The following is a 55,047-nucleotide window of genomic DNA, read 5'->3' on the forward strand; positions in this document are numbered from 1 at the left end:
TGAGCTAGCCATTCGGCTAGGAAACTCGACCGCTTAAGCGGCAAATAAGTCAGCCGTGCTGCCTTTTCATCGCGGCAAGCTTCGGATATGCCCTCGGCGAGCCCAGCCAGAGGGAGACGAGCCATGGCCGAAAACAAGATGCTGAAATTCGTGTCGGTGCCGCGCGACATGCCGGAGAAGCGTCTGGCCACTGCCCGGCGCGAGGACTTCCGCGAGATCTACGCCGAGTTCGCCCGCGACAAGGCGGCCGAGCAGTCGAGCCGTTGCAGCCAGTGCGGCGTGCCCTACTGCCAGACGCATTGCCCGCTGCACAACAATATCCCCGACTGGCTGCGCCTGACCGCCCAGGGCCGTCTGCAGGAAGCCTACGAGGTCTCCCAGGCGACCAACACCTTCCCCGAGATCTGTGGCCGTATCTGCCCGCAGGACCGGCTCTGCGAGGGCAACTGCGTGATCGAGCAGTCGGGCCACGGCACGGTCACCATCGGCTCGGTCGAGAAGTTCATCACCGACACCGCCTGGGACGAGGGCTGGGTTCAGCCGATCCGCCCCGCGCGCGAGCGTCCCGAGAGCGTCGGAATCATCGGCGCTGGCCCCGGCGGTCTGGCTGCCGCCGACTACCTGCGCCGCGCCGGCGTGCAGGTCACGGTCTATGACCGCTACGACCGGGTCGGCGGGCTGATGACCTATGGCATCCCGGGCTTCAAGCTCGAGAAGGAGGTCGTGGATCGCCGCACCAAGCAGTTCGAGGAGTCGGGCGTCGAGTTCGTGCTGAACTGCAAGGTCGGCGAGGACATCTCCTTCGACGCCATCCGCGGCAAGCACGACGCCGTGCTGATCGCCACCGGCGTCTACAAGTCGCGCGACCTGCCCGACAGCGACCATAACGGCGTGGTCCGCGCCATCGACTACCTCACCGCCTCGAACCGCAAGAACTTCGGCGACGACGTGCCGGAATACGACAGCGGCGAGCTGAACGCGGCCGGCAAGAAGGTCGTGGTGATCGGCGGCGGCGACACCGCCATGGACTGCGTGCGCACCGCGATCCGTCAGGGCGCGGAGAGCGTGAAGTGTCTCTATCGCCGCGACCGGGCCAACATGCCGGGGAGCCAGCGCGAGGTCGCCAACGCCGAGGAAGAGGGCGTCGAACTGGTCTGGCTGTCGGCCCCCAAGGGCTTCGAATGCGACGCGCAAGGCGTCAGGGGCGTCCATGTCCACAGGATGCGCCTCGGCACGCCGGACGCCACCGGCCGCCGCATGCCCGAGAAGATCGAGGGCGCGGATTACCTCGAAGAGGCCGATCTGGTGATCAAGGCGCTCGGCTTCGAGCCGGAGGACCTGCCGACGCTTTGGGGTGTCGAAGGTCTCGAAGTGACCCGCTGGGGCACCGTGCGGGCCGAGTTCGGCACCGGCGCCACCTCGCTCGACGGCGTCTTTGCCGTGGGCGACATCGTGCGCGGTGCCTCGCTCGTGGTCTGGGCGATCCGCGACGGGCGTGACAGCGCTTCGGCGATCGTCGAGTATCTCGACCAGTCGGCCAGCGCCGGCGTCGCCGCCGAGTGACGCGGGCGGCGGGCCGCGCGCCCGCCCCCTTCGTGTCCCTCGTGCTCCGGCCCATGGGCCGGTGCGTTCCGACCCGGTCATTCACGTCCCGATCACGGAGACTGCCATGAAGACGCCTATCGCCCTCCTGTTCTGCGCGCTGCCCGTCGCGGCCGGCGCGCAGGCGCCGCGTCAGGTGACGCTGCCCGAGGGTTGCACCGCCGAGATGACCGTGCAGACGGCGAGCTGCACCGTCTCGCATCATTTCACCTGCGAGGGTGATCCGGAGGGCTGGCGCCGCCGGGTCGATCTCGACCTCGAAGGGGTGAGCTATTTCGGCGCGATCGACGGCGAGACCCAGTGGGTCGAAAGCGTCTATCCGCGCGCCAACCGCGCCGAGCGGCTCGGGCCCGACCCGGCCGACCCGGCCTCCTTCTCCGAGTTGGTCGAGACCGGCGCCGATTCCTTCGATTTCACGACGCTGTCGGACGAGGTGGGCGAGACCCGCTATGTCGGGTTCGACAGCCTCACCGGCGAGACCGTCACCATCGACGGGGTCGAGCTGGACCGCACCGAGTACGAGGTGCGGGCCATCAGCCCGGACGGCGAGGAGATGTGGCGCAGCGCCGGCTACGAGTTCATCGACCGCGCCCGCCGGATCTTCCTCTCCGGCGAAAGCGAAGTGACCGGCCCGGAGGGCTCGTTCAGCTCCGACGACCGGCCGGTCGAATTCATCTTCCCGGACGAGCCGGGCTTCCTCTCGTCCCATCCCAAACACGGCTGCGGCGCCACCATGTCGAAGGCCCCCGCATCCCCCGCCAAGGAGACCGCCCATGACCAACTTTGATGCCGCCTGGGTCGCCGCCGAAGAGGCCAAGCGCAAGTTCATGGCCGAGAACGGCCTCTACCGCGAGGATGACGAGCACGCCTCCTGCGGCGTCGGCCTCGTCGTCGCGATCGACGGCAAGCCGCAGCGCGCCGTGGTCGAGAAGGGCATCGCCGCGCTGAAGGCGGTCTGGCACCGCGGCGCCGTCGACGCCGACGGCAAGACCGGCGACGGCGCCGGCATCCACGTGCAGATCCCGCGCGCCTTCTTCGAGGACCAGATCCGCCGCACCGGCCACGAGCCGATGGCCGACCGCCGCATCGCGGTGGGCCAGGTCTTTCTGCCGCGCAACGATTTCGGCGCGCAGGAGACCTGCCGGACCATCGTCGAGACCGAAGTGCTCCGCATGGGGCACTACATCTATGGCTGGCGCCACGTGCCGGTCGACATCACCTGCCTCGGCGAGAAGGCCAACGCCACCCGCCCCGAGATCGAGCAGATCCTGATCCGCTGCGAGAAGGACATCGACGAGGAGCAGTTCGAGCGCGAGCTCTACATCATCCGCCGCCGGATCGAGCGCGCCGCCACCGCGGCCGGCGTGCGCGAGCTCTACCTCGCCTCGCTGTCCTGCCGCTCGGTGATCTACAAGGGCATGATGCTGGCCGAGCAGGTGGCGGTGTTCTACCCCGACCTGATGGACCCGCGCTTCGAGAGCGCCTTCGCGCTCTACCACCAGCGCTATTCCACCAACACCTTCCCGCAGTGGTGGCTGGCCCAGCCCTTCCGCATGCTCGCCCATAACGGCGAGATCAACACGCTGAAGGGCAACATCAACTGGATGAAGAGCCACGAGATCCGCATGGCCTCGTCGACCTTCGGAGAGATGGCCGAGGACATCAAGCCGATCGTGCCGCAGGGCTCGTCGGACTCGGCCGCGCTCGACTCGGTGTTCGAGGTGCTGGTCCGCGCCGGGCGCAACGCGCCGATGGCCAAGACCATGCTGGTGCCCGAGGCCTGGTCCAAGAGCCAGGTCGAGATGCCCCAGGCCTGGCAGGACATGTATTCCTACTGTAACGCGGTGATGGAGCCCTGGGACGGTCCCGCGGCGCTCGCCATGACCGATGGCCGCTGGGTCTGCGCCGGTCTCGACCGCAACGGCCTGCGCCCGATGCGCTACGTTGTCACCGGCGACGGGCTTCTCGTTGCGGGCTCCGAGGCGGGCATGGTTCCGGTCGACGAAGCCAGCGTCGTCGAGAAGGGCGCGCTCGGGCCGGGCCAGCTGATCGCGGTCGACATGACCGAGGGCCGGCTGTTCCACGACAGCGAGATGAAGGACAAGCTCGCCGCCTCGCAACCCTTCAGCGAGTGGATCGAGAAGGTCGTGAACCTTAACGACATCCTGCGTGACGTTCCCGAGGAGCCGCTCTTCGAGGGCCATGAGCTGCGCAAGCGCCAGATCGCGGCCGGCTACTCGATCGAGGAGCTGGAGCAGGTGCTCGCGCCGATGGCCGAGGACGGCAAGGAGATGATCGCCTCCATGGGCGACGACACCCCCTCCGCCGTGCTCTCGACCAAGTACCGGCCGCTGTCGCACTTCTTCCGGCAGAACTTCAGCCAGGTCACCAACCCGCCGATCGACAGCTTGCGCGAAAGCCGGGTGATGTCGCTCAAGACCCGCTTCGGCAACCTCAAGAACGTGCTCGACGAGAGCTCGTCGCAGGCCGAGATTCTGGTGCTGGAGAGCCCGTTCATCGCCAATGCCGAGTTCGACACCATGGTCGAGCAGTTCGGCGACCAGGTGGCCTTCATCGACTGCACCTTCCCGGCGGGCGGCGCGCCTGACGGGCTGCGCGCGGGCCTCGAGCGGATCCGCGCCGAGGCGGAGGACGCGGTGCGTTCGGGCGCCGGGCACATCGTGCTCACCGACCAGCACCAGGACGAGGACAAGGTGGCGATGCCGATGATCCTCGCCACCTCCGCCGTGCACAGCTGGCTGACCCGCAAGGGCCTGCGCACCTTCTGCTCGGTCAACGTCCGCTCGGCCGAATGCATCGACCCGCATTACTTCGCGGTGCTGATCTCCTCGGGCGCGACCACGGTGAACGCCTATCTCGCGCAGGACAGCCTCGCCGACCGCCTGAACCGCGGCCTGCTCGAGGGCACGCTCACCGACATCATGCGCCGCTACCGCGACGCGGTCGATGCGGGCCTTCTGAAGATCATGGCCAAGATGGGCATCTCGGTGATCTCCTCCTATCGCGGCGGTCTCAACTTCGAGGCCGTGGGCCTGTCGCGCGCCATGTGCGCCGAGTACTTCCCCGGCATGCATTCGCGGATCTCGGGCATCGGCCTGACCGGCATCCAGAAGAAGCTCGAGGAGGTGCACGCCAAGGGCTGGACCAAGCCGGGCGCCGATCTCGGCACGCTGCCGATCGGCGGCTTCTACAAGTCGCGCCGCTCGGGCGAGAAGCACGCCTGGGAAGCCACCACCATGCACATGATGCAGGCCGCCTGCGACCGCGCCTCCTTCGAGTTGTGGAAGCAATACGCCGCGACCATGCAGGCCAACCCGCCGATCCACCTGCGCGACCTGCTGGCGATCAAACCGATCGGCGAGGCGATCCCGATCGAGCAGGTCGAGAGCATCACCTCGATCCGCAAGCGCTTCGTCACGCCGGGCATGTCGCTGGGCGCGCTGAGCCCCGAGGCGCACAAGACGCTCAACGTCGCGATGAACCGGATCGGCGCCAAGTCCGACTCGGGCGAGGGCGGCGAGGATCCGGCGCATTTCCTGCCCGAGGCCAACGGCGACAACCCGTCGGCCAAGATCAAGCAGGTGGCGTCGGGCCGCTTCGGTGTCACCGCCGAATATCTCGGCGCCTGCGAGGAGCTGGAGATCAAGGTGGCGCAGGGCGCCAAGCCCGGCGAGGGCGGCCAGCTTCCGGGGATGAAGGTCACCAAGCTGATCGCACGGCTGCGGCACTCGACCGAGGGCGTGACCCTCATCTCGCCGCCGCCGCACCATGACATCTACTCGATCGAGGACCTCGCGCAGCTGATCTACGACCTCAAGCAGATCAACCCGCGCGCCAAGGTCACGGTGAAGCTGGTGTCGTCGTCGGGTGTCGGCACCATCGCGGCGGGCGTGGCCAAGGCCAAGGCCGACGTGATCCTGATCTCGGGCCACAACGGCGGCACCGGCGCCTCGCCGGCGACCTCGATCAAATACGCGGGCCTGCCCTGGGAGATGGGTCTCACCGAGGCGCATCAGGTGCTGTCGATGAACAACCTGCGCGACCGGGTGACGCTCAGGACCGATGGCGGGCTGCGGACCGGCCGCGACATCGTCATGGCGGCGATGATGGGGGCCGAGGAATACGGCATCGGCACCGCCGCGCTGATCGCGATGGGCTGCATCATGGTCCGCCAGTGCCAGTCCAACACCTGCCCGGTGGGGGTCTGCACCCAGGACGAGGCGCTGCGCCAGAAGTTCACCGGCAACGCCGACAAGGTGGTGAACCTGATCACCTTCTATGCCCAGGAAGTCCGCGAGATCCTGGCCAGCATCGGCGCGCGTTCGCTCGATGACGTGATCGGCCGGGCCGACCTGCTGACCCAGGTCAGCCGTGGCTCGGCGCATCTCGACGATCTCGACCTCAACCCGCTGCTGATCACCGTGGATGGCACCAACCGCATCCGCTACGACCGCAACAAGCCGCGCAACGAGGTGCTCGACACGCTCGACGCCGAGATCGTCAAGGATGCCCGCCGCTTCCTCGAGGATGGCGAGAAGATGCAGCTGCAATACGCGGTGCAGAACACGCACCGCACCATCGGCACCCGGACCTCGGCGCATATCGTCGAGAATTTCGGGATGCGGAACCAGCTGCAGCCCGACCACCTGACCGTCAAGCTCACCGGCTCGGCGGGCCAGTCGCTCGGCGCCTTCGCGGCCCCCGGCCTGAAGCTCGAGGTTTCGGGCGACGCCAACGACTATGTCGGCAAGGGTCTCTCGGGCGGCACCATCGTGGTGCGCCCGGCGATGGCGAGCCCGCTGGTGGCCTCCGAGAACACCATCATCGGCAACACCGTGCTCTACGGGGCGACGGCGGGTTACCTCTTCGCCGCCGGCCGCGCCGGCGAGCGCTTCGCGGTGCGCAACTCCGGCGCGCATGTGGTGATCGAAGGCTGCGGCACCAATGGCTGCGAATACATGACCGGCGGGGTCGCGGTGATCCTCGGCTCGATCGGCGCGAACTTCGGCGCCGGCATGACCGGCGGCATGGCCTATCTCTACGATCCCGAGGGGCTGGCTGAGCCGCTGATGAACATCGAGACGCTCGTCACCTGCGGCGTCACGGTCGAGCATTGGGAAAACCAGCTCAAGGGTCTGATCGAGCGCCACCAGCTCGAGACCGGCAGCCGCAAGGCAGCCGAGATCCTGCAGCACTGGGACAGCGAGAAGCACAACTTCCTGCAGGTCTGCCCCAAGGAGATGCTGCGCCACATCCCGCACCCGCTCACGGTCGAGAAGGTGGCGCTGCCGGCCGAGTGACGGCTGAGGCGAGATCGAAAACAGGGGCCGGCGCGGCGACGCGCCGGCCCCGCGCCGTTTGGGGGCAGGGGAACTTGGCGCGGTCTGGTGCGTAATCCCTGCGCCGCGCTGCAGCGCGCGCCCGCAATGGAGCCGGCCCATGACCCAGACCCCGCCCCCCGCCTACCGACAGCATCCTCCCGCGCGACGCCGCCCGACCCGCGCGCTGGCCGGGCTCGCCGCGACCGCGCTGGCGGTGTCGGCCTATGCCAACCATCGCGCCGCCCTACAGGCCGAGCGCGAAAACCCGCCGCGTGGGCGGTTCCTCGATCTGCACGGCGTGCGGCTGCATTACCTCGAACGCGGCGACGGGCCGGTGCTGGTGCTGCTGCACGGCAATGGCAGCATGATCGAGGACTTCGTGGGCAGCGGCCTCGTGGCGCTGGCGGCACGGACGCATCGCGTCATCGTCTTCGACCGGCCCGGCTTCGGCCACAGCACCCGGCCGCGTGGCCGGGTCTGGAGCGCCGCCGCGCAGGCGGATCTGCTGCACGCGGCGCTGCGCCATCTCGGCGTGGCACGGGCCACCGTGCTCGGCCATTCCTGGGGCTGCGCGGTAGCCGTGGCGCTGGCGCGACGCGATCCGGGCATGGTCGGGGCGCTGGTGCTGGCAGCCGGCTACCACTATCCGACGGCACGGCCCGAGGTGATCGGCCTCTCTGCGCCGGGGGTCCCGGTGCTGGGCGACGCGCTGCGCTACACCATCTCCCCGCCGCTGGCCCGGCTGATCTGGCCCCGGCTGGTCCGCCGGATCTTCGCCCCCGCGCCGGTCGCACTCGGCTTCGCCGCGTTTCCGCGCGAGATGGCGCTGCGCCCCTCGCAGCTGCGCGCCAGCGGCGCCGAGACCGCGATGATGATCCCGCAGGCCGCCGCCGCGCGTCACGGCTACCGCGAGCTGCATATGACGGTGGAGATCATCGCCGGGGCGGATGACCGGGTGGTCGATTCCGAGGCGCAATCGGCGCGGCTGCACCGCGAGATCGAACAGAGCAGCTACACCGTGCTGCCGGGGGTGGGGCACATGGTCCACCAGAGCGCGCCTGAGGCGGTGATGGCCGCGATCGAGCGGGCGGAAGGGCGCGCGGGCGCCGCGCGACCGGCTTGACCCGACCCCGACGCGCAGGGTCTATGGCGGCATGTCCAAGCCCGTGAACACATCGAAAACAGGGTCGGCACGCCGCCGCAGGCGCAAGGCCTCCGACACGCCGTCGAAGCCGGGCCGCCGGATCGCCCGGCTGCTGCTCTGGGCCGGAGCCGCGCTGGTCGGCGTCGCCGGGGCGCTGATCCTGCTGTTCTCGACCATGAACCCGCCGACCACGCCCTACATGCTCTCCGAGCGGGCCCGGCTGGGCGGGATCGCGCATGACTGGGTGCCGATGGAGGAGATCGCGCCGGTCATGGCTCGCGCCGCCGTCGCGGCGGAGGATGCAAATTTCTGCCTGCATTGGGGCCTCGACCTCAAGGCGATCCGGACCGCCATGGCGGCGGGCGGCAATCGCGGCGCCTCGACCATCAGCCAGCAGGTCGTCAAGAACGTGTTCCTCTGGCAGGGGCGCAGCTGGCTGCGCAAGGCGCTCGAGGCCGGGCTGACCCCGCCCGTCGAGGCGGTCTGGACCAAGCGGCGCATCCTCGAGACCTATCTCAACGTCGCGGAGTTCGACGAGGGCGTGTTCGGTATCGGTCGCGCGGCGCCGCATTACTTCGGCGTATCGGCGGCGCAGCTCTCCGACGTGCAGGCTGCCCGTCTCGCCGCGATCCTGCCCGACCCCAAGCGACGCTCGGCCGCCGATCCTTCCGATTTCGTGCGCCGGCGGGCCGCCGCCATCCTCGACGGCGCTGCAACGATCCGGCGCGACGGGCGCGACGACTGCTTCGAGTGACGCGCGCGGGATTGAAGCGGCGCCGCGCTTGCGGCAGATAGGGGGGCATGCAGAACAGCCGTCCCGCCGCCCACCGCCTGTACCACTTCCCGCTCTCACCTTTCTCGCGGAAGGTGAGGCTCTCGCTCGCCGAGAAACGCATCGAGGTGGAGCTCGTCGAGGAGCGCTACTGGGAGCAGGACCCCGAGTTCATGCGCCGCAACCCGGCCGGCAAGGTCCCGGTGCTCAAGCTCGGCAACCGCATGATGTCGGAAAGCACGGCGATCTGCGAATATCTCGAAGAGGTGCAGCCCGATCCGCCGCTGCTGCCGCAATCGGTCGAGGCCCGCTACGAGGTACGCCGTCTCGTCGGCTGGTTCGACGACAAGTTCAACCGCGAGGTGACCTCGAAGCTGCTCGGAGAGCGGGTCTTCAAGAAGGTCATGGGCGGTGGCTATCCCGACAGCACCAACGTCAAGGCCGGGGCGCGGGCGATCAAGTATCACCTCGACTACATGGCCTGGCTCCTGGATCAGCGCCGCTGGCTCGCGGGTAACGAGCTCAGCCTCGCCGATTTCGCCGCCGCGGCGCATCTGTCCTGCCTCGACTACATCTCGGACGTGGACTGGAACCGCTCCGAGACGGTCAAGGACTGGTACGCCAAGATCAAGTCGCGCCCGGCTTTCCGCTCGCTGCTGGCCGACCAGCTGCCGGGCTTTCCGCAGCCCTCGCATTACGCGGATCTCGATTTCTGAGGCCGGGCTTGGGGCCGGGGCCCCGAAGGCATAGCTGATGAGCATGGATGAGCAGGCGCTCAAGGACCGGCTGCGCGAGGCCGCGCTCGGCGAGGGATTCGCCGAGATGGGAATCTGCCGCCCCGACGCCATCCCCGAGGCCGCCGCGCGGCTGGCTACCTATGTAGGCGAGGGGCGTCACGGCCAGATGGGCTGGATGGAGGAGCGCATGGGCTGGCGTGGCAACCCGGCGGCGCTCTGGCCCGAGGCACGATCCGTCATCATGCTGGCCGAGGCCTACACGCCGCGCCACGACCCGCTCGAGGTGCTGGAGCATCCCGAACGGGCGGCGATCAGCGTCTATGCCCATGGCCGCGACTACCATGACCTCGTCAAGAAACGGCTGAAACGGGTCGGACGCTGGCTCCTGGAGCAGTGTCCCGACGAGCAGATCAAGGTCTTCGTCGACACCGCGCCGGTGATGGAAAAGCCGCTGGCGCAGGCCGCGGGCTTGGGCTGGCAGGGCAAGCACACCAACCTCCTGGGTCGGACGGTGGGCAACTGGGTGTTTCTCGGCGCGATCTTCACCACGGTGGAACTGCCGGTGGATGCGCCGGCGGCGGAGAAATGCGGCTCCTGCACGCGCTGTCTCGATATCTGCCCGACCAACGCCTTCCCGGCGCCGTTCCAGCTCGATGCGCGGCGCTGCATCTCCTACCTCACCATCGAGCACAAGGGACCGGTGCCCGAGGAATTCCGCGAGGCCCTGGGCAACCGGATCTATGGTTGCGACGACTGCCTCGCGGTCTGCCCGTGGAACAAGTTCGCGCAGGAAGCGACCGAGATGCGCTATTTCGGCAAGGTCGACGCGCCGTCGCTGGCCGACCTCGCCAAGCTCGACGATGCCGCGTTTCGGGAGATGTTCTCGGGCAGTCCGATCAAGCGGATCGGCCGCGACCGTTTCCTTCGCAATGTCGCCTATGCCATCGGAAATTCCGGCGAGCCAAGGCTGTTGCCGGTCGCCCGCGACCTCGCCGCCGAGCCGGATCCGACCGTGGCCGAGGCCGGTCAATGGGCCGTGAGGCGGCTGGAAGGGCAGAGGGAGGCGGCTAGCTCGGTGACCTGACAAGCCCGAGGAGACCGACATGAAGACCACTTCGCCCTTCGTCGTCGCGGCGATTGCCGCCGTGATACCCGGCCTCGCCCTGGCCCAGAGCGACAATGGCAATGCCAGGCAGCCGGTCGACCGCGGCCCGGCCAACGCCGATTACCAGCCCGCCTTCCCCGAACAGGCCCGCGCGCCCAAGCTGGAGTCGACCGATGTCGCCATCGAGACCTTTGCAGAGGGGCTGGAGCGCCCATGGGGCATCGCGCCGCTGCCCGGCGGCGGCTATCTCGTCACCGAGCGGCCCGGCCGACTGCGACACGTCTCGCCCGAAGGCGAGGTGCATGATCCGATTTCAGGCCTGCCCGAGATCGACGCGCGCAAGCAGGGCGGTCTCCTCGACGTGATGCTGAGCCCCGACTTCGCCGCCGATCGCATGGTCTATTTCACCTATGCCAAGCCGGTCGATGGCGGCGTCGCCACCGCCGCCGCGCGCGGCACGCTTTCAGATGACATGACCGCGCTGGTGAACGTCGAAGACATCTTCGTCCAAGGCCCGCCCTCGGATGCGCCGATGCATTACGGCTCGCGCATCACCTTCGACGGCGAGGGTCACGTCTTCATCACCACGGGCGAGCATTTCACCGACAAGAACCGCCAGCTCGCGCAGGAGCTCGACAACACCTATGGCAAGGTGGTGCGGCTCAACCCCGACGGCACTGTGCCCGAGGACAATCCCTTCGTCGGGCAGGAGGGCGACGACGCGATCTGGTCCTATGGTCACCGCAACATCCAGGGCGCGGCGATCCAGCCCGCGACCGGTGACTACTGGACCATCGAGCATGGCCCCGCCGGCGGTGACGAGCTGAACCGCCCAGCGCCTGGTGCCAATTACGGCTGGCCCAAGGTGAGCTACGGCATCCGCTATGACGGCGCCCCCATCGGCACAGGCGAGCCGCGTGCCGAGGGCATGGAGGAGCCGGTCTATTACTGGGACCCGGTGATCGCGCCCGGCGGCATGGCCTTCTACGAGGGCGATGCCTTCGAGGGTTGGGCGGGCGATCTGGTCATCGCCTCGCTCAACCCCGGCGAAGTGGTGCGCCTCGATATCGACGAGGAGGGCCGCGTCGTGGGCGAGGAGGCGCTCGCGGGCGGCAATGGCCGGGTGCGCGACGTGGAGATCGCCGAAGACGGCAGCGTGCTCTTCCTGATCGACAGCGAGGCCGGCGCGATCCTGCGCATGTCCCCCAAGGGGTGAGTTCAGCGCCCCGGCGGCGAATGGCCGGTGTCGGGCCGCCTCTCGAAAGATGCAGACCGAATCGGCCCGATCGGATAGGGTGCAAACCCACGATATCCCCAGAGGAGGAGATTTCGATGACCAAGCACGTGATCGACAGGCCCAAGGATCGCAGCGCGATCCGCGCGCGTGAATATGCCCGGATCGAGCATGAGGAGGCCCCGCACCGTGCCGTGCGGCGGGTGCATGCCCGCAGCCTCGGCGCACGTGGCGCGGCCCGGTTGCGCCAGTTCCTGCGCATCGAGCGCGGTCACGAGGTCTGAGGACACCCGTCCGGGGTGACGCATCCTGGACAAAACGCGCATCGGCGGGCCGGATCGCCCGCCGGTCGCTTGCTCCCAGGGTTGAGCGGTCTAGGGTCGCGGTGAAAGGATCACCCCATGACCCCTCCCGCCACCCCGGTCACCGCGCCGCCGCAACAGCCCATGCGTGGCATCCTGTTCAAGGTTGCCTCGGTCTGCGTGTTTGTCGCCATGGCGGCGATCATCAAGGCGACCTCCGACGCGGTGCCGCCCGGCGAGGCCGTGTTCTTCCGATCCTTCTTTGCATTGCCGGTGATCATCGTCTGGCTGCTATGGCGCGGCGAGCTGCGCCACGGCCTCGAGACACCCAACCCGATGGGTCATCTGTGGCGCGGTCTCGTCGGCACCGCCGCCATGGGGCTGGGCTTCACCGCGCTCGGTCTGCTGCCCTTTCCCGAGGTGACCGCGATCGGTTATGCCGCGCCGCTGATGGTGGTGATCCTCGCCGCGATGTTCCTCGGCGAGGAGGTGCGCCTGTTCCGGCTTTCGGCAGTGGGAGCCGGGCTCGTCGGCGTACTCATCGTCATGTCGCCGCGTCTGTCGGTCACCTCCGATCCGCTGAGCCTTGCAGAGACGCTGGGCGCGGTGGTGGCGCTGGGCGGCGCGCTCTGCGCCGCGCTGGCGCAGGTCTTCGTGCGCAAGCTCACCCGCAGCGAAGGCACGGCGGCGATCGTGTTCTGGTTCTCGATGACGGCGAGCGTGCTGGCGCTGCTGACGCTGCCCTTCGGCTGGGTGCTGCCCGCGCCGGGCACATTCGCGCTGCTGGTGCTGGCCGGGCTGCTCGGCGGGGTCGGGCAGATCTTCCTGACCTCGAGCTATCGCTATGCCGACGCCTCTCTAATCGCGCCGTTCGAATACGCTTCGATGCTGCTGGCGCTGGGGGTCGGCTACGCGGTATTCGACGAAGTGCCGACGTGGACGATGCTGGCAGGTGCGGCGATCATCGTCAGCGCCGGCATCGCCATCATCTGGCGCGAGCACCGGCTGGGGATCGAGCGCGGCCGCGGCCGCCGGGCGATGAGCCCGAACGGGTAGATCGGCGATGACCGCGATGGACGGCATGGAGTGGATCGCGGGCGCGCTCGGCCTCGCCGCCTTGCTGGCGCTGATGAACCTCGCGGGCTTCTTCTCCATGGCGAATGACAAGCGGCGTGCCGAGCGCGGGCTGTGGCGCTGGCCCGAGCGGCGTCTGTTGCGGATCGCCTTCTGGGGCGGCAGCCTCGGCACCCTGCTGGCGCAGCGCCACCTTCGCCACAAGACGCGCAAACAACCTTTCGCGCGGCACCTGAAGATGATCCTCTGGACCCATGCCGTCCTCATGCTGGCGCTCACCGTGGCGCTCGCGAGCCATGCGCCGATGCGCCTCGAGACCAAGCAGGCGCTTGGTGCCGTCGCCATGGCGGTGGCGGGAATGGGGGCAGAGGTGGCCGGGGCTTGGCACAATGCGGAGCCATCCGCGTCCGAACCCGCACCGGGCAAAACGGTCAAGATCAATCGCGGCCTGTGAGGGCAACGAAATGGGGCGGCGCCTTGCGGCACCGCCCCAACGTGTTCTGGCATCGAGCCCGGTTCAGGCGCGCACGAGCTTCTCGTAGCTCTCGGCGACGTCGCGGGTCAGCGCGCCGACCTCGAAATTGTAGTCGCCGATCTGGCCGACCGGAGTCACCTCGGCCGCGGTGCCGGTGAGCCAGCACTGCTCGAAGCCTTCGAGCTCCTCGGGCATGATGTGCCGCTCATGCACGGTGATGCCCTTTTCCTTGAGCATCGCGATGACGGTCTGACGGGTGATACCGTTGAGGAAGCAATCGGCCAGCGGCGTGTGCACCTCGCCATCCTTGACGAAGAACATGTTGGCGCCGGTCGCCTCTGCCACGTAGCCGCGATAGTCGAACATCATCGCGTCCGAGCAGCCCTTGGCCTCGGCGGCGTGCTTGGACATGGTGCAGATCATGTAGAGACCCGCCGCCTTGGCCTGCGAGGGCGCGGTCTCGGGCGAGGGGCGCTTCCACTTGGCGATGTCGAGCTTGGCGCCCTTCATCTTGGCGTCGCCGTAATAGCTGCCCCATTCCCACGCGGCGATCGCCATGCGGACGGGGTTGCGCAAGCTCGCCACGCCCATGTCGGGGCCGGCGCCGCGCCAGGCCAGCGCGCGCACATAGGCGTCGGACCAGCCATTGGCCTCGAGCACCGCGTATTTTGCCGCCTCTATTTCCTCGACCGCGTAGGGGATCTCGAAATCCAAGAGTTCGGCCGATTTCCGAAGCCGGTGGGAGTGCTCGACACCCTTGAAGATCTTGCCGTTATAGGCGCGCTCGCCCTCGAACACCGAAGAGGCGTAATGCAACGCGTGGGTCAGGATGTGCACCCGGGCATCGCGCCATTCCACCAGCTGGCCGTCGAGCCAGATCTTTCCGTCGCGATCGTCGTAGCCGCCGGCCATGGCGTGCCTCCCTGTCAACTTATCCCGCGCTGTTCCGGACCTTGCGACCGAAAATTGCGCCCTATGGGGCAGATCGCTACCGCTTCGCCCTTGGAATGTCAACAAGGCTGACGTATTGTGACCCGAAGACGGCGACCGAAGGGATCACGACGCATGGCCGAGGGACCGGCACCGCAGGGCGGGTCGAGCCTGCTCTTCCTGACGGATGAGCAGCTGAGGAAAGGCATAGAGGCGATGTTCTTCGCCTATCGCGGCTTTACCTCCGACCCCGATCGCATCCTCGAGGGGCGCGAGATGGGGCGTGCCCATCACCGTGCGATCCATTTCATTCATCGCTCCCCGGGGACCACGGTGTCAAACCTGATGGCGCTCTTGGGCGTCACCAAGCAGTCCTTGAACCGGGTGCTGCGGGCGCTGATCGCCGAAGGGCTGGTCGAGGCGCGGGTGGGTCGTCGCGATCGCCGCGAACGGCATCTCTACCTGACCGAGGCCGGCGCCGCGCTGGAGCGCGAGCTGTCGGACGCCCAGCGCGAGCGGATGCGGGCTGCCTACCGGATGGCCGGTCCGGTGGCCGTGGCCGGGTTTCGGCAGGTGCTCGAGGCAATGATGGACGAGGAGAGCCGCCGCCACTACGAGGCGCTGGCCGGAAAGGGCGGCTGATGAGCGAACTGGCGCACCTCCTGGTCGTGGATGACGACGTCCGTCTCCGCGGTCTGTTGCAGAAATTTTTGATCCGGCACGGCTATCTCGTCACCGGGGCGCGCGATGCGGGCCATGCGCGGCGGCTGCTCGAAGGGCTGGAATTCGACCTCATCGTGCTCGATGTGATGATGCCCGGTGAGGACGGCATTTCGCTGTGCCGGTCCCTGCGCGAGAGCCTGCCGGTACCGATCCTGCTGCTCACCGCGCGCGGCGAGACCGAGGACCGGATCACCGGGCTCGAAGCGGGGGCCGACGATTACCTCGCCAAGCCCTTTGATCCCAAGGAGTTGCTGCTCAGGATCAACGCCGTGCTGCGCCGCCAGCCGATCCCCGAACCGGCCGAGCGACCGGCGACGCTCGACCTCGGCGCGGTGCGCTACGACGTGGCGCGCGGTGAGATGTGGGAGGGCGAGACGCGAATCCGCCTGACCGCGACCGAATCGCAGCTGATGCGGATCTTTGCCGCCCGGCCCGGTGAGGCGGTGACCCGCGCCCAGCTGGTCGAGGAGTTGGGCCGTGGCGACGGCCAGAGCCAGGAACGCGCGGTCGACGTGCAGATCACCCGGCTGCGGCGCAAGTTCGAGGCCGACCCGCGCCAGCCTCGCTACCTGCAGACGGTGCGCGGCGAAGGCTACATGCTGGCGCCCGATTGACCCGATCCGCATTTCCGGGGTAGGGCGCCCGGCCACGCCATTCGTCGGGTCCCCGGCGGCCCCCGCGCCGCACGCGCGACGGTGATCGGGACGCGCTTGCGCCCGTCCGTGTTCTGCGATTGCCTGCGGGGATGACCACAGCGCTTCTCACCCATCCCGACGGCTTCGATCATGATACGCCGCCCGGCCACCCCGAGCAGGTGGCGCGGCTCGACGCAGTGCTGGGCGCCCTCGAGACCATGGACCTGCTGCGCATCAAGGCGCCGCTCGCCGCCGAGGCGGACCTGCTGCGGGTGCACCCGAAATCCTATCTCGACGATCTGCGCGCCGACACTCCCGAGCATGGCCGTCGTCAGATCGACGCCGACACGTGGCTCTCGCCCGGCAGCCTCGGCGCGGCCTGGCGCGCGGCGGGGGCCGCCATCCGGGCGGTCGATATCGTGCTGACGGGCAAGGCGGCCAACGCCTTCTGCGCGATGCGCCCGCCCGGCCATCATGCCGAGCGCGAGACGGCGATGGGCTTTTGCCTGCTGGGCAACGTAGCGGCGGCGGCGAAACATGCGCTCGACCATCACGGCCTGTCGCGGGTGGCGATCATTGATTTCGACGTGCATCACGGCAATGGCACGCAGGACCTGGTCGAGGACGACCCGCGCATCCTGTTCTGCTCCACCCACGAGATGCCGCTCTACCCGGGCACGGGCGAACCGTCGGATACCGGCCCGCATGGCACGGTGGTCAACGTGGCGCTGCCCGCCGGGACGGACGGGCCGGGGCTGCTCGCGGTGCTTGAGGACAAGGTGTTCCCGCGGGTCGCGGCGCATCGTCCCGAGCTGATCCTCGTTTCGGCTGGTTTCGACGCACACCGCGCCGACCCTCTGGCCGGGCTCATGTTGGAAGCGGCGGATTTCGCGGCGATCACCGCGCGGATCTGCGACCTCGCGGAGACGTTCTGCGCGGGACGCGTGGTCTCCGCGCTCGAAGGCGGTTATGACCTCGGGGCGCTGGCGGACTGCGCCGCCGCGCATGTCTCAATCTTGGAGGAACGCGGACGATGAGCGACAGACCCGTCGAGGAGATGAGCTTCGAGGAGGCGATCCGGGAGCTGGAGCAGGTGGTGGGCCAGCTTGAGCGCGGCGATGTCGCCCTCGACCAGTCCATCGCGCTCTACCAGCGCGGCGACGCGCTCAAGAAGCGCTGCGAGAAGCAGCTTGCCGAGGCCGAGGAAAAGGTGGCCCGGATCACCCAGGGACCCGACGGCCAGGCCCAAGGCACCGCGCCGCTCGATGGCTGAGGCGTTCCGCGCGGCGCTGGCGGCGGCAGCGCGCGAGACCCAGGACGTGCTGCGCGAGCGGCTCGCCGCGCATGACCTGCCGGTGGCCCAGGCGATGGAGCACGCGGTGACGGGCGGCAAGGGCCTGCGGGGTTTCCTCGTTCTCGAGGGGGCGCGGCTGCACGATGTGGCGCGCGAGGCGGCGCGGCTGCCGGCCGCCGGGATCGAGGCGTTGCACGCCTACAGCCTCGTGCATGACGACCTGCCGGCGATGGATGACGACGACCTGCGACGCGGCCAGCCCACCGTGCATGTCGCCTGGGACGAGGCCACCGCGATCCTCGCCGGCGATGCGCTGCAGAGCCTCGCATTCGAGCTTTGTGCCGATCCGCTGGTTGGCTCGCACCGCGCCGATCTGTGCCTCGCGCTGGCGCGGGCGGGCGGCATCGCGGGCATGGTCGGCGGGCAGGCCCGCGACATCATGGCCGAGACCAGCGAGACGCCGCTCGACCTCGCGCGGATCACCGAGCTCCAGCAGGGCAAGACCGGCGCGCTGATCCGCTGGTCGGCCGAGGCCGGTGCGGTGATGGCGGGTGCCGATGCCGGGCCGCTCGGGCGCTATGCCCAGGCGCTGGGCCTTGCCTTCCAGATCGCCGACGACATCCTCGATGTGGAGGGCGACGCCGCCAAGATGGGCAAGGCCGCCCGCAAGGATGCGGCTGCCGGCAAGGCGACCTTCGTGTCGCTGCTTGGCCTCGATGCTGCCAAGGCCCGCGCGGCGGAGCTGGTGGAGGCGGCCTGTGACGCGCTGTCGCCCTATGGTGCCGCGGCCGGAACCTTGCGCGAGACAGCACGCTTCGTTATCGCGCGCGAGAGCTGAGAGAGGGGCTGTCATGTCCGAGACCACGCCGAACCGCCCCATCACCCCGATCCTCGACCGGGTGAAGATCCCTGCCGACATGAAGCGGCTGAGCGATTCCGAGCTGCGCCGACTTGCCGACGAGCTGCGCGCCGAGACGATCTCGGCGGTCAGCGAGACCGGCGGTCATCTGGGCGCGGGGCTAGGCGTGGTCGAGCTGACCGTGGCGCTGCACGCGGTGTTCGACACGCCGTGCGACCGGCTGATCTGGGATGTGAGCCACCAGTCCTATCCCCACAAGATCCTGACCGGACGGCGCGATCGGATCCGCACGCTGCGCCAGAAGGACGGGCTGTCGGGCTTCACCAAGCGCTCGGAATCTCCCTACGATCCGTTCGGCACCGCGCATAGCTCGACCTCGATCTCGGCGGCGCTGGGCATGGCCGTGGCGCGCGATCTCGGCGGGCGCGGGCTCGAGGGCGAGAGCGTCGGCGACTGCATCGCGGTGATCGGCGATGGCGCGATGAGCGCGGGCATGGCCTATGAGGCGATGAACAATGCCGGCCATCTGGGCAAGCGGCTGATCGTCATTCTCAACGACAACGAGATGTCGATCGCGCCTCCGGTGGGCGCGATGTCCTCCTATCTCTCGCGGCTCTATGCCGGCGCGCCGTTCCAGGAGTTCAAGGCGCTCGCCAAGGGCGCGGTGAGCTTCCTGCCGCCGCCGTTCCAAGAGGGCGCGAAGCGGGCCAAGGACGTGTTCAAGCACATGACCGTCGGCGGCACGCTGTTCGAGGAGTTGGGCTTCTCCTATATCGGCCCGATCGACGGGCACGACATGGATCAACTGCTGTCGGTGCTGCGGCTGGTGCACAGCCGTGCCGGCGGGCCTGTGCTGATCCATGCCATTACCCAGAAGGGCAAGGGCTACGGCCCCGCCGAGGCCGCCTCGGACAAGGGTCATGCGACGGCGAAGTTCGACGTCGTCTCGGGCACGCAGGCCAAAGCCAAGAGCAATGCGCCATCCTACACCTCGGTGTTTTCCGACAGCCTCGTCAAACTGGCGGAGAAGGACGACAAGATCGTCGCCGTCACCGCGGCCATGCCCGACGGCACCGGGCTCGCGCGGTTCATGGATCGTTACGCGAGCCGCTGCTTCGACGTCGGCATCGCCGAGCAGCACGCCGTGACCTTCGCCGCAGGTCTCGCGGCGGGCGGCATGAAGCCGTTCTGCGCGATCTACTCGACCTTCCTGCAGCGCGGCTACGACCAAGTGGTGCATGACGTCGCGATCCAGCGCCTGCCGGTACGCTTCGCGATCGATCGCGCCGGGCTCGTCGGCGCAGATGGCGCAACCCATGCCGGCAGCTTCGATATCGGCTTCATGGCGAACCTGCCGGGCATGGTGGTGATGGCCGCTGCCGACGAGGCGGAGCTCACACGGATGGTCGCCACCGCCGCTGCGCATGATGAGGGTCCGATCGCTTTCCGATTCCCGCGTGGCGAGGGCGTCGGGGTGGAGATCCCGGCCGAGGCGGAGCCGCTGGAGATCGGCAAGGGCCGGATCGTGCAGGAGGGAAGCCGCGTCGCGATCCTGTCCTTCGGCACCCGGCTGTCGGAAGTGGTCAAGGCCGCCGAGGCGCTCTCGGCGCGCGGCGTCACCCCCACCATCGCCGATGCGCGGTTTGCCAAGCCGCTGGACCGTGAGATGATCCTGCGGCTCGCCGAGGATCACGAGGCGCTGATCACCATCGAGGAAGGGGCGGTTGGTGGCTTCGGCAGCCACGTCGCGCAGCTTCTGTCCGACGAGGGTGTGTTCGATGCCGGGCTGAAGTTCCGCTCCATGGTGCTGCCCGACATCTTTATCGATCAGGCCAGCCCGGCCGACATGTACGAGATTGCCGGTCTTTCGGCGCTGCACATCGAGGAGAAGGTGCTCTCGGTGCTGGGCGTCGAGGTGATCGGCAAGCGCGCCTGAGACGCGCTCAGCCTTCTTCCTTTAGCAGCGCGGCCAGTCCCGAACGGTAATCGGGATGGATCAGCGTCACGCCGAGCTCGTCCTTGATCCGGTCGTTCCGGACCTTCTTCGACTCGGCGTAGAAGCTGCGCGCCATCGGCGTCATCTCGGCTTCCTCGAACGGCACCTCGGGCGGCACCGGCAGGCCGAGCAACTCGGCGGCATGAGCGATGACATCTTGCGGCGGGGCGGGGTCGTCGTCGCACAGGTTGTAGATCGCGCCGGGGTTCGGGCGGTCGATCGATGCCTTCAGCACCTGCGCGATGTCGTCGACATGGATGCGGCTGAAAACCTGTCCCTGCTTCACGATGCGCCGTGCCGTGCCCTGTCGCACCTTTTCGAACGGGCCGCGCCCGGGGCCGTAGATGCCCGCGAGGCGAAAGATGTGCAGCGGCAGACCAGGGACTGCTTGCCACGCAGTCTCGGCCTCGACCCGTGCCTGCCCGCGCCGGGTCGCCGGGTGCAGATCGCTCGTTTCGTCGACCCCTCCGCCGTCTCGGTCGCCATAGACGCCAGTGGTCGAGAGATAGCCGACCCATTCGAAGCGCTCGGCGCGTGCGGCGATGGCGTCGCGCCACTCGCGCAGCACCGGGTCGCCATCGGCGTCGGGCGCGGCGGAGATCAACAGATGCGTCGCGGCGTCGAGCGCCTGCGTCAGGTCGGAGCCGGGCCAGATCGCGGGCTCGACCCCTTCGGCGCGCAACGCATCGGCCTTCTCGGCCGAACGGGTGGTGCCGATGACGCGCCAGTCATCGGGCAGGAGGCGGGCGAGGGCACGGGCGGAATAGCCGTGGCCGAAGGAGAGAAGCGTCTTCATCGGGTTTATGTGCCCGATGCCGGGCTAGCGGTCCAGCAGCGCGAGGGTCCGTTCGTCAGGACCGTCATAGAAGGCGTCGAGGATTTCGGCGAAGACGGGGTCGGCGCCGGGCTGGGCGGCGAAGAGGGTGGCGGAGCTTCTGAGCTTCAACGCGTCGATGCCGCCGAGGATCTCCTCGGGCGCATGGCCGCGATGCGCGAGCATGGCGCGCGAGATTTCGACCAGCCGGGGCCCGAGGGTCGGGTGGGCCAGATAGTCCCGCGCCTCTGCCGCATCCGCGATGCCGTAATGCTGTGCCATCGGCGAATGGCCGAGCCCTTTGAGCTGCGGCCAGATGTACCACATCCAGTGGCTGCGCTTGCGGCCGGCCTCGATCTCGGACAGCGCGGTGGCGTAGCTGCCATTCTGGGCCTCGACGAAGCGTTCAAGGCTCATGACAGTAGCCTCAGCAGCGCACGCTCGGCCTGCCGCAGGCCGGCGGTCTCGGGCAGGTCTTCGAGCAGCGCCATGCGCTCTTCGGCATCCGCTTCGTGCAGCGCGATGACCTTGGGGTGAATGTAGCTGTTGCGGGCGATGGTCGGCGTATTGTGAAGCCGCTCGGCGGCGGCCTCGCTCATGCCCTTGATGGTCAGCTCCTCTTCGCGGATCGCACAGGCCAGCGCCGCCTCGGAGCCTGCCCAAGTGCGGAAGGTCTTGGCGGTGATGTGGTCCGATCCGGTGATTTCGGCGAGCCGCTCGTTGACCTGCCCGGAGGAGACCGCGCGCGGCGTCCCGTCCTCGTCGATCCAGCCGATCAGCTCCTTGCCCGGCAGGTCGTGCAGCTGCTCCAGCACCTTCATCAGAGACTTGTCCTTGAGCTTGCGATTCACCTTCTTGTTGCCCTTGGCGGTATAGCGCAGCCGCATTTCGCCGCCATCGAGCCGGATGTGCCGGCCCGTCAGGGTGGTCGCGCCATAGGTCCGGTTTTCGGCCGCGTATTCGGGATTGCCGACCCGGATCGACACCCGGTCGATCAGCGCCAGCACGGCGGCGATGGCGAAGTCCAGTTCGCCCGCTTCGCCCGACAGGTCGCGGCGGATACGGCGGCGAATGGCGGGCAGGGCCTCGCCGAACTCGGCGAGGTGGTCGAACTTGTGCGCTTCGCGCCAGGCCCGCCAGTCCGGGTGGTAGCGATACTGCTTGCGTTCGCGCGTGTCGTGCCCGGTGGCCTGCAGGTGGCCATGCGGCTTGGGGCAGATCCAGACCTTCTCATAGGCGGGCGGGACGGCCAGTGCTTCGATGCGCTTGCGCTCGGGGCCGCGCTCGATGGTGGTGCCGTCGGGGGCCGTGTAGCTGAAGCCACGCCCGCAGCGGCGGCGCGCGATGCCAGGCTCTGAATCGGGATAATAGACGAGCTGGGCGGGGGGTGGCATGGGCTAGGTCTCCTCGGGCGCGCAACGCCAATTGCGCACAGCCCGTTCCCGGCAGGACGATCACACTCCCGCGCGCCCTAAGGGTCGCGTTCCTCAAATACCCATTCTGAGCCGCCGCGGTCGGCCGTCGGGCGGAGCCTCCCGCGTCAGCGGTCCGGCGGGGTTGCGGCGGATCGCGGCTTGGTATGAAATCCACAGATGGAACATCCGATCAGATCCTGGGCCGAGCTTGCCCCCCGTCTCGTCGCCGTGGCCGCGGGCCGCGAGGCCGCCGATCTCGTGATCCGCGGCGGCCGTCTCGTCAACGTGCAGAGCCGCGAGATCCTCGATGGCTGGGAGGTGGCGGTCGCCGGCGGCCGCTTCGCCTATGTCGGTCCCGATGCGAGCCATTGCATCGGCGAGGGCACCGAGGTGGTGGACGCCGCCGACCGCTTCCTGATCCCTGGCCTGATCGACGCGCATATGCATATTGAGAGCGGCATGCTGACGCCTGCGGAGTTCGCCGCCGCCGTGATCCCGCATGGCACCACGACGATGTTCACCGATCCGCACGAGATCGCCAACGTGCTGGGCCTCGATGGCGTGCGGATGATGCATGACGAGGCGCTGATGCAGCCCGTCAACATCTTCACCCAGATGCCCAGCTGCGCGCCCTCGGCACCGGGGCTGGAGACGACGGGGCACGAGATCAGCCCCGAGGATGTGGCCGAGGCGATGTCCTGGCCCGGCATCGTGGGCCTAGGCGAGATGATGAACTACCCGGGCGTGGTCGCGGGCGACCCCAAGATGCTCGCCGAGATCGCCGCCACCATGCGCGCGGGCAAGACGGTGGGCGGTCATTACGCGAGCCCCGACCGGGGCGTGCCGTTCCACGCCTATGTCGCGGGCGGCCCCGCCGATGATCACGAGGGCACGCGCGAGCAGGACGCGATCGACCGGGTGCGGCAGGGCATGCGCTCGATGCTGCGGCTGGGCTCGGCCTGGTACGACGTGGAGAGCCAGATCACGGCGGTCACCGAGAGGGGCCTCGACCCGCGCAATTTCGTGCTGTGCACCGATGACTGCCATTCCGGCACGCTGGTCAATGACGGCCACATGGACCGGGTGGTACGCCACGCCATCGAATGCGGCTGCGACCCGGTGGTGGCGCTGCAGATGGCGACGATCAACTCGGCCACGCATTTCGGCATGGAGCGCGAGTTGGGGAGCATCGCGCCCGGGCGCCGCGCCGACGTCATCCTGACCTCGGACCTTGCCACCCTGCCGATCGAGACGGTTTTCGCGCGTGGGGTACTGGTGGCCGAAGATGGTGACCTGCGTGTTACATGCCCGCATTACGACTGGCCCGAAAGCGCACGGCAGACCGTGCATCTGGGCCGGGAGCTGATCGCGGAAGATTTCAGACTGTCGGCGCCCGAGGGGGCGGAAACGGTGCGGGCGCGGGTGATCGGCGTGGTCGAGAACCAGGCCCCGACCCGCGCGCTGGTCCGCGAACTGCCGGTCGAGGACGGCGCGGTGATGCCCGCCGGGCCGGTGGCGCGGATCGCGCTGGTCGAGCGCCATCGCGGCACCGGCGGGGTCGTGAACGGCTTCGTCGAGGGTTTCGGCTACGAGGGTCGGATGGCGATCGCCTCCACCGTCGCGCATGACAGCCACCACATGATCGTCGTCGGCACCGATGCCGAGATGATGGCCCGGGCCGCGAACCGGCTCGGCGAGGTCGGCGGCGGCGTCACGGTCTGGCGCGACGGCGCGGAGCAGGCGCTGGTGCGGCTGCCGATCGCGGGACTGATGTCGGACGCCCCGGCGCGTGACGTCGCGGCCTCGGCCGATGGCATGGTCGCGGCGATGCGCGACGCTGGCTGCACCCTCAACAATGCCTACATGCAGCATTCGCTGCTCGCGCTCGTGGTGATACCCGAGCTGCGCATATCGGATCTCGGGCTGGTGGACGTCACCCGCTTCGAGATCACGACACCATTCGAGGGACAGGACTGAACGAGATGGAGAAGACGCTGAAGATCGAAACGCCGCAAATCCCCGCCGCCGAGGCCTTCACCGATCCCGAGGCGGCGCTCGCCCGCCTCAAGGAGATCTACGAGGCCGCCACGCGGTTCCTGTGCGAGAAATTCACCGAGACGCTGAAGGGCGGCGTGCCGGAAACGCGCTACCGCGCCTTTTATCCCGAGATCCGCTTTTCCACCGCGACCTTCGCCCAGGCCGACAGCCGGTTGAGCTTCGGCCATGTCGCCGAGCCGGGCACCTATTCCACCACGGTGACGCGGCCCGAATTGTTCGGAAACTACCTCAAGCAGCAGATGCGCCTGCTGATTGAGAACCATGGCGTGCCGGTGGTGATCGGCGCCTCTGAGACGCCGATGCCGGTGCATTTCGCGGTGGCCAACGATTCCTCCGTGACGGTGCCGCAGGACGGCGCGATGGATTTCCACCTGCGCGACGTCTTCGACGTGCCGGATCTCTCGACCACCCATGACGACATCGTCAACGGCAATGGCTTCACCTATCCCGACGGGGCACGCCCGCTGGCCCCCTTCACGGCGCAGCGCATCGACTATTCGCTGGCCCGGCTCGCGCATTACACCGCGACCGATCCCCAGCATTTCCAGAACCACGTGCTGTTCACCAACTACCAGTTCTATGTCGAGGAATTCGAGGCCTACGCCCGCCACGTGCTGGCCGATCCCGACAGCGGCTACGAGGCCTTCGTCGGCCCTGGCAACCAGCGGATCACCGATCCGGAAGGGGTGATGCACATCCCCGCCAAGATGCCGCAGATGCCGACCTATCACCTGACCCGCGCGAACGGGCAGGGGATCACGCTGGTCAATATCGGCGTCGGCCCGTCGAACGCCAAGACCGCGACCGACCACATCGCCGTCCTGCGCCCGCATGCTTGGCTGATGGTCGGCCACTGCGCCGGTCTACGCAACAGCCAGAGGCTGGGCGATTTCGTGCTGGCGCATGGCTATCTGCGCGAGGACCACGTGCTCGACGACGACCTGCCGGTCTGGGTGCCTATCCCGGCGCTGGCCGAGATCCAGATCGCGCTTGAGGATGCGGTGGCGCAGGTCACCGCGCTCGAGGGCTACGATCTCAAGCGGATCATGCGCACCGGCACCGTGGCGACCATCGACAACCGCAACTGGGAGCTGCGCGACCAGTCCGGTCCGGTGCAGCGCCTCAGCCAGTCGCGCGCCGTGGCGCTCGACATGGAAAGCGCCACCATCGCGGCCAACGGCTTTCGTTTCCGGGTGCCCTACGGCACCCTGCTGTGCGTCTCCGACAAGCCGCTGCATGGCGAGCTGAAGCTGCCCGGCATGGCCTCGGATTTCTACAAGACGCAGGTCGCGCGCCACCTGATGATCGGGATCCGGGCGATGGAACGGCTGCGCGAGATGCCGCTCGAACGCATCCATAGCCGCAAACTGCGTAGCTTCGAAGAGACGGCCTTCCTCTGAAACCTGCCGATACCGCAAGGAAACAGCGGTTTTTGCTTGCAATGACGTTTGTTTCATTGTGGGTCTAGGCAACACGCCGCCCCAGAGCGGTGCAAGGACAAGCCCCGAGCGGGCTGTGGCAAGGAGACCTCGAATGGCCAAACCGATGACCAAGGCGCAGCTCGTCAGCGCCATCGCCGACGAGACCGGCGGCGACAAGAAGACCGCCGGCGCCCATCTGGACGCGCTGGTCGCCATCATCACCCGCGAAGTTTCGCAGGGCGGCGCCGTGACCCTGCCGAATGTCGGCAAGATCTACTGCCGCGAGCGCCCCGAGCGCATGGTCCGCAACCCGGCCACCGGCGAGCAGATCAAGAAAGACGCCGACAAGGTGGTCAAGATGACCATCGCCAAGGCGCTCAAGGACAGCGTCAACGAAGAGTGACGCGCTGCCGGCCGCGCTTGCGGTCCGGAGGAATTCGAGAAAGGGTCGCCCCCGGGGCGGCCCTTTTTCGTTTGTTCAGGAGATGTGTCGATGGATGTGAGGTCACTGGGTCTGGGCTTGGCATTCGCCCTGATGTGGTCCTCGGCCTTCACCTCGGCGCGGGTGATCGTGGCCCATGCGCCGCCGCTGACGGCGCTGACCGCACGCTTCCTCGCTTCGGGGGTGGTCGCCATCGGCATCGCGCTGGCGCTGCGCCAGACCGCGCGGCTCAGCCGGAGCCAGTGGCGGGGGGTGGTGGTGTTCGGCCTGTGCCAGAACGCGCTCTATCTCGGTCTCAACTTCGTGGCGATGCAGTCGATCGGTGCTTCGGTCGCCTCGATCATCGCCTCGACCATGCCGCTTCTGGTGGCGCTGATCGGTTGGGTCCTGCTGCGCGACCGGCTGCCGCGGCTGGCCGCGATCGGACTCGTCGCGGGCTTCGGGGGCGTCGCGATCATCATGGGCGGACGCATGGCGGGCGGTCTCGACCTCTTTGCCGTGGGGCTGTGCGTGGTCGCGGCGCTGGCGCTGGCGGCGGCGACGCTGGCGGTGCGTGGTGCTGCGGCGGGCGGCAACCTGATGATGGTGGTCGGGCTGCAGATGCTGGTCGGCGCGGCGGCGCTGCTGCCGCCGGCCGTGCTGCTCGAGAGCTGGCAGGTCGACTGGAACTGGGCGCTCGTGGTGGCCTTTGCCTACACGGTGCTGGTGCCCGGCGTGCTGGCGACGCTGGTCTGGTTCGTGCTGGTCGGCCGGATCGGCGCGGTCAAGGCGGCGACATTCCATTTCCTCAACCCGGTCTTCGGCGTGCTGATCGCCGCCCTCCTGCTTGGTGAGGCGCTGGGCGCGCTGGACGCGCTGGGCGTGGCGGTGGTGGCGGCGGGGATCCTCGCGGTGCAGACGGCGCGCCGCGCCTCGGCCAAAACCGGCGCATCGGCGCCGGCGGCGGAACAGCCGGGCCAAGCTGTCGGTTTTATCCCCGAGACAGCACAGGAGGACGTCATGTTCGACTATAGCGACAGCCATTCCACGATCTCGTCGGATCGCGTGAACGGCACCGAGGTCTACGGCGCCGGTGGCGAGAAGATCGGCCATATCGACCACCTCGTGATCGACAAAAAATCCGGCAAGATCACCTATGCGGTGATGGGGTTCGGCGGTTTCCTCGGCATGGGCGAGGAGCATCACCCGATTCCCTGGGCCAAGCTGGAATACGACACCGCCCTCGGCGGCTACCGCACCGACATCACCGAGAGCCAGCTCCAAGGGGCGCCGGAGCGGCCCGAGCGCTGGTACGAGGACCGGCGTTGGGAAGAGGCGACCTACGCCCATTACGGCGCGCCCTATTACTGGATCTGAGCCGCACGTATGCGCAAACAGGAAGGCCGCCGGGGGAGTGCGCCGGCGGCCTTTCTTCGTCGCTGAGCGGTGGCCTCAACCGATGCGGCCGCGATGGCCCCCGGTCTGGCCCCGGTCGAGCAGGTAGTGATCGAGCAGCACGCAGGCCATCATCGCCTCGGCCACTGGTACGGCGCGAATGCCGACGCAGGGGTCGTGGCGGCCCTTGGTGATGACTTCGGTCGCGCTGCCGTCCAGCTTGATCGACTTGCGCGGGCTCAGGATCGAGGAGGTAGGCTTCACCGCGAAGCGGACCACCACGTCCTGCCCCGAGCTGATCCCGCCGAGGATGCCGCCCGCATGGTTGGAGCCGTATTCGGGGCCGTTCTCGCCCATGAAGATCTCGTCGGCATTGTCGCGCCCGGTCAGCGCCGCCGCCGCCATGCCCTCGCCGATCTCGACCCCCTTCACCGCGTTGATCGACATCATCGCCGCCGCCAGATCGGTGTCGAGCTTGCCATAGACCGGCGCCCCGAGCCCGGCGGGCACGCCGGAGGCCACCACCTCGATCATCGCGCCGACCGAATTGTGGTCTTTGCGCAGTGCGTCGAGATAGTCGGCCCACTCGCCCGCCGCCTGCGCGTCGGGGCACCAGAAATCGTTGCGGGCGATCTCCTCCATGTCGATCTTCGCGCGGTCGATCTTCTTCTCGCCCATCTGCACCATGTAGCCGGTAATTTTCAGGCCCGGCAATGCAGCCTTGAGCGCGGCCCGCGCCACGCCGCCCGCCGCGACCCGCGCGGCGGTCTCGCGCGCGCTCGACCGCCCGCCGCCGCGATAATCGCGCAGCCCGTATTTCAGGTGGTAGGCGATGTCGGCATGGCCGGGACGGAAGGTTTCGGCGATGTCGCCGTAATCCTTGGAGCGCTGGTCGGTGTTGCGGATCATCAGCTGGATCGGCGTGCCGGTGGAGCGGCCCTCGAACACGCCCGACAGGATTTCCACCGCATCGGGCTCGCGCCGCTGGGTGGTGTGCTTGTTCTGGCCGGGGCGACGCTTGTCGAGCCAGACCTGCAGGTCCTCCTCGCGGATCTCCACCCCCGGCGGACAGCCATCGACCGTGGCGCCGAGCGCGGGCCCGTGGCTTTCGCCCCATGTGGTGACGCGGAACAGGTGGCCGAAGCTGTTGAGGGACATGCGCGCTCTCCTTGATCGCGCCGGTCTTAGCGCGGGCGGACGGCTGGGGAAAGGCCACGGGGCTTGCGCGCCGCGCCCGATGCCCTAATGTCCGCCCCACCTCGGGGGGCCACTGGCTGAGATGCGCATCGCGCGGACCCGTTGAACCTGAACCGGATCACACCGGCGGAGGGAAGGTGACGGGACATCGCTCCGCCTTTGCTCTGCCCGCATCGGAGGATGACCATGCACCATCGCCTGATCGCGGGTCTCGCCCTCGCGCTCGCCGCCTCGCCGGCGGTCGCGCAGGACCGAACCCTTACCGTCTACGCGCCTGACTACTTCGCCTCCGAATGGGGCCCCGGCCCCGCCATCAAGGAGGCCTTCGAGGCCGAGTGCGACTGCACGATCGACTACCAGACCGGCGACCTGCTGCCGCGGCTCAAGCTCGAGGGCGCCCGCGCCGAGGCCGACGTGGCCATCGGCTTCGATTCGACCGAGATGAAGCAGGCCCGCGAGACCGGGCTCTTCGCGCCGCATGGCGTCGACACCGGCGCGCTGACCCTGCCGATCGACTGGGACGACGAGGTCTTCCTGCCCTTCGACTGGTCCTACCTCGCCTTCGTCTACGACAACGAGGCGCTCGATGAAGTGCCCGGCAGCTTCGAGGAGCTGGTCGCGGCTTCCGACGATCTGCGCATCGCGATCCAGGATCCGCGCAGCTCGGTTTCGGGCCTGTCGCTGGCGCTCTGGGCCGAAGAGGTGTTCGGCGACGAGGTCGAGGCCAAGTGGGCGAAGCTCGCCCCCAAGATCACCACGGTGACGCCGGGCTGGTCCGAGGCCTACGGTCTCTTCACCGAGGGCGAGGTCGACATGGTGCTGTCCTACACCACCTCGCCCGCCTACCACGCGATTGCCGAGGAGGACGACACCGTCTCGGCGGCGATCTTCGAGGAAGGTCACTACATGACCATCGAGCTGGCCGCCCGTCTCGCCGGCAGCGAGGAGCCCGAGCTGGCCGAGCAGTTCATGCAGTTCGTGGTCAGCCCCGAATTCCAGTCGCTGATCCCGACCTCGAACTGGTCCTACCCCTCGGCGCTGCCGCAGGCCGAATGGCCGGAAGGCTTCCAGACGATCGCCATGCCCGAAAAGGCGATCTGGCTGCCCGAGGACGAAGCCGACGCCAAGCGCGACGCGGCGATCGAGGCATGGCGGCAGGGGCTGTCGCAATAACGCGCGGCATGCGTTGGCCCGGCGGCATCGCCGCCGGGCTGGTGATCGCGCTGACGCTGGGAACGCTCGGGGCGGTGGCCTGGCGAGCGGGATTCGCGCTGCGTCTCGGCCCCGCCGATTGGGCCGCGATCCGCTTCACTGTCTGGCAGGCGGCGCTCTCGGCGGCCCTGTCGGTGACGCTCGCCGTGCCGGTGGCGCGAGCGCTGGCGCGACGGCGCTTCTTCGGACGCGCAGCGCTGGTCACGCTTCTCGGTGCGCCCTTCATCCTGCCGGTGATCGTCGCGGTGATCGGCCTGATCGGCGTGTTCGGACGCGGCGGGCTTCTCAACGAGGCGCTGGCGCTGTTCGGGCTGGGCCCGGTCTCGGTCTATGGCTGGCACGGCGTGGTGCTGGCGCATGTGTTCTTCAACCTGCCGCTTGCGGTGCGGCTGATCCTGCAGGGTTGGCTGGCGATCCCGGCCGAGCGATTCCGCCTCGCCGCCTCGCTTGGCGCGCCGGTCGGGCGGCTGCTCGAATGGCCGATGCTGCGCGCCGTGGCGCCGGGGGCCTTTGCCGTGATCTTTCTAATCTGCCTGACCAGCTTCGCGGTGGCGCTGACGCTGGGCGGCGGACCACGGGCGACGACAGTCGAATTGGCGATCTACCAGGCGGTGCGATTCGATTTCGATCTCGGCCGCGCGGCGATGCTCGCGGTGGTGCAGTTCGGGCTTTGCGGCGCGGCGGCAATGGCCCTGCGGGCGGCGGGCGCGCCTGAAACGCTGGGCGCCGGGCTCGACCGGGTGGTGGAACGCCACGAGCCAGGCGGGCGGTTGATCGACACGCTCGCGGTGGCGCTCGCGGCGCTGTTCCTGATGGCGCCGCTGGCGATGATCGTGGGGCGTGGGCTGCCGGGGCTGCTCGAGTTGCCCGCTGGCCTCTGGGCTGCGGCGGCGCGATCGATCGCCGTGGCGCTGGGGGCCACCGCGCTCACCCTGGTGATGGCGCTGGCCCTTGCGCTACGGGGCGGGGCGCTGGCCCGGCTTTCGATGCTGCTGCCGCTCGCGGCGTCGGGCCTCGTGATGGGGACCGGGCTGTTCGTGGTCCTGCACCCGGTGATCGCACCGCGCGACGTGGCGCTGGTCGTGACCATGCTGGTCAACGCGGTGATGGCGCTACCCTTCGCGGCGCGGGTCCTCGCGCCCGCCGTGGCGCAGGCCGAGGCCGGGCATGGCCGGCTCGCCGACAGCCTTGGCCTGCACGGGCTGTCGCGACTGCGCTGGCTGATCCTGCCGCGCATCCGCCGGCCTCTGGGCTTTGCCGCGGGGCTCACCGCGGCGCTGTCGATGGGCGATCTGGGCGTGATCGCGCTTTTCGCGGGGGACGGGCAGGCAACCTTGCCGCTGCTGATGGTGCGGCTGATGTCGGCCTACCGGATGGAGCAGGCGGCGGGCGTCGCGTTGGTCCTGCTGGCGATCAGCCTCGCGCTGTTCTGGGCGTTCGACAGGGGAGGGCGCGTCGATGCTGCGGCTTGAGAGGTTGGAAATCCGGCAGGGCGATTTCGCGCTGTCTGCCGATTGGGCGCTGGGCGACGGCTCGATCTGCGCCGTGATGGGTCCGTCGGGTGGCGGCAAGTCGACGCTGCTCGCGGTGATCGCGGGCTTCCTGGCGCCACAGGCGGGGCGAGTGTCATGGGGCGGGCGCGACCTGACCGGGCTTGCTCCCGCGCAACGGCCGATCTCGATCCTGTTTCAGGACAACAACCTGTTTCCGCACCTGACCATCGAGCGGAATCTCGCGCTGGGCCTCGACCCGCGGGGGCAGCTCGACGCCGCGCGCCGCACGGAGATCGCCCGCGTGTTGGAGCGCGTCGGTCTCGCCGGGCTGGGCGAGCGTCGGCCCGCCGCCCTGTCCGGCGGGCAGCAAAGCCGCGCTGCGCTGGCGCGGGTGCTGCTGATGGATCGGCCGCTGGTGCTGCTCGACGAGCCCTTCGCCGCGCTGGGGCCGGGGCTGCGGATGGAGATGCTCGACCTCGCGCGCGAGGTATTGGCGGGGGAGGGGCGGACGCTGCTGATGGTCAGCCACGCACCCGGGGACGCCGCGCGCATCGCGAGCGACATCGTCCTGGTCGATGCCGGGCGTGCCGCGCCGCCCGCTGCAGCCGCGCCATTGCTGGCCGATCCGCCGCCGGCGCTCAGGGCCTATCTCGGCCGCTGAAGCCGCGCCTCAAGCGACCGTCGCGCCGGTCGAAGCGGGCCGACATGCGTATTTGGAGAATGGTGAAGCGAGGGCGGTGCCCCCATAGCCTGTCGTCTTCGGGTTTGATCAAGTGCGCCAAAGAAAAAAGGGGCGCTCCGATGGAGCGCCCCTTCTTGTCGTCATGGCTTGGCGATCACTCGTCGCGCGGGCCGTACTTGGCGCGGTGCCAGATCCGCTTGTTGGTGAGGTAGAGCAGCACAGCGAGCAGGCCGAGGAACAGCACGCCGGTGAAGCCGGCCTGCTTGCGCGCCATCATCTTGGGCTCGGCGGCCCACATCAGGAAGGCGGTCACGTCCTTCGATTCCTCGACGACCGAGGCCTCGTGGCCGTCCTCGTAGACCACGTCGTCACCCAGAAGCGGCGGCGGCATGGCGATCCACGAGCCGGGCACCATGTGGTGGCCTTCCTCGTCGATGCAGCTTTCCGGGAAACCGCCGGAGCCGAAGGCGACGTTGTAGTAGCCCGGGAAGTCCTCGGGAGCGCAGGCGGGCGCTTCCTCGTAGCCGGTCAGCAGCGAGGCGATGTACTCCGGACCGCCCATGCCCTTGAAGAGCTGGTTCAGGCCCGAGCCGTAGGGGCCATGGAAGCCCGCGCGCGACTTGGCCATCAGCGACAGGTCGGGTGCCTCGGGCAGGGCGCTCTTGCCGAACTTGTCGGCCGGGATCGCCGGACGGAAGTCGTCGAGTTCCTCGTCGAAGGTCTCGAACTGCGCGGCATAGGCGCGGACCTGATCCTCGGGCAGGCCGGGGCCGCCCTCGTCATGCAGGTTGCGGTAGGAGACGTATTGCAGCCCGTGACAGGCGGCGCAGACCTCCGTGTAGACCTGCAGGCCGCGCTGCAGCTGCATCTGGTCGAAGGCCCCGAAGGGACCCTCGTAGGGGAAGTCGTAATCCGTGATCTCGACTTCGGAGGCTGCCATGGCATTGCCGGCGAGGCCCAGCGCCGCGACGGCGGCTAGCGTGACGGTTCTCAGCATCTGTCTTGCCTCTCTCACTCGGCCGGCTTGACGGCTGTGTGGGTGCCGCCGGTCTTGGGGTCGTAATGCGCGTTGAAGTCGTCCTCGATCGTCGCCGGGATCGGCAGCGGCTTCTCGATGACGCCGAGCAGCGGCAGGATCACCAGGAAGTAGCCGAACCAGTAGGCGGCGCCGATCAGCGAGATGTAGGGATAGATCCCCTCGGCCGGCATCGCGCCGCCCCACATCAGCACGAAGAAGTCGACGACGAGCAGCGCGAACCACCACTTGAACATCGGGCGATACCGGCCCGAGCGCACCGACGAGGTGTCGAGCCAGGGGGCCAGCGCCATCACTGCGATCGCGCCGAACATCGCCAGCACGCCGAAGAACTTGGCGTCGATGATACCGAAGCTGACCCAGTCGGCGAACATCACGACCCAGACGTCGGCGGTGAAAGCGCGCAGGATCGCGTAGAAGGGCAGGAAGTACCATTCCGGGACGATATGCGCGGGCGTCGCCAGCGGGTTCGCCTCGATGTAGTTGTCGGGGTGGCCCAGGTAGTTCGGCATGAAGCCGACGATCGCGAAGAACACCATCAGCACGATCGCGAGCGCGAAGAGGTCCTTCATGACGAAGTAGGGCCAGAAGGGCAGGGTGTCGCGCTTGGCCTCTTCCTTCGACGTGCGGCGCACTTCGACCCCGGTGGGGTTGTTGTTGCCGGTCGAATGGAAGGCCCAGATGTGCACAATGGTCAGGCCCGCCAGGATGAAGGGCATCAGGTAGTGCAGCGAGAAGAAGCGGTTCAGCGCGGGCTGGCCCACGGCCGAGGCGCCCAGCAGCCAGGTCTGGATCGCTTCGCCGACGAAGGGCACGGCGCCGAACAGGCCGGTGATCACGGCGGTGCCGTGGAACGACATCTGGCCCCAAGGCAGCACATAGCCCATGAAGGCGGTGCCCATCATCAGCAGGTACATCAGGATGCCGATGATCCAGGTCACTTCGCGCGGCGACTTGTAGTTGCCGTAGTAGAGGCTGCGGAAGATGTGCGCGTAGACCGCCACGAAGAACAGCGAGGCGCCGTTGGCGTGCAGGTAGCGCAGCATGAAGCCGCCGTTCACGTCACGCATGATGTGCTCGACGCTGGCGAAGGCCAGGTCGACATGTGGCGTGTAGTGCATCACCAGCACGATGCCGGTGATGATCTGCAGCGCCAGCGTGAAGGTCAGGACGATGCCCCAGATCCACATCCAGTTGAGGTTCTTCGGCGTCGGGATCATCAGCGTGTCGTAGAGCAGGCCGAGGATCGGCAGGCGGTTGTTGAGCCAGCGCTCACCGCCCGTCTTGGGTTCGTAGTGATCGTGCGGAATACCGGACATCAGAGGTCTCCTCAGCCGAGCTTGATGGTCGTCTCGTCGACGAATTCGGCGACGGGAATGGGCAGGTTGCGCGGCGCGGGACCTTTGCGGATGCGTCCGGCGGTGTCGTAGTGCGAACCGTGGCAGGGGCAGAACCAGCCACCGAAATCGCCCTGCTCGCCCAGCGGCACGCAGCCCAGATGGGTGCAGACGCCCATCTGCACGAGCCAAGTGCCGGTCTCGTCGAGGGAGCGGTTCTCGTCGGTGGCGGGGGCGGCGCCGGCCAGGTTCTCGTTCTGGGCGACCGGGTCGGGCAGCGAGGCCACGTCGACCTCACGCGCGGCGGCGATCTCTTCCTCGGTGCGGGCGCGGATGAAGACCGGCTTGCCCTGCCACAGCACGGTGAGCTGGGTGCCCGGCTGCACGCCGGAGACGTCGACCCGGATCGAGGCCAGCGCCAGAACGTCGGCCGAGGGGTTCATCTGGTTGACCAGCGGCCAGACCGCGGCGCCGGCCACGACGGCCCCCGCCCCGGCGGTGGCATAGTAGAGAAAATCGCGGCGGGTGCCCTGATGATCGTCTGCGTGTGACACGGGGGGTGATCTCCGGTATGGCTGGGGCGGCGTCGCCCGGACGGCAAAAGACCGCGGGCCGTGGCCCGCTTGGCGTTTTGGCGCTGTTTAGCCATCAATCCCGCGCCCGTCCAGCGGACAATACCGCGCAGCCGGAGGCACCTAGTCCCCGTCCGACGACGCGACAAGGGGGCGGCAGCCGGCGTGACGTTGCGGGAATGCGACAGCGTGAAACACAAATGCGGGAAGGGCGATCTTTCCCCGCGCGAGAGCGTAAATCCGGTGATAATGGCTCACGACCTGCGCGATCTGCCCCGCGCAACCGCCGCCCGAAGCCGTCCGCCACCGCCTGTCCGAAAGCTGCCCGAAATGCTCCGTTTCGCCGTCCCGTTGCTCCTGACCCTCTCCTCCGTCCCGGCTCTCGCAGAGGTCGAGCTGAGTTTCTATGGCGGGGTGCAGGGGGCGCCGCATTCGAACGTGACCGTCGACCGGCCCGGCACTGCGGCGGATCGCGACTTCACCGCCGGATGGGAAGGCAACTCCTTCGAGGCGCCGCCCTATTACGGTCTGCGTGCGACCTGGTGGCGTACCGACAAGCTGGGCTTCGGCGTCGATTTCAACCATGCCAAGGTCTATGCCGACGACGAGACCCGTTCCGAGCAGGGAATCGACCGGCTGGAGTTCACCGACGGGATCAACATCCTGACGCTGAACGCCTATCGCCGCTTTCCCGATGCCGCTTACGGCGTGACGCCCTATGTCGGCGGCGGGCTGGGCATCTCCGCGCCGCGGGTCGAGTATGATGACGGGCTGGGGCGCACCGACGAATACCAGGTCACCGGCCCCGCCGTGGCTCTGATGGCCGGGGCGAGCTACGAGCTGACCGACCGGGTGTCGATGTTCGGCGAGTACAAGGGCACCTATTCGCAGAACGAGGCCGATCTGGTCGGTGGCGGCACGCTCGAATCCGACATCGTTACCAACGCGCTGAACCTCGGCGTCAGCTTCAACTTCTGAGACGTCAGGACGGCGGCGCCGTCGCGATCATGCTGTCACGGGCGGCGAAGCGTTCCGCCCATGCGGCGAGCTGCGGCCGGGGCTTGCGCCAGTCGCGCGCCCCGTGGCGCAGGTCGAGATAGCCCAGCGCGCAGGCGAGCGCGATCTGCCCCATGTCGATCTGCCCCTCCAGATGGCTGATCCAGCGCGCCTCGACCGCGTCCAGGGCGCGCTCCACCTTGCGCCACTGCCCCTCGACCCAGCGTGCCGAGCGCTCGTGTTCTGGCCGCACGCGGTTTTCCAGCACCATGGCCAGCGCCGCGTCCATGATCCCGTCCGCCGTCGCCTCGAGCGTCAGCACCTCCCAGATTCGCCGCTCGGGATAGAGCCGACCGCCGGCATGGGCATCGAGGTAGCGGGTGATCACCCGGCTGTCATAGAGCGCAGGGCTGTCGTCGCGGATCAGGGCCGGGATCTTGCCGAGCGGATTGGCGTGGATCACGTCGACCGGGTCGCCCAGCGGATCGGTCGCGGCGGCGATTTCCGTCACCTGTCCCGCCTGACCGGTCTCGTGCAGCACGACGCGCACCTTGCGGGCGAAGGGGGAGGCGGGAGAGGTGAGAAGTTTCATGTGGAACGCTCCGGTTGCGCCCGCAGTCAAGCAGCGGCGCTCTCGGTGCGCAAGGGATTGCGTCGCAGGGGCGGCAGGCGCGGGGGCACAGGCTTCGGCCGTCGCGACAGGCGCGCCCGCTTCACAGTTCGGGCGCCACGTCCCTCAGGACCAGGCTTTTCGGCGTCGAGCCGAGCCCGGGGTGCCGCTCACGCCGTCAGGCGCGCGCCGCTCATCCCGGTGATCAGGGCCTCGACGATTCGGCCCTCGGGCCGGTCGTCGCCGAAATCCACCTCGGCGAAATGCTCGGTCCGGCCCATGCGCGGGCTTTCCATCAGGATGCGATGGGTTCGGCCGACCTGTGCCGCGAGATGCGCCTGCGCCACCCGCTCCCCGGCCGCCCGCAGCCGGGCCGCGCGCGCCTTGATGTCGCGCCCGTTCACTTGCGGCATCCGCGCGGCGGGGGTGCCGGGGCGCGGCGAGTAGGGGAAGACATGGAGCCAAGTCAGGTCGCATTCCTCGACTAGCTTCATCGAGTTCTCGAAGGCGGCCTCGGTCTCGGTCGGGAAGCCGGCAATGATGTCAGCGCCGAAGGTCATGTCGGGGCGCAGCCGCCGCGCATCCTCGCAGAACCGGATCGCGTCGTCCCGCAGGTGGCGGCGCTTCATCCGCTTGAGGATCAGGTCGTCGCCATGCTGCAGCGACAGGTGCAGGTGCGGCATCAGCCGCGGCTCGGTGGCGATCGCCTGCATCAGATTCTCGTCCACCTCGATCGAATCGATCGAGGAGATACGCAGCCGCGGCAGGTCCGGTACCAGCTTGAGGATACGCATCACAAGATCGCCCAGCCGCGGCGTTGCGGGCAGGTCGGCCCCCCAGGAGGTCAGATCGACGCCGGTCAGCACCACCTCCTCGTAGCCGCGGTCCACGAGCCGCTGGATCTGCTCGACCACGACGCCCGCAGGCACCGAGCGTGAATTGCCCCGGCCATAGGGGATGATGCAGAAGGTGCAGCGATGGTCGCAGCCGTTCTGGACCTGCACATAGGCGCGCGAACGGCTGCCGAAGCCGTCGATCAGGTGCCCGGCGGTCTCGGTCACGGACATGATGTCGTCGACCTGCACCGGCTCGGTGGCGCCGATCAGGTCGGGCGCCATGCCCTTCCACGTCTCGGGCTGCATCTTCTCGGTATTGCCGATGACGAGATCGACCTCCTCCATGTCCGAGAACCGCTTGGGATCGGTCTGTGCGGCGCAGCCGGTGACGATGATCTTCGCGGTCGGGTTCTCGCGGCGAAGGCGGCGGATCTCCTGTCCGGCCTTGCGCACCGCCTCGGCGGTGACGGCGCAGGTGTTGACCACGACCGCGTCCTCCACGCCTGCGCGCGCGGCGAGGTCCTTCATCGCCTCGGTCTCGTAGGCGTTGAGCCGGCAGCCCATGGTGGCGAAGATCGGTGCCTTGCGGTCCATCAGAGCCTCCAGACCCCGTCGAAGACATGCGCGGTGGGGCCGGTCATCCAGACCCCGTCCTCGCGCCAGTCGATATGAAGCGTGCCGCCATCGAGATCGATGGTGACAGCGCGAGAGGTAAGGCCGCGTCGCGCGGCGGCGACCGCCACGGCGCAGGAGGAGGAGCCCGAGGCCAGCGTCAGCCCGGCGCCACGCTCCCAGACCCGCATGCGAATGCGGTCGGGCCCGGTGATCTGCGCGACCTGCACGTTGGTCCGCTCCGGGTAGAGCGGGTGATGCTCATGCGCGGGACCGAAGCTGTCGAGATCGACCGCCTCGGCATCGGCGACGAAGAAGCTGCAATGCGGGTTGCCCATGCCGGTGGCGGTAGGGGCGCCATCGATCGGCAGCTCAAGCGTGTCCATCTCGCGCGCGAGCGGAATCTCGTGCCAGTCGAGCTGCGGCTGACCCATGTTCACCGCGACCATGCCATTCTCCACGACGCGTGCCGCGAGGCGACCGCGCGCGGTGGTGATCTCGAGCGCGTCGCGCCCGCTGCGGGCCATCTCCCAGGCGGCGATGCAGCGCGTGGCATTGCCGCAGGCGGCCGAGGTCGAGCCGTCGGAATTCCAGAACACCAGATGCAGGTCCGCGCCCTCGGCCGCGTGGATCGTGGCGAGCTGATCGAAGCCCACGCCGCGATGCCGGTCGGCGATGGCGCGGGCGAGTTCGGGCGTCATCGCGGGGATGTCGCGGCGCGCGTCGATGACGACGAAATCATTGCCGAGGCCGTGCATCTTCATGAACGGCAGGCCGGGAGGGGGGCTGATGTCCTGCATGGCGGGCCGCATAGCAAAGCCCGTGAAGTTAATCCAGAAAAAGCGTAATTTTCCGGTTGACCCCCCCCGGCACTCCCCTTAGAGAGCCCCCCAGTGGGCCGTTAGCTCAGTTGGTAGAGCAACTGACTTTTAATCAGTGGGTCGCAGGTTCGAATCCTGCACGGCTCACCACTGATCACTCCAGGATCATCGATCGCGGACGGGGCGGGAGCGCATGCCTACCCCTGCCGCGGCTTCGCGCGCCGCGGGCAAGGCGGCGACGCTTTTCAATTTCTGAAGATCAACGTCACTTCCGTGCCCTTCGGGCCGCTTTCGATGCGCGGCGTGCCGCCGAGCTGGGTGGCGAAGGCCTGGACCAGCTTCTGGCCGATGCCGCTCTCGGGGCGCTGCGTCGGGTCGAGACCGCGCCCGTCATCGCGCACCTCCAGCCGCCAGTTCTCGGCGTCCACGGGCGCCAGCGTGACCACCACCGTGCCGTGCCCCTCGGGGAAGGCGTATTTCAGGCTGTTGGTCACCAGCTCGTTCACGATCAACCCCAGCGGTACCGCGATCCTCGTCGAAAGCCGGACCGGCGAGATTCGCGCTTCGAGCTTGATCGGCTCGCTGCCGATCGACTGGGCGAGCCCGGCGACGATCTGTTCGAGGTAGTCACGAGAGCAGACGCTGTCGATCGAGCCGGAGGCGTTCAGGCGGCCATAGAGGCTCGCCACCGCCTGCACCCGCAAACGGATCCGGCTCAGCGCCTCGCGGCCCTCGCCATCGGCCCGAGCGCGTGATTCCATCGAGATGATCGCGGAGATGGTCGACAGGCTGTTCATCACCCTGTGGTTCAGCTCGGTCAGCAGCTGCTGGGCTTCGGTCAGCGCCGCCTCACGTTCGGCCTCGATGCGCTTGGTCTCGGTGATGTCGCGGAACTGGATCGCGAAGCGGCCCCGCGGCTCCATCGGCGCGGCATAGACGTCGAAATAGCGGCCCATCGCCAAGGAGCCCTGCTGGAAGCGCCGAGATTCGCCGTTCAGGGCGATCCGGCCATAGGTCTCGATCCAGAAGGGTTCGAGGTCGGGCACCATCTCGAGCGCGGTGCGCCCCTTGGCGCCGTGCAGCCCGGTCATCTCCTCGAACCGGGCGTTCATCTGCAGGAACCTGTAATCGGTGGGCCGGCCGGCCCCGTCGGTGAGCATCTCGCAGATGCAAAATCCGTCATCCAGAAAATCGATAAAGGTATCGATATCCTGCGGCGTCAGCCGCAGCGGCATCTTGGTCACAACCGACATTCCCTCGTCCCCAGGGCCAGCCCTGACCCGGGTGGCCTGTGGATAACAGGCTATGCCGAATCCGCCTCGATGCGAAGCAAAGATGTCCGATTTGCAGGTCTTGTCCGGCTCCGTACCTACCCGAAGGAGATCAGCGACGCCTGAGGGTCTCGCCTCGCGCGATCAGCGGGGTCAGCTCGACGCGCTCGGCGCCGCCCTCGGCCGGGTTGGCGCAGCGCGCGGCGATGATCCGCGCCGCCTCGCGGCCGATCTCGCGGCGGCAGGCGTCCATGGTGGCGAGCTGGCGCGGCAGACCGTCCAGCAGTTCGACCCCGTTGAAACCGGCGAGCCCGATCTGGCCGGGGATGTCGATTCCCTGGTCGAGCAGGTAGAGCAGCCCGCCCGCGCCGATCATGTCGTTCGAGAAATAGAGGAAATCGAGATCCGGGGTACGCTTGAGCAGCGCCTCGGTCATCTCCCGGCCCTTCTTGAGCGCCGAGCCGCCGGAGTAGAATTCCTGGTCGGCGATCTCGACACCGGCACGGGCGAGGTGGCGGGTGAAGCCCTCGAAGCGTTTGCGCGCGCGGTGGTCGGCCGGCATCTTGGTGCCCAGAAAGCCGATCCGGCGATAGCCCTCGCGCAGGATCGCCTCGGCCATTTCCCGGCCTGCGCGCCGGTGGCTGATGCCGACGCAGGCGTCGATCGGGGCGCCGTCGGTGTCCATGATCTCGACCACCGGGATCTCGGCCCGGGTCAGCATCATCCGGCTCGCCTCGGTGTGCTCCAGCCCGGCGATGATCACCCCCGAGGGCCGCCAGGACAGCATCTCGAACAGCACCTTCTCCTCGGTATCCGGCAGGTAGTCGGTCACCCCGACCACCGGCTGCAGGCCGGTGCCGGCCAGCGTCTCCGAGATGCCCGACAGCACCTCCGGAAAGACCATGTTGCCCAGGCTCGGGATGATCACCGCGACCAGATTGACCCGGCTCGAGGCCAGAGACCCGGCAATCCGGTTCGGCACGTAGCCCAGCTTCTTGGCGGCGGCGCGGACCTTCTCACGGGTGGCCTCGCTGACGTCGCCCTTGTTGCGCAGCACCCGGCTCACCGTCATCTCGCTGACTCCAGAGGCCTCGGAGACGTCGCGGAGGGTAAGGGGGCGGCGGGGCGGGATGGTCATGAAGCGGTTCCGGTAGGGCAGGGCTGGCGCAAGCTATAGGACGCGGCGCGCGGCTTGTCCAAGCGGCGGCGCGCCGTTGACGGGCGGACCAAAGCCGGGCATGGAAGAGGCCGCGTGGCCCCGTGGCTCAACTGGATAGAGCAATCCCCTCCTAAGGGATAGGTTGCAGGTTCGAGTCCTGCCGGGGTCACCATTCTCCCGATCGCGCTGGAACCCTTTGTGCGGGTCCGCACAGAATCTCACCGGATACTGGAACTTGTTCCGGCGCAGAAGTAGCAAATGGCTACGGGCGCGACGAACTCCGGGACGACGCCCGCCAAAGCCACGGCTGCGGCCGCGGAGCGGCCCAGGACGAGAAGGCATTGATGAAGCTCGACGACAACGGGACCTCCCGGGATGGTAACCTGCTGCTGACCCGGATGCCGGTGGAATGGGCCGAGCCACTGGCGCGGCATCTCGTGCCGGTCGACCTGCCCCAGGGAATGGTGATCGAGGAGCCGGACGAGCCCGTCGAGCATGTCTATTTCCCGATCAGCGGCGTGATCTCGATCGTCGCGATGAGCCGTGAGCGCAGCGCCCAGATCGAGGCCGGGCTGATCGGTCGCGAGGGCATGTCGGGCTCGATGCTGGTGCTCGGCACCGACCGGGCGCCGCACCAGACCACCGTGCAGATCGGCGGCAGCGGCTTCCGCCTCGAGGCCGAGCGGCTGCGGGCGGCGCTGTCGCATGAGCCGCTGCGCGAGCGGCTGTTGCACTACTGCCATGCGCTGTCGGTTCAGACCGCGCATACCGCGCTGGCCAATGCCAAGCTCAAGCTCGACGCCCGTCTCGCCCGTTGGCTGCTGATGTGCCAGGATCGGACCGGCACCGACGAAGTGCCGCTGACCCATGATTTCCTGTCGGTGATGCTGGGCGTGCGCCGCGCCGGGGTCACCGTGTCGCTGCACATCCTCGAGGGACAGGGGCTGGTGCGGGCGACGCGCGGCCTGATCCGGATCCTCGACCGCGAGGGGCTCGAGGAGATGGTCGGCGGCTGCTACGGCGTGCCGGAGGCGGAATATGCCCGGCTGATCGGCGGCTGAAGCGCCGGTCAGTTCATCCGGATCACCGATTTGTCGATCGACAGCACATAGCCGCGCTTGGCGATGTTGCGCACCAGGAGTTCGCTGACCAGCTGGTTGCCGAGGCTGTCGCGCAGACGCTTGATCCGGGTGGCGCCCGCCGCCTCGTCGCAATCGGCCTCCGAACGGCCCGAGATCACCGCCTCGATCTGCGCGCCCGACAGCACCTCGTCATCCATCCGCGCCTCGGCCAGCACCGATAGAGTCTCGATCGCCGCGGGCGTCAGCTTGAACTCGAAATCGTTGAGATGCACGGCGTTCTGGTCGCGCGCGATGACCAGGGAGTTGACCTCGATCCCCTTGCGCTCGATGCGGCCCATGCGGCGGTTGAGCTGGATCAGCATCAACAGGAAGGTCACGGCCGCCACTAGCATCGCCAGCGCGAAGGTCAGCAGCACGAAGATCACGAAGCGATAGCTCGACAGCGTCTCCGAGAAGGCGGTGCCGGACTGCGCGAGGATCTCCAGAAGCTTGATCTCGGCCTGCGCGGTCAGGTCGTCATTCTCGACGAAGAGCTGCTCGACCCGGGCGTTGAAGGCGTTGGCATCCGGCAGATTGACGAAAAGCAGGATCGCCGCACCGACAAGCAGGGCGGCGATCGCGGCCAATCCCGCCATCACGATCCGATTGCCCGCCTGACGTGCCTCAGTAGCGGAGGTAGTAATCGCCTGCACTGTCCCGCCTTTTCTCCAGTCCATCTTCGCCGAACAGGCTCACGATGGACAGGAGCGTCCAGCCATCCGAGCCGAGCCGCGGGCGCAGCTCGTCCGCGGCGGCATCGGGTTGGTCGCATGGCGGGGAGATTTCGGCAACGCCGTAATGCAGCCTGAGCGGATCGTCGCGCTTGGCTTTATAGTCGGCGTAACAGGCCGCCTGCGCCGATACGGCGGAGAAGGCCAGGAGGGTCAGGGTGAGGGCGATGGTTTTCATGGTCTCACAATGCGTTCGGGGCAGCCGCTATTCAATAACGCCCCCGCGAGGAGGCGACGTTATTGCCTGACGCCGCGCTTGCCCCAATTTTGCAGCCAAGACCTGTCCAACCCGGCCCCGTACGATCGGCCGGCCGCAGGGTATCCGCTCCATCGGGAGCCGCATGACTGACGGAGATCCCCCATGGCACGACGCCTCATCGCCGCGACCCTTTCGCTGTCCCTTGCGCTGACCGGCGTGAGCGCCGCGCCCGCACGCGCCCAGAGCGACGAGAACATGGGCCGGCTGATCGGCAGCCTGGTGGCGATCGGCGTGATCGGCGCGGCCGCCAAGAAGGAGCGCGACAAGGAACGCGAAAAGGCGGCCAAGGAGCGGGAGAAGGCCGCGAAGAAAGCCGCCAAGGAAGACCGCAAGGCCGCCAAGAAGGCCGCGAAGGCGCGCGAAGAAGCCCGGGAAGAGCGGCACGAGGCGGAAGAAGAGCGCCGCGAGGCCCTCGAAGAGGCAAGAGAAGAGCGGCGCGAAGCTCTCGAAGAGGCTGCCGAAGCCGCGCGCGAAGGCGGGACCGACGCCCGCACCCGCGCCGCCCTGGGCGCGCTGAGCGCGATCGTGGCGGGGCAGGGTGCCGAGGCAGGGGTCGCCGCGCTCGCCCGCGAGTTCGGGCTCGATCTGGGTGGCCCGCAGGCCGAGGCCCGCGCCCAGGCAGAAGCGCAGGCTCAGGCCGAAGCCCGTGCCGCTGCCGAGAAAGAAGCGCGTCGCGCCGAAATCGAGCGGCAGGCCGAGGCTGCGCGCCGTGCCGAGATCGAGCGCGCCGCCGAGGCCCAGCGTCAGGCGGCCGCGCAGACCGCACCCCGCGCTTCGACCGCCGAGCAGCTGCCGCCGATCCCGCGTTCGGAGGTGACGCCCGACCTGCTGCGTGACTGGCAGCCCTCGGCGAGCTCCGCTGCCACGCCCATGCCGCAGACCACCACCCCGGTGGCCACCGGCGAGATCCCCTTCGCTTGCCTGCGCCGCGCGCAGACCGGCTTCGAGGCGGCCTCGGTGGTCGATGGCGACTGCCTCGACGACTACCCGGTGCTGGCCCGCAGCCTGCCGCTCGATTGCGCCGTCACCGGTCGCGACGGCGAGAGAATCACATCCGGCTACGACACGCAGTGCCTGCGCGGTCGCGGCTACAGAGTTGCCGTCCGGTAAAACGGTCGTGCAGTGATGCGGCTCTTGCCCCAGTTGCCGCATCGCCCCCGGGGGCGGGGATCAACCCCGCCCCCCATTTCTTTCCGGCTGCCTCGCGTCCCGCCTTGGGCGGTTTCCCGATGAAGCCCGCGCCTCGCGGCTTGATCGGCCGCCCGGGCTGCGCCACAAGCCCTCCATGCCTCCCGATTTTACCTCCGAAACCCTCGCCCATGCGCGCGGCCTTGCCCGGATCTGTGGCGTCGACGAGGTCGGGCGCGGCCCGCTGGCCGGGCCGGTCACGGCGGCGGCAGTGATCCTCGACCCCGATCGCATCCCCGATGGCCTCGACGATTCGAAGCGGCTCACGGCGCGGCGCCGCATGGCGCTGGCCGAAGAGCTGCACGTCGTGGCCGAGGTGTCGGTCGCGCATGCCAGTGTCGATGAGATCGAGACCCACAATATCCTGCGTGCCGCGCAGCTGGCGATGATCCGCGCCATCGCCGGGCTGCGGGCTCCGCCCTGCCATGTGCTGGTCGATGGCAACATGGTCCCGCGCGGCCTCAACCATCCCTGCGAGACGCTGGTGGGCGGCGATGCGCGGTCGCTGTCGATCGCCGCGGCCTCGATCGTCGCCAAGGTGGCGCGTGACGCGATCATGGCGCAACTGGCCCGTGAGCATCCGGGTTACGGCTGGGAAACCAATGCGGGCTATGGAACGGCCCAGCACAAGGCTGCCCTACTGGATCTGGGGGTTACGCCCCACCATAGGCGAAGCTTCAAGCCTATCCACAACATCTTGTATCAAGGCGCAATCGCAACTGACTGATTCGAAAAAGTTTTTGACACCGACTCACCTCTGACTCATATTTATCCACAACCACGAAGCGGGCCACCGCCGCGGATCAGAGGCGTTTTCCATGACCACCAAGACGACGAGCCGGGGGGCGGCCAGCCTCCCCCTGAACACTATTCTGTCGGGCGACTGCGTGGCGCAGATGAAAAAGCTGCCGGACGAGAGCGTCGACCTGGTCTTTGCCGACCCGCCCTACAACCTCCAGCTCAAGGGCGAGCTGATGCGCCCCGACAATTCCCGCGTCGACGCGGTGGATGACGAGTGGGACAGCTTCGCCAGCTTCAAGACCTATGACACCTTTACCCGCGCCTGGCTGAAGCAGGCGCGCCGCATCCTCAAACCGCATGGCGCGATCTGGGTGATCGGCAGCTATCACAACGTGTTCCGCCTCGGCGCCGAGCTGCAGAACCAGGGCTTCTGGATTCTCAACGACGTGGTCTGGCGCAAGTCGAACCCGATGCCGAACTTCCGCGGCAAGCGGCTGACCAACGCGCATGAGACGCTGATCTGGGCCTCGAAGTCCGAGGGCGCGAAATACACCTTCAACTACGAGGCGCTGAAGGCGCTGAACGAGGGCGTGCAGATGCGCTCTGACTGGGTGCTGCCGATCTGTACCGGACACGAGCGGCTCAAGGACGAGAACGGCCAGAAGGCGCATCCGACGCAGAAACCCGAATCGCTGCTGCACCGGGTGATTCTGGGGACCACCAACCCCGGCGACGTGATTCTCGACCCGTTCTTCGGCACCGGCACCACCGGCGCCGTGGCCAAGGCGATGGGCCGCGACTTCATCGGCATCGAGCGCGAGGCCGATTACCGCCGCGTCGCCGAGGCCCGGATCGCGCAGGTGCGGGCCTATGATTCGGACGCGCTGCAGGTCTCGACCTCCAAGCGCGCCGAGCCGCGCGTCGCCTTCGGCGTTCTGGTCGAGCGCGGCATGCTGCGCCCCGGCGAGGTGCTGCACAGCCTGAACGGCCGCCACAAGGCGCGGGTGCGCGCCGACGGCACGCTGGTCTGCTCCGAGGCCAAGGGCTCGATCCACCAGGTCGGTGCCCAGCTCGAAGGCGCGCCGTCCTGCAACGGCTGGACTTACTGGCACTTCAAGCGCGACGGCGCGACTGTGCCGATCGACCTCTTGCGCCAGCAGGTGCGGGCGGAGATGGCCGGCGACTAGGCGCCGCGCGGCAGCGGCAGCTCGCCCCGCTTGTAGGGGCCCCAATCCGTGACCTCCGGATAGAACCGCCTGCGCCAGGCACGCACGCGCGGGTTCATCATCCGCCGCCAGACGGGCGGGATCAGTGCCGCGACGCCCATGATTGGGTAGCCCTGCGGCAGCTGTGGCGCCTCGTCCTCGGGGTAGGTCTGCAGCAGCGGATAGCGACGGTCCGGCTTGTAGTGATGGTCCGAATGGCGCTGCAGGTTGATCAGAAGCCGGTTCGAGGCACGGTGCTCGGCGTTCCAGGAATGGCGCGGCTGCACATGGTCGTAGCGGCCATTGCCGAGATGCTTCCGCGTCAGCCCGTAATGCTCGATGTAATTCACCAGCTCGAGTTGCCAGATCGCGACGAAGGCCTGCAGCGCGAACAGCGCCAGCCCCTCGAGGCCGCCCAGCGCCAGCGCCAGCGCCAGCATCACGGCCTGCAGCGTGGCGTAGCGCCAGAACGGGTTCTTGCGGTTGCGCATCGTCAGCCCCTTGCGCGCCAGGAGCCGGGCCTCGGCCCGCCAGGCGTCGCGCGGCATCCGCCACAGCACCCGAAAGAAGTGCCGGTGGAAGCCCTCGTTGTAGCGCGCCGTGACCACGTCGGCTGGTGTGCCGACATGGAAGTGATGGACGCGCAGGTGATGCGAGCGGAAGGGCGACCAGAGCACCATCGCGAGCAGGATGTCCCCCAGCCAGCGCTCGACCCGGTCCCGCTGGTGCAGCAGCTCATGCGCATAGACGATGCCGACCGCCCCCGAGATCACGCCTTGGCCGACGAAGAGACCGATCTTCTCCCAGCCGCCGAGATGGCCGGCGCGGGTGGCATAGGCGATGAGGCCGAAGGTCATCGCCGCCTGCGCAGGCACCCAGATCATGGTCAGCAGCCGGTGCCAGAACAGCGCCGTGTCGGGCATCTCGGGGTCGGGGTTCGAGGTGTCGAGCCCGCCGACGAGGTCGAGGATGTCGAACAGAAGCCACGCAAAGGCGGGCAACAGCAGCACCCACCAGCCGCCCCAGAGCGCCGCGAGGGCCGCCAGCGGCAACGTCAGCAGCGACACCCAGTAGGGGAGCGCTGCTAGGAGAGAGGCGCGGGCGGCGGGGAGCGTGGTCATGCGCGGCAGCCTAGCCGGAGGCCCCCGGCCGCTCAACGTCGAGATGCGGGGCGGCGACCTCGTGCACCTTGCGCATCACGGTCGGCAGGGCGGTTGGGTCAAAGCGGTCAGCGGCGAGGAAATGGCCACGCTCGGGATTGGCGGGCGGCAGCTCGGCCACCATCACGGTGAGCGTCAGCGCGAAATGGGTGAAGACGTGCCGCGCCTCCCCCGCCGGGCGCCATTCGGCGCGAAGCGGCGGGGTGGGTTCGGGCGTCTCGCCCCATTCCGAGCCGGGAAAGCCCAGCATCCCGCCGAGCAGCCCCTTGTCGGGACGCGTTTCCACCAGCCATGCGCCATCGGCGCGTCGCCCGACATAGGCATAGCCGGTCCGCTGCGGCTTGGGCTTCTTCGGCGCCTTGACCGGCCGGTCGTCCTGCGTGCCGCGCTGGCGCGCGAGGCAGGGCGCGCGCAGCGGGCAGATGCCGCAGGCCGGGTTGCGGGGCGTGCAGATCGTCGCGCCGAGATCCATCACCGCCTGCGCGTGATCGCCGGGGCGGTCGCGCGGCGTCAGCCGGGCGGCATGGTCGGTGAGTTCGGGCTTGGCCGCCGGCAGCGGCGTCGAGACGTCGAAGAGCCGGGACATGACCCGCTCCACATTGCCGTCGACCACCGTTTCGGGCCGGTCGAAGGCAATCGCGGCAATCGCGGCGGCGGTGTAGGGGCCGATGCCGGGCAGCGCGATCAGCGCGTCGTGGGTGTCGGGGAATCGCCCGCCGTGATCGGCCATCACGACCCGGGCGCATTTGAGCAGGTTGCGGGCGCGGGCGTAATATCCGAGCCCCGCCCATTCGGCCATGACATCGGCATCCTCGGCGGCGGCGAGATCGGCCACGCTCGGCCAAAGCGTGGTGAACCGCTCGTGATACTTCCGTACCGCCGCCACGGTGGTCTGCTGCAGCATCACCTCGGAGAGCCAGACGCGGTAGGGATCGGGGCGGATGCCGGCGGCCTTTTCCGCCGGGCCGGTGCGCCACGGCATGAGGCGGGCATGTCGGTCGTACCACGCCAGCAGCGCGGCGGTCATTTCGGTCTCCTGCACGTCGTCCCCTCTGGTCCGGCCCCCGTCCCATCTAGTAGGGTGGGCGCTGTCATGAAACAGCGACGCCACTCCACCACACGCGGTTTTGCGCAGGCCTCTGGCCTGCTGCAGTCGCGCATCCGCTCGGCCTCCGAGGCGCGGGGATTCGCGGTGACGCGGCTGTTGACCCACTGGGCTGAGATCGTCGGCGCCGATACCGCCCGGATCGCCCGGCCGGTGAAGATCGGCTATGGCCGCGACGGGCTCGGCGCGACGCTGACGCTGCTCACCACCGGCGCCCATGCCCCGATGCTGTCGATGCAGGCCGAATCGATCCGCGAGCGGGTCAACGCCTGCTACGGCTACCGCGCGATTTCCAAGGTGCGGATCACCCAGACCGCGCCGACCGGCTTTGCCGAGGGGCAGGCGGAGTTCGCCCCGGCGCCGCAAGCCGCGCCCGTCGCCCCCGATCCCGAGGTGAAGGCGCGCGCCGCGCGCACCGCCGAGGGCGTGGGGGACACGGAATTGCGACTTGCGCTCGAGGCCTTGGCTGCCAATGTCCTGTCCAAACGACGGAACTGACAGGAACACGCCATGAAACTCGCAAGCTCCACCATCGCCCTGACCGCCGCGCTGGGCTGGATGGCGCTCGCCGCGCCGCTGACCGCCCAGGAGGCCGCCGAGGCGGAAGCCGGGACCGCGGTCGAGACCGAGGCGCAGAGCACCACTGAAATGGAAGCCGAGGCGGAAGCGGAAGCCGCCGAGACCGAGACCGAGACTGAAGTCGAGTCGGAGAGCGAAGCAGAGGCTGAAACCGAGGCCGATGTAGACACCGCCGAGGAGGCAGGTACCGAAGCCGAAGCCGAAGCCGAAGCCGAAGCCGAAGCCGAAGCCGAAGCCGAAGCCGAAGCCGAAGCCGAAGCCGAAGCCGAAGCCGAAGCCGAAGCCGAGACTGCGACCGACGCCGACGCGGCGCCCGCCGAGGAAGGCATCGTCGAGATGGTGCAAGGCGCCGAGGACGCGCCGGTCACGGTGATGGAATACGCCTCCTTTACCTGCCCGCACTGCCAGAACTGGCACGAGACCAGCTATCCGCAGCTTCAGGACTACATCGAGGACGGGCGCGTGCGCTTCGTCTACCGTGAGGTCTATTTCGACCGCCCGGGCCTGTGGGCCTCGATGATCGCGCGCTGCGGCGGCGAAGAGAAGTTCTTCGGCATCGCCGATCTGCTCTACGAGCAGCAGCGCGACTGGGCGGCGGGCGGCGACCCGGCGGCGATCGCGGCCAAGCTGCGCGAGCTGGGTCTGTCGGCCGGGCTCGACGAGGCCCAGCTCGAAGCCTGCATGACCGATGGCGAGCAGGCTCAGGCGCTGGTGGACTGGTACGAGGCGAATGCCGAAGCCGACGAGATCAGCGCCACGCCGACCTTCCTGATCAATGGCGAAAAGCACGCCAACATGGCCTGGGAAGACATGGCCGAGATCATCGACGGTCTTATCGAGGAGTAAGCCCGATCCGGTCCAGCGCGGCATCGAGCGGGGCGGGATCGCCCCATTTGAGCCGGACCGGCAGGGTCAGCACCTTGGAACGGAAGGACGCGGGCAGACGCACCGCGTCCTTTTCCGTTGTCACCAGCTGCGCCGGCAGGGCGCGCGCCTCCTGCTCCAGCCGCGCCATCAGCGCCGGTGTCAGCGGCTGATGGTCACCGAGGGCCTCGGCCCGGCGCAAATCGGCACCAAGCCCCCGCAAGGTGGCAAAGAACTTCTCCGGGTGGCCGATGCCGGCAAAGGCCAGCACCGGCATCCGCTCCCAGACCATGCCCGTCATCAGCGGCGCGAGCCTGCCGGTGAGATGGGGCAGGTCCCCCAGGGCGCGTCCCCACTGCTGGGCGAAACGCGCCTGTGCCGCCGCGCCGCCGATCGACAGGACCATGTCGGCCCGCGCCAGGCCGGTGGCGACCGGCTCGCGCAGGGGCCCGGCCGGGATCACGCGGCCATTGCCGAAACCACGCACCGCATCGACCACCACGATCGACAGATCCTTGGTCAGCGCGGGGTTCTGGAACCCGTCATCGAGAATGATCGCCTCGGCGCCCGCCGCGACCGCCGCCCGCGCGCCGGCGGCGCGGTCGCGCGCCACCCACACCGGGCCGAACGCCGCGAGCAGCAAGGGCTCGTCGCCGACATCGGCCGCCGTATGGCGCCGTTCCTCGACCTGCAGCGGGCCTTCGAGCCGGCCGCCATGGCCCCGGCTCACCACATGCGCCGCGATGCCGCGCGCGGCCAGCTTCTGCATCAGCGCGATGGCGGTCGGGGTCTTGCCGGTGCCCCCGGCGTTGAGATTGCCCACGCAGATCACCGGTACCGGCGCGCGCCAGCCGGGGCGGGCTACGCGCCGCGCGGTGGCGGCGGCGTAGAGCGCGGCCAGCGGCGCCAGCGCGCGGGCGCGCGGGCCGGGGCGGGCGGGATCGCCGTCCCAGAAGGCGGGCGCTCTCACGACCGCTCCAGCACGTGGTGAATCAGGTCGATGGTGCGGTTGGTCGCCTCCGCGCCCTCGGTGGCCACCTCCCAGGCGGATTTCGCCAGCATCGCGGCGCGGTCGGGGGCCAGCAGCGCCTCGACCGCCTGGCCGAGATCGGCGGCGCCGCGCACCGCCCGGCACGCCCCGGCGGCGGCGAGCCGGGCAAAGGCAGGGCCATGCGCCGCGGTCTGCGGCCCGTGCAGCACCGCCGAGCCGAGCGCGGCGGGCTCCATCGGGTCGCGGCTGGCGCCGCCCGAGAGCGTGCCGCCGAGCAGGGTGATCGGCGCGAGCCGGTACCACAGCCCGATCTCGCCCGGCCCGTCGGCGACGTAGATCTCGGTCGCCTCGTCCGGCTCCTCGCCCTCCAGCCGCTCGGCCACCACGAAGCCCATCTGGCGCAACTGCGCCGCCATCGGCTGGGCCGCCGCATCCTGGGCGGGGGCGAGAATCATCAGCAGCCGATGCGCGCGCTTGCTCGCCTGCCGCTGGGCGGCGGCGAGGGCGTCGAGCTCGGCCTCCACTGCGCCCGCGACCAGCCAGACCGGGCGCGACCCGATCGCCCGGGCGAGGTCGTCACGGTCGCGGTCGTGGCAAGTGGGCAGGGGGCGCGTGGCGTCGAGACGGCCGGCGATCTCGATGCGGGCGGGCTCGACGCCGATCCGCCGCAGCCGCGCCGCGGCGGTGCCATTGGCCGCCAGGAGCCGCTCGAAGCCCTGGAAGGCGGCGCGACGCGCGCCGGGGCGCCAGCCGCCCCCTGCGAGCGCGACGTTCTCCGCTTCGGCATCGACCATGATCGCGGGCAGTCCCGCCCGGCCGGTCTCGGCGAGCACCGATGGCTGCACCGGGCCGCGCATCCAGACCAGCATGTCGGGCTTCCAGCGCGTCAGGAAATCCTGCGTCGCCGCGCGGCTGTCGGACAGGGGCGGCCATTGCAGCAGGTTGCGCGGCGCACCGCGCAGCCGCGCCGGGGCGGTCAGGAGAAGCGTGAGCGGATCGCGCTCCTCCTCCAGCCGCCGCGCCAATGCCGCCACGGCGGGGCTGCGCGCGGGGTCCGGGCAATGCACCCAGACCAGCGCCCCGGGTGGCCGTTTGGCGGGATCGGCGGGCGGCTGTCTCAGTTGCCGAGTTCCTCGGTGGGCGATGCGGCCTTCTCCTCGTCGCGCAGCCGGTGAATATGCGCGATGAAGTAGCGCATATGCGCGTTGTCGACGGTGCGCTGCGCCTCGGATTTCCAGGCCGCATAGGCGCTGGCATAGTCGGGATACATGCCGACGATATGGATGTCGTCGGTGTCGCGGAACACGTTCTTGGATGGGTCAACGAGCTCGCCGCCGAAGACGAGATGCAGGCGCTGGGTCATGGGATATCCTCAGGTTTGGCTCAGGGGCGCAAATTACGCCTCGACCGCACGGGGTCAAGCGGCGGCGGGGTCGAGCAGCCCTAGCAGCACCGGATGCAGCGCGCCGCCGGCCAGCACACCGTCGGATTGCGGGTGCGGCTTGTTGAAGGTGAGCGCCGCCCCGCGCCGGTCGGTGGCGATGCCGCCCGCCTCGGTCAGGATCAGGCTGCCGGCGGCGATGTCCCACTCCCAGGTCGGCCGGATCGTCAGCATCGCGTCGAAGCGGGCTTCGGCCAGCAGGCACAGCCGCCAGGCCAGCGCCGAGCGGAAGGCGCGGCGCAACGGCGGCACCTCGCCCCCGGACCAGTGCTCGGGGCTCATCGCCAGACGCGGCCCGAGCAGCGTCGCGCAGGCCGGGTCGGTTTCCCCGCTGGCGCGGATCGGCGCGCCGTTGAGCCGAGCGCCGCCGCCCGCGGTCGCGGTGTAGAGCAGGTTGCGCTGCGGCAGCAGCACGCAGGCGGCCGTGATCCGGCCCTGTTCGGCGACGGCGAGCGAATGCGCCCAGTCGCGGCTGCCTTCGAGATAGGCGCGGGTGCCGTCGATCGGATCGACGATGAAGATCCGCTCGGCCGCGAGCCGCTCGGGCGCGTCGGCCGTCTCCTCCGACAGCCAGCCATAGGCCGGCCGGGCCGCGCCGAGCCGCTCGCGCAGCATCGCATCGACGGCGAGATCGGCCTCGCAGACCGGTCCGCCATCGTTCGGCTTGTCCCAGACCTCCGGCGCGCGAAAGGCGCAGGCGATCTCCGCGGCCGCGCGCGCCGCCTCGAGCAGCAGCGCGAGGTCGGCGCTGTGATCAGTCGCCGGCAAGGGTCATTCCATCGACCAGTAGCGACGGCACGATGCGGCTCAGATGCTGGCGGGCGTCGTTCGCCGGCACGAGGCTGCGCAGCATGTCGCGCAGATTGCCCGCGATGGTGCATTCGTTGACCGGGTGCATGATCTCACCCTTTTCGACCCAGAACCCCGAGGCGCCGCGCGAGTAGTCGCCGGTGTTGGGGTTGATGGTCGAGCCGATCAGCGAGGTGACCAGAAGCCCGGTGCCCATCTGGGCGATGAGATCGTCGCGGGTCGCGGAGCCTTCGGTCAGGCGGACATTGGTGACCGCGGGCGAGGGAGGGGAGGTGGTGCCGCGCGCCGCGTTGGCGGTGCTTTCGAGCCCAAGCTTCCGGGCCGTGGCGAGATCGAGGACCCAACCGGTCAGCACGCCTTCCTCGACCAGCATGCGCGTGGCCGTCGGCAGCCCCTCGCCGTCGAACAGCCGGGAGCCGGAGGCGCGCGGGCGGTGCGGCTCCTCGATCAGCGACAGCGGCTCGGGCAGCACTAGGTCGCCCTTGCGGCCCAAGAGCCAGCTAGACCCGCGCGCGATCGCGGCGCCGTTCATCGCCGAGAGCAGGTGCCCGATCAGCGATGACGAGATTCGTTCGTCGAACAGCACGGGGTATTTGCCGGTGCGGGGGCGGCGCGGGTTCTGCCGTGCCGCGGCGCGCGCGCCCGCCAGCCGGCCGATCTCCTCGGGGCTGCGCAGTTCGGACTGGAAGATCCGGCTGTCGCCGTCCCAGTCGCGCTCCATCCCGGTGCCGGTCCCAGAGACCGCCACGCAGGAGATCGCCCGGTCCGACCGCGCGTAGCCGCCGGAAAAGCCGTTGCTCGCAGCGAGGTGGATGCGCCGGCGGCCATATCCGGCGCTGGCGCCCTGCACCTGCGTCACGCCATCAATGCCGCGCGCCGCGGCCTCGGCCCGGCGGGCATCTTCCTCGAGCGCGGCGGGATCCGGCTCGGGCGCAGGGTCGTACATCTCGAGGCGCGACGAATCGGTGTCGTGGGCGAGCTGCGACGGGTCGGCGAGACCGGCATGCGGATCTTCCGGCGCCTCGCGCGCCATCGCCACCGCGCGCTGGGCCATGGTCTCGATCGTGGCGTCGCGCGCATCCGAGGAGGACACCACTGCTTGCCGGCGGCCGATCAGAACGCGCAGTCCGATGTCGATGCCCTCGGAACGCTCGGCCTGCTCCAGCCGGCCTTCGCGCACGTCGATCGACAGCGCCGTGCCATCGACCGCGACCGCGTCGGCGGCCTCGGCCCCGGCGCGGCGTGCCGCCTCGAGCATCCGGGCGGTCAG

53 protein-coding genes, 2 tRNA genes, 1 pseudogene and 1 riboswitch (1 of these 57 only partly in view) are annotated in these 55,047 nt (G+C 68.8%); of the genes and pseudogenes, 34 read left to right on the forward strand and 22 right to left on the reverse strand.

Annotated features, from left to right (window positions below; genetic code table 11):
- The first annotated feature begins 123 nt into the window (after positions 1-123).
- The 11 genes from FHS00_RS04970 to FHS00_RS05020 all read left to right on the forward strand — a co-directional run bounded on the left by FHS00_RS04970 (position 124) and on the right by FHS00_RS05020 (position 13,766).
- Positions 124-1,563 (forward strand): NAD(P)-dependent oxidoreductase, encoded by a 1,440-nt coding sequence (locus FHS00_RS04970; RefSeq protein WP_183470425.1) that lies wholly within the window; start codon positions 124-126, stop codon positions 1,561-1,563.
- Between the two features lie 106 nt (positions 1,564-1,669).
- On the forward strand, positions 1,670-2,389 hold the full coding sequence (locus FHS00_RS04975; RefSeq protein ID WP_183470427.1) for a hypothetical protein: 720 nt from the start codon (positions 1,670-1,672) through the stop codon (positions 2,387-2,389).
- Positions 2,376-6,923, forward strand: a complete 4,548-nt coding sequence (gene gltB, locus FHS00_RS04980; RefSeq protein WP_183470429.1) for a glutamate synthase large subunit — start codon at positions 2,376-2,378, stop codon at positions 6,921-6,923. Before FHS00_RS04975 ends, gltB begins: the two co-directional genes overlap by 14 nt.
- A gap of 139 nt (positions 6,924-7,062) precedes the next feature.
- Positions 7,063-8,067: an alpha/beta fold hydrolase gene (locus tag FHS00_RS04985; RefSeq protein WP_221188711.1), complete on the forward strand. Its 1,005-nt coding sequence runs from the start codon at positions 7,063-7,065 to the stop codon at positions 8,065-8,067.
- A 31-nt stretch (positions 8,068-8,098) separates the two neighbouring features.
- Positions 8,099-8,842 carry a monofunctional biosynthetic peptidoglycan transglycosylase gene (gene mtgA / locus FHS00_RS04990; protein ID WP_183470431.1) on the forward strand — a complete coding sequence of 248 codons (744 nt, stop codon included), beginning with the start codon at positions 8,099-8,101 and terminating at the stop codon, positions 8,840-8,842.
- Between the two features lie 47 nt (positions 8,843-8,889).
- Positions 8,890-9,576 (forward strand): FtsZ-binding protein FzlA, encoded by a 687-nt coding sequence (fzlA, locus tag FHS00_RS04995; RefSeq protein WP_183470433.1) that lies wholly within the window; start codon positions 8,890-8,892, stop codon positions 9,574-9,576.
- Between the two features lie 43 nt (positions 9,577-9,619).
- Positions 9,620-10,681, forward strand: coding sequence for a tRNA epoxyqueuosine(34) reductase QueG (gene queG, locus FHS00_RS05000; RefSeq protein WP_183470728.1), 1,062 nt, complete (start codon positions 9,620-9,622; stop codon positions 10,679-10,681).
- Between the two features lie 19 nt (positions 10,682-10,700).
- Positions 10,701-11,918, forward strand: a complete 1,218-nt coding sequence (locus FHS00_RS05005; RefSeq protein ID WP_183470435.1) for a PQQ-dependent sugar dehydrogenase — start codon at positions 10,701-10,703, stop codon at positions 11,916-11,918.
- A gap of 116 nt (positions 11,919-12,034) precedes the next feature.
- Positions 12,035-12,220 (forward strand): hypothetical protein, encoded by a 186-nt coding sequence (locus FHS00_RS05010; protein ID WP_183470437.1) that lies wholly within the window; start codon positions 12,035-12,037, stop codon positions 12,218-12,220.
- Positions 12,221-12,337: 117 nt separating this feature from the next.
- A complete protein-coding gene (locus tag FHS00_RS05015; RefSeq protein WP_183470439.1) occupies positions 12,338-13,294 on the forward strand; it encodes a DMT family transporter in 957 nt (318 codons plus the stop codon).
- A gap of 7 nt (positions 13,295-13,301) precedes the next feature.
- Positions 13,302-13,766, forward strand: coding sequence for a DUF1294 domain-containing protein (locus FHS00_RS05020; protein ID WP_221188712.1), 465 nt, complete (start codon positions 13,302-13,304; stop codon positions 13,764-13,766).
- 63 nt (positions 13,767-13,829) lie between these two features.
- Here the strand turns inward: FHS00_RS05020 and FHS00_RS05025 are convergent, their stop codons facing one another.
- Entirely contained in the window at positions 13,830-14,699 is an 870-nt protein-coding gene (locus FHS00_RS05025) for a branched-chain amino acid aminotransferase (RefSeq protein ID WP_183470441.1), read from the reverse strand.
- A 153-nt stretch (positions 14,700-14,852) separates the two neighbouring features.
- Between FHS00_RS05025 and FHS00_RS05030 the strand changes: the two genes are divergently transcribed.
- From FHS00_RS05030 to dxs, 6 genes are all read left to right on the forward strand, one after another.
- The gene (locus FHS00_RS05030) at positions 14,853-15,359 is read left to right on the forward strand and encodes a MarR family winged helix-turn-helix transcriptional regulator (protein ID WP_183470443.1); all 507 of its coding nucleotides are present in this window, start codon (positions 14,853-14,855) and stop codon (positions 15,357-15,359) included.
- The gene (locus FHS00_RS05035) at positions 15,359-16,054 is read left to right on the forward strand and encodes a response regulator (RefSeq protein WP_183470445.1); all 696 of its coding nucleotides are present in this window, start codon (positions 15,359-15,361) and stop codon (positions 16,052-16,054) included. The genes FHS00_RS05030 and FHS00_RS05035 overlap by 1 nt, the downstream gene beginning before the upstream one ends.
- 131 nt (positions 16,055-16,185) lie before the next feature.
- A complete protein-coding gene (locus tag FHS00_RS05040) occupies positions 16,186-17,112 on the forward strand; it encodes a histone deacetylase family protein (protein ID WP_183470448.1) in 927 nt (308 codons plus the stop codon).
- The gene (locus FHS00_RS05045; RefSeq protein WP_183470450.1) at positions 17,109-17,348 is read left to right on the forward strand and encodes an exodeoxyribonuclease VII small subunit; all 240 of its coding nucleotides are present in this window, start codon (positions 17,109-17,111) and stop codon (positions 17,346-17,348) included. The genes FHS00_RS05040 and FHS00_RS05045 overlap by 4 nt, the downstream gene beginning before the upstream one ends.
- Positions 17,341-18,207, forward strand: a complete 867-nt coding sequence (locus FHS00_RS05050) for a polyprenyl synthetase family protein (RefSeq protein ID WP_183470452.1) — start codon at positions 17,341-17,343, stop codon at positions 18,205-18,207. The genes FHS00_RS05045 and FHS00_RS05050 overlap by 8 nt, the downstream gene beginning before the upstream one ends.
- A gap of 13 nt (positions 18,208-18,220) precedes the next feature.
- Positions 18,221-20,164: a 1-deoxy-D-xylulose-5-phosphate synthase gene (gene dxs / locus FHS00_RS05055; RefSeq protein ID WP_183470453.1), complete on the forward strand. Its 1,944-nt coding sequence runs from the start codon at positions 18,221-18,223 to the stop codon at positions 20,162-20,164.
- Between the two features lie 7 nt (positions 20,165-20,171).
- Here dxs and FHS00_RS05060 read toward each other — a convergent pair whose 3' ends face one another.
- The 3 genes from FHS00_RS05060 to FHS00_RS05070 are packed head-to-tail and all read right to left on the reverse strand — an operon-like array spanning position 20,172 to position 22,432.
- Positions 20,172-21,020 (reverse strand): SDR family oxidoreductase, encoded by an 849-nt coding sequence (locus tag FHS00_RS05060; RefSeq protein ID WP_183470454.1) that lies wholly within the window; start codon positions 21,018-21,020, stop codon positions 20,172-20,174.
- A 24-nt stretch (positions 21,021-21,044) separates the two neighbouring features.
- The gene (locus tag FHS00_RS05065) at positions 21,045-21,455 is read right to left on the reverse strand and encodes a DUF1810 domain-containing protein (protein WP_183470455.1); all 411 of its coding nucleotides are present in this window, start codon (positions 21,453-21,455) and stop codon (positions 21,045-21,047) included.
- Positions 21,452-22,432 carry a DNA topoisomerase IB gene (locus FHS00_RS05070; protein ID WP_183470456.1) on the reverse strand — a complete coding sequence of 327 codons (981 nt, stop codon included), beginning with the start codon at positions 22,430-22,432 and terminating at the stop codon, positions 21,452-21,454. The genes FHS00_RS05065 and FHS00_RS05070 overlap by 4 nt, the downstream gene beginning before the upstream one ends.
- A gap of 198 nt (positions 22,433-22,630) precedes the next feature.
- Here FHS00_RS05070 and FHS00_RS05075 point away from each other — a divergent pair, with 198 nt between their 5' ends.
- From FHS00_RS05075 to FHS00_RS17575, 5 genes and pseudogenes are all read left to right on the forward strand, one after another.
- Entirely contained in the window at positions 22,631-24,430 is a 1,800-nt protein-coding gene (locus FHS00_RS05075; RefSeq protein WP_183470457.1) for an adenine deaminase, read from the forward strand.
- A gap of 5 nt (positions 24,431-24,435) precedes the next feature.
- A complete protein-coding gene (locus FHS00_RS05080; RefSeq protein ID WP_183470458.1) occupies positions 24,436-25,911 on the forward strand; it encodes an AMP nucleosidase in 1,476 nt (491 codons plus the stop codon).
- Positions 25,912-26,044: 133 nt separating this feature from the next.
- Positions 26,045-26,335: an HU family DNA-binding protein gene (locus FHS00_RS05085; RefSeq protein ID WP_017927686.1), complete on the forward strand. Its 291-nt coding sequence runs from the start codon at positions 26,045-26,047 to the stop codon at positions 26,333-26,335.
- A 90-nt stretch (positions 26,336-26,425) separates the two neighbouring features.
- Positions 26,426-27,280 (forward strand): annotated as a pseudogene (locus FHS00_RS05090) (DMT family transporter); the annotation flags it as partial.
- Positions 27,281-27,373: 93 nt separating this feature from the next.
- On the forward strand, positions 27,374-27,730 hold the full coding sequence (locus FHS00_RS17575) for a PRC-barrel domain-containing protein (protein WP_221188737.1): 357 nt from the start codon (positions 27,374-27,376) through the stop codon (positions 27,728-27,730).
- A gap of 75 nt (positions 27,731-27,805) precedes the next feature.
- Here the strand turns inward: FHS00_RS17575 and aroC are convergent, their stop codons facing one another.
- The gene (gene aroC / locus FHS00_RS05095) at positions 27,806-28,906 is read right to left on the reverse strand and encodes a chorismate synthase (RefSeq protein WP_183470462.1); all 1,101 of its coding nucleotides are present in this window, start codon (positions 28,904-28,906) and stop codon (positions 27,806-27,808) included.
- A gap of 92 nt (positions 28,907-28,998) precedes the next feature.
- A riboswitch (TPP riboswitch) is annotated at positions 28,999-29,097 on the forward strand.
- Positions 29,098-29,131: 34 nt separating this feature from the next.
- On the opposite strand from aroC, the gene thiB reads away from it, so the two are divergent.
- The 3 genes from thiB to FHS00_RS05110 are packed head-to-tail and all read left to right on the forward strand — an operon-like array spanning position 29,132 to position 32,311.
- Positions 29,132-30,118 (forward strand): thiamine ABC transporter substrate binding subunit, encoded by a 987-nt coding sequence (gene thiB / locus FHS00_RS05100; protein ID WP_183470464.1) that lies wholly within the window; start codon positions 29,132-29,134, stop codon positions 30,116-30,118.
- An 8-nt stretch (positions 30,119-30,126) separates the two neighbouring features.
- On the forward strand, positions 30,127-31,629 hold the full coding sequence (locus tag FHS00_RS05105) for a thiamine/thiamine pyrophosphate ABC transporter permease ThiP (protein WP_183470466.1): 1,503 nt from the start codon (positions 30,127-30,129) through the stop codon (positions 31,627-31,629).
- On the forward strand, positions 31,616-32,311 hold the full coding sequence (locus FHS00_RS05110; RefSeq protein ID WP_183470468.1) for a thiamine ABC transporter ATP-binding protein: 696 nt from the start codon (positions 31,616-31,618) through the stop codon (positions 32,309-32,311). The genes FHS00_RS05105 and FHS00_RS05110 overlap by 14 nt, the downstream gene beginning before the upstream one ends.
- Before the next feature lie 175 nt (positions 32,312-32,486).
- Here FHS00_RS05110 and FHS00_RS05115 read toward each other — a convergent pair whose 3' ends face one another.
- From FHS00_RS05115 to petA, 3 genes are read right to left on the reverse strand one after another with little or no spacing between them, the layout of a single operon-like run.
- Entirely contained in the window at positions 32,487-33,329 is an 843-nt protein-coding gene (locus tag FHS00_RS05115; RefSeq protein WP_183470470.1) for a cytochrome c1, read from the reverse strand.
- 14 nt (positions 33,330-33,343) lie between these two features.
- Positions 33,344-34,687: a cytochrome b gene (locus tag FHS00_RS05120; RefSeq protein WP_183470472.1), complete on the reverse strand. Its 1,344-nt coding sequence runs from the start codon at positions 34,685-34,687 to the stop codon at positions 33,344-33,346.
- Positions 34,688-34,698: 11 nt separating this feature from the next.
- Positions 34,699-35,259 (reverse strand): ubiquinol-cytochrome c reductase iron-sulfur subunit, encoded by a 561-nt coding sequence (gene petA, locus FHS00_RS05125; protein WP_183470474.1) that lies wholly within the window; start codon positions 35,257-35,259, stop codon positions 34,699-34,701.
- A gap of 348 nt (positions 35,260-35,607) precedes the next feature.
- Here petA and FHS00_RS05130 point away from each other — a divergent pair, with 348 nt between their 5' ends.
- Complete coding sequence (locus FHS00_RS05130; RefSeq protein WP_183470476.1) at positions 35,608-36,255, forward strand: outer membrane protein; 648 nt, start codon at positions 35,608-35,610, stop codon at positions 36,253-36,255.
- A 4-nt stretch (positions 36,256-36,259) separates the two neighbouring features.
- On the opposite strand, the gene FHS00_RS05135 is transcribed toward FHS00_RS05130, so the two are convergent.
- From FHS00_RS05135 to dapF, 3 genes are all read right to left on the reverse strand, one after another.
- On the reverse strand, positions 36,260-36,865 hold the full coding sequence (locus tag FHS00_RS05135) for a glutathione S-transferase (RefSeq protein ID WP_183470478.1): 606 nt from the start codon (positions 36,863-36,865) through the stop codon (positions 36,260-36,262).
- Between the two features lie 188 nt (positions 36,866-37,053).
- Positions 37,054-38,313, reverse strand: coding sequence for a tRNA (N(6)-L-threonylcarbamoyladenosine(37)-C(2))-methylthiotransferase MtaB (mtaB, locus tag FHS00_RS05140; protein ID WP_183470480.1), 1,260 nt, complete (start codon positions 38,311-38,313; stop codon positions 37,054-37,056).
- Positions 38,313-39,131 carry a diaminopimelate epimerase gene (dapF, locus tag FHS00_RS05145; protein ID WP_246391055.1) on the reverse strand — a complete coding sequence of 273 codons (819 nt, stop codon included), beginning with the start codon at positions 39,129-39,131 and terminating at the stop codon, positions 38,313-38,315. Before dapF ends, mtaB begins: the two co-directional genes overlap by 1 nt.
- 95 nt (positions 39,132-39,226) lie before the next feature.
- Between dapF and FHS00_RS05150 the strand changes: the two genes are divergently transcribed.
- A tRNA-Lys gene (locus FHS00_RS05150) sits at positions 39,227-39,302 on the forward strand.
- A gap of 95 nt (positions 39,303-39,397) precedes the next feature.
- Here FHS00_RS05150 and FHS00_RS05155 read toward each other — a convergent pair.
- Both FHS00_RS05155 and FHS00_RS05160 read right to left on the reverse strand, forming a co-directional pair.
- A complete protein-coding gene (locus FHS00_RS05155; RefSeq protein WP_183470482.1) occupies positions 39,398-40,405 on the reverse strand; it encodes a PAS domain-containing sensor histidine kinase in 1,008 nt (335 codons plus the stop codon).
- A gap of 130 nt (positions 40,406-40,535) precedes the next feature.
- On the reverse strand, positions 40,536-41,561 hold the full coding sequence (locus tag FHS00_RS05160) for a LacI family DNA-binding transcriptional regulator (RefSeq protein WP_183470484.1): 1,026 nt from the start codon (positions 41,559-41,561) through the stop codon (positions 40,536-40,538).
- 116 nt (positions 41,562-41,677) lie between these two features.
- Between FHS00_RS05160 and FHS00_RS05165 the strand changes: the two genes are divergently transcribed.
- Positions 41,678-41,754, forward strand: a tRNA-Arg gene (locus tag FHS00_RS05165).
- 172 nt (positions 41,755-41,926) lie between these two features.
- Complete coding sequence (locus tag FHS00_RS05170; RefSeq protein WP_183470485.1) at positions 41,927-42,643, forward strand: Crp/Fnr family transcriptional regulator; 717 nt, start codon at positions 41,927-41,929, stop codon at positions 42,641-42,643.
- A gap of 8 nt (positions 42,644-42,651) precedes the next feature.
- Here the strand turns inward: FHS00_RS05170 and FHS00_RS05175 are convergent, their stop codons facing one another.
- Both FHS00_RS05175 and FHS00_RS05180 read right to left on the reverse strand, forming a co-directional pair.
- The gene (locus FHS00_RS05175) at positions 42,652-43,299 is read right to left on the reverse strand and encodes a winged helix-turn-helix domain-containing protein (protein WP_221188713.1); all 648 of its coding nucleotides are present in this window, start codon (positions 43,297-43,299) and stop codon (positions 42,652-42,654) included.
- A 28-nt stretch (positions 43,300-43,327) separates the two neighbouring features.
- Positions 43,328-43,612 carry a hypothetical protein gene (locus FHS00_RS05180; protein WP_183470487.1) on the reverse strand — a complete coding sequence of 95 codons (285 nt, stop codon included), beginning with the start codon at positions 43,610-43,612 and terminating at the stop codon, positions 43,328-43,330.
- Between the two features lie 183 nt (positions 43,613-43,795).
- On the opposite strand from FHS00_RS05180, the gene FHS00_RS05185 reads away from it, so the two are divergent.
- From FHS00_RS05185 to FHS00_RS05195, 3 genes are all read left to right on the forward strand, one after another.
- On the forward strand, positions 43,796-44,803 hold the full coding sequence (locus FHS00_RS05185; RefSeq protein WP_183470488.1) for a hypothetical protein: 1,008 nt from the start codon (positions 43,796-43,798) through the stop codon (positions 44,801-44,803).
- Between the two features lie 175 nt (positions 44,804-44,978).
- Complete coding sequence (locus FHS00_RS05190; protein WP_183470489.1) at positions 44,979-45,608, forward strand: ribonuclease HII; 630 nt, start codon at positions 44,979-44,981, stop codon at positions 45,606-45,608.
- A 91-nt stretch (positions 45,609-45,699) separates the two neighbouring features.
- Positions 45,700-46,809, forward strand: coding sequence for a site-specific DNA-methyltransferase (locus tag FHS00_RS05195; protein WP_183470490.1), 1,110 nt, complete (start codon positions 45,700-45,702; stop codon positions 46,807-46,809).
- Here the strand turns inward: FHS00_RS05195 and FHS00_RS05200 are convergent.
- Both FHS00_RS05200 and mutY read right to left on the reverse strand, forming a co-directional pair.
- Positions 46,806-47,948: an alkane 1-monooxygenase gene (locus FHS00_RS05200; RefSeq protein WP_183470491.1), complete on the reverse strand. Its 1,143-nt coding sequence runs from the start codon at positions 47,946-47,948 to the stop codon at positions 46,806-46,808. The genes FHS00_RS05195 and FHS00_RS05200 overlap by 4 nt on opposite strands.
- Before the next feature lie 10 nt (positions 47,949-47,958).
- Positions 47,959-49,014 (reverse strand): A/G-specific adenine glycosylase, encoded by a 1,056-nt coding sequence (mutY, locus tag FHS00_RS05205; RefSeq protein WP_183470492.1) that lies wholly within the window; start codon positions 49,012-49,014, stop codon positions 47,959-47,961.
- Between the two features lie 66 nt (positions 49,015-49,080).
- Between mutY and FHS00_RS05210 the strand changes: the two genes are divergently transcribed.
- Together FHS00_RS05210 and FHS00_RS05215 are read left to right on the forward strand one after the other, a co-directional pair.
- Entirely contained in the window at positions 49,081-49,590 is a 510-nt protein-coding gene (locus FHS00_RS05210; protein ID WP_183470494.1) for a DUF721 domain-containing protein, read from the forward strand.
- A 12-nt stretch (positions 49,591-49,602) separates the two neighbouring features.
- Positions 49,603-50,517, forward strand: coding sequence for a DsbA family protein (locus FHS00_RS05215; protein WP_246391058.1), 915 nt, complete (start codon positions 49,603-49,605; stop codon positions 50,515-50,517).
- Here FHS00_RS05215 and lpxK read toward each other — a convergent pair.
- The 5 genes in view from lpxK to FHS00_RS05240 are tightly spaced (at most 54 nt apart) and all read right to left on the reverse strand, a layout consistent with a single transcriptional unit that may run on beyond the window.
- On the reverse strand, positions 50,504-51,505 hold the full coding sequence (gene lpxK / locus FHS00_RS05220) for a tetraacyldisaccharide 4'-kinase (protein ID WP_183470496.1): 1,002 nt from the start codon (positions 51,503-51,505) through the stop codon (positions 50,504-50,506). The two genes, FHS00_RS05215 and lpxK, sit on opposite strands and share 14 nt — an antisense overlap.
- Entirely contained in the window at positions 51,502-52,758 is a 1,257-nt protein-coding gene (locus tag FHS00_RS05225; RefSeq protein WP_343064585.1) for a 3-deoxy-D-manno-octulosonic acid transferase, read from the reverse strand. Before FHS00_RS05225 ends, lpxK begins: the two co-directional genes overlap by 4 nt.
- Positions 52,644-52,889, reverse strand: a complete 246-nt coding sequence (locus FHS00_RS05230; RefSeq protein ID WP_183470500.1) for a DUF4170 domain-containing protein — start codon at positions 52,887-52,889, stop codon at positions 52,644-52,646. The genes FHS00_RS05225 and FHS00_RS05230 overlap by 115 nt, the downstream gene beginning before the upstream one ends.
- Before the next feature lie 54 nt (positions 52,890-52,943).
- On the reverse strand, positions 52,944-53,735 hold the full coding sequence (locus tag FHS00_RS05235; protein WP_183470502.1) for a 3'(2'),5'-bisphosphate nucleotidase CysQ: 792 nt from the start codon (positions 53,733-53,735) through the stop codon (positions 52,944-52,946).
- A protein-coding gene (locus tag FHS00_RS05240; RefSeq protein ID WP_183470504.1) for a TldD/PmbA family protein crosses the window boundary here: on the reverse strand, positions 53,722-55,047 show its 3' portion. The gene runs 21 nt beyond the window's last position; 1,326 of the gene's 1,347 nt are visible here — the last part of the coding sequence; its start codon lies beyond the right edge, outside the window — the gene reads right to left on this strand; the stop codon is at positions 53,722-53,724. The genes FHS00_RS05235 and FHS00_RS05240 overlap by 14 nt, the downstream gene beginning before the upstream one ends.

Source organism: Limimaricola variabilis (assembly GCF_014195545.1).
Taxonomy (GTDB): domain Bacteria; phylum Pseudomonadota; class Alphaproteobacteria; order Rhodobacterales; family Rhodobacteraceae; genus Limimaricola; species Limimaricola variabilis.

Excerpts from the sequence above, each read along its gene's own strand:
- FHS00_RS04970 (WP_183470425.1), top strand. The coding sequence starts at position 124 with ATGGCCGAAAACAAGATGCTGAAATTCGTGTCGGTGCCGCGCGACATG.
- FHS00_RS04975 (WP_183470427.1), top strand. The coding sequence starts at position 1,670 with ATGAAGACGCCTATCGCCCTCCTGTTCTGCGCGCTGCCCGTCGCGGCC.
- gltB (WP_183470429.1), top strand. The coding sequence starts at position 2,376 with ATGACCAACTTTGATGCCGCCTGGGTCGCCGCCGAAGAGGCCAAGCGC.
- FHS00_RS04985 (WP_221188711.1), top strand. The coding sequence starts at position 7,063 with ATGACCCAGACCCCGCCCCCCGCCTACCGACAGCATCCTCCCGCGCGA.
- mtgA (WP_183470431.1), top strand. The coding sequence starts at position 8,099 with ATGTCCAAGCCCGTGAACACATCGAAAACAGGGTCGGCACGCCGCCGC.
- fzlA (WP_183470433.1), top strand. The coding sequence starts at position 8,890 with ATGCAGAACAGCCGTCCCGCCGCCCACCGCCTGTACCACTTCCCGCTC.
- queG (WP_183470728.1), top strand. The coding sequence starts at position 9,620 with ATGGATGAGCAGGCGCTCAAGGACCGGCTGCGCGAGGCCGCGCTCGGC.
- FHS00_RS05005 (WP_183470435.1), top strand. The coding sequence starts at position 10,701 with ATGAAGACCACTTCGCCCTTCGTCGTCGCGGCGATTGCCGCCGTGATA.
- FHS00_RS05010 (WP_183470437.1), top strand. The coding sequence starts at position 12,035 with ATGACCAAGCACGTGATCGACAGGCCCAAGGATCGCAGCGCGATCCGC.
- FHS00_RS05015 (WP_183470439.1), top strand. The coding sequence starts at position 12,338 with ATGACCCCTCCCGCCACCCCGGTCACCGCGCCGCCGCAACAGCCCATG.
- FHS00_RS05020 (WP_221188712.1), top strand. The coding sequence starts at position 13,302 with ATGACCGCGATGGACGGCATGGAGTGGATCGCGGGCGCGCTCGGCCTC.
- FHS00_RS05025 (WP_183470441.1), bottom strand. The coding sequence starts at position 14,699 with ATGGCCGGCGGCTACGACGATCGCGACGGAAAGATCTGGCTCGACGGC.
- FHS00_RS05030 (WP_183470443.1), top strand. The coding sequence starts at position 14,853 with ATGGCCGAGGGACCGGCACCGCAGGGCGGGTCGAGCCTGCTCTTCCTG.
- FHS00_RS05035 (WP_183470445.1), top strand. The coding sequence starts at position 15,359 with ATGAGCGAACTGGCGCACCTCCTGGTCGTGGATGACGACGTCCGTCTC.
- FHS00_RS05040 (WP_183470448.1), top strand. The coding sequence starts at position 16,186 with ATGACCACAGCGCTTCTCACCCATCCCGACGGCTTCGATCATGATACG.
- FHS00_RS05045 (WP_183470450.1), top strand. The coding sequence starts at position 17,109 with ATGAGCGACAGACCCGTCGAGGAGATGAGCTTCGAGGAGGCGATCCGG.
- FHS00_RS05050 (WP_183470452.1), top strand. The coding sequence starts at position 17,341 with ATGGCTGAGGCGTTCCGCGCGGCGCTGGCGGCGGCAGCGCGCGAGACC.
- dxs (WP_183470453.1), top strand. The coding sequence starts at position 18,221 with ATGTCCGAGACCACGCCGAACCGCCCCATCACCCCGATCCTCGACCGG.
- FHS00_RS05060 (WP_183470454.1), bottom strand. The coding sequence starts at position 21,020 with ATGAAGACGCTTCTCTCCTTCGGCCACGGCTATTCCGCCCGTGCCCTC.
- FHS00_RS05065 (WP_183470455.1), bottom strand. The coding sequence starts at position 21,455 with ATGAGCCTTGAACGCTTCGTCGAGGCCCAGAATGGCAGCTACGCCACC.
- FHS00_RS05070 (WP_183470456.1), bottom strand. The coding sequence starts at position 22,432 with ATGCCACCCCCCGCCCAGCTCGTCTATTATCCCGATTCAGAGCCTGGC.
- FHS00_RS05075 (WP_183470457.1), top strand. The coding sequence starts at position 22,631 with ATGGAACATCCGATCAGATCCTGGGCCGAGCTTGCCCCCCGTCTCGTC.
- FHS00_RS05080 (WP_183470458.1), top strand. The coding sequence starts at position 24,436 with ATGGAGAAGACGCTGAAGATCGAAACGCCGCAAATCCCCGCCGCCGAG.
- FHS00_RS05085 (WP_017927686.1), top strand. The coding sequence starts at position 26,045 with ATGGCCAAACCGATGACCAAGGCGCAGCTCGTCAGCGCCATCGCCGAC.
- FHS00_RS17575 (WP_221188737.1), top strand. The coding sequence starts at position 27,374 with ATGTTCGACTATAGCGACAGCCATTCCACGATCTCGTCGGATCGCGTG.
- aroC (WP_183470462.1), bottom strand. The coding sequence starts at position 28,906 with ATGTCCCTCAACAGCTTCGGCCACCTGTTCCGCGTCACCACATGGGGC.
- thiB (WP_183470464.1), top strand. The coding sequence starts at position 29,132 with ATGCACCATCGCCTGATCGCGGGTCTCGCCCTCGCGCTCGCCGCCTCG.
- FHS00_RS05105 (WP_183470466.1), top strand. The coding sequence starts at position 30,127 with ATGCGTTGGCCCGGCGGCATCGCCGCCGGGCTGGTGATCGCGCTGACG.
- FHS00_RS05110 (WP_183470468.1), top strand. The coding sequence starts at position 31,616 with ATGCTGCGGCTTGAGAGGTTGGAAATCCGGCAGGGCGATTTCGCGCTG.
- FHS00_RS05115 (WP_183470470.1), bottom strand. The coding sequence starts at position 33,329 with ATGCTGAGAACCGTCACGCTAGCCGCCGTCGCGGCGCTGGGCCTCGCC.
- FHS00_RS05120 (WP_183470472.1), bottom strand. The coding sequence starts at position 34,687 with ATGTCCGGTATTCCGCACGATCACTACGAACCCAAGACGGGCGGTGAG.
- FHS00_RS05130 (WP_183470476.1), top strand. The coding sequence starts at position 35,608 with ATGCTCCGTTTCGCCGTCCCGTTGCTCCTGACCCTCTCCTCCGTCCCG.
- FHS00_RS05135 (WP_183470478.1), bottom strand. The coding sequence starts at position 36,865 with ATGAAACTTCTCACCTCTCCCGCCTCCCCCTTCGCCCGCAAGGTGCGC.
- mtaB (WP_183470480.1), bottom strand. The coding sequence starts at position 38,313 with ATGGACCGCAAGGCACCGATCTTCGCCACCATGGGCTGCCGGCTCAAC.
- dapF (WP_246391055.1), bottom strand. The coding sequence starts at position 39,131 with ATGCAGGACATCAGCCCCCCTCCCGGCCTGCCGTTCATGAAGATGCAC.
- FHS00_RS05155 (WP_183470482.1), bottom strand. The coding sequence starts at position 40,405 with ATGTCGGTTGTGACCAAGATGCCGCTGCGGCTGACGCCGCAGGATATC.
- FHS00_RS05160 (WP_183470484.1), bottom strand. The coding sequence starts at position 41,561 with ATGACCATCCCGCCCCGCCGCCCCCTTACCCTCCGCGACGTCTCCGAG.
- FHS00_RS05170 (WP_183470485.1), top strand. The coding sequence starts at position 41,927 with ATGAAGCTCGACGACAACGGGACCTCCCGGGATGGTAACCTGCTGCTG.
- FHS00_RS05175 (WP_221188713.1), bottom strand. The coding sequence starts at position 43,299 with ATGGCGGGATTGGCCGCGATCGCCGCCCTGCTTGTCGGTGCGGCGATC.
- FHS00_RS05180 (WP_183470487.1), bottom strand. The coding sequence starts at position 43,612 with ATGAAAACCATCGCCCTCACCCTGACCCTCCTGGCCTTCTCCGCCGTA.
- FHS00_RS05185 (WP_183470488.1), top strand. The coding sequence starts at position 43,796 with ATGGCACGACGCCTCATCGCCGCGACCCTTTCGCTGTCCCTTGCGCTG.
- FHS00_RS05190 (WP_183470489.1), top strand. The coding sequence starts at position 44,979 with ATGCCTCCCGATTTTACCTCCGAAACCCTCGCCCATGCGCGCGGCCTT.
- FHS00_RS05195 (WP_183470490.1), top strand. The coding sequence starts at position 45,700 with ATGACCACCAAGACGACGAGCCGGGGGGCGGCCAGCCTCCCCCTGAAC.
- FHS00_RS05200 (WP_183470491.1), bottom strand. The coding sequence starts at position 47,948 with ATGACCACGCTCCCCGCCGCCCGCGCCTCTCTCCTAGCAGCGCTCCCC.
- mutY (WP_183470492.1), bottom strand. The coding sequence starts at position 49,014 with ATGACCGCCGCGCTGCTGGCGTGGTACGACCGACATGCCCGCCTCATG.
- FHS00_RS05210 (WP_183470494.1), top strand. The coding sequence starts at position 49,081 with ATGAAACAGCGACGCCACTCCACCACACGCGGTTTTGCGCAGGCCTCT.
- FHS00_RS05215 (WP_246391058.1), top strand. The coding sequence starts at position 49,603 with ATGAAACTCGCAAGCTCCACCATCGCCCTGACCGCCGCGCTGGGCTGG.
- FHS00_RS05230 (WP_183470500.1), bottom strand. The coding sequence starts at position 52,889 with ATGACCCAGCGCCTGCATCTCGTCTTCGGCGGCGAGCTCGTTGACCCA.